Source organism: Streptomyces sp. sk2.1, assembly GCF_008120935.1.
Lineage (GTDB): Bacteria > Actinomycetota > Actinomycetes > Streptomycetales > Streptomycetaceae > Streptomyces.
Window position 1 is genome coordinate 107127 of the sequence record NZ_RDBO01000077.1, and the last position, 54922, is coordinate 162048.

A 54922-nucleotide genomic window follows, 5' to 3' on the forward strand; every position below is an offset into this window, starting at 1 on the left:
GCCTACGCCCCGACGCCGCGCATCAGCACCCGGGCCAGGGACGCGGCGAACTCGTCGAGGGGCTGCGGGGGCTCCCCGCCCGCCATGGCCTCGTAGGCGAACGCCCGCTGCGCGCAGGCCCCGATCAGCAGCGACGCGGCCGCGTACGTGTCCGCGTCGGCCCGTACCCGTCCGGCGGCCCGGGGCCCGGACTCAGCCCGCGGGCCCCGCCAGCCAGGCGTCGATGCCGGCCAGGAGTTCCGTCCGCACCGCGGCCGGGGCGGCGGACCCGCGCACCGACTGCCGGGCCAACTCCGCCAGCTCCTCGTCCGTGAACGCGTGGTGGCGCCGCACGAGGTCGTACTGCGCGGCCAGCCGGGAACCGAAGAGCAGCGGGTCGTCCGCGCCCAGCGCCATCGGCACCCCGGCCTCGAACAGCGCGCGCAGGGGGACGTCGGACGGCTTGTCGTAGACGCCGAGCGCCACGTTCGAGGACGGGCAGACCTCGCAGGTCACCCCGCGCTCCGCCAGCATGCGCAGCAGCCGCGGGTCCTCGGCGGCCCGCACCCCGTGCCCGATCCGGGCCGCGTCGAGGTCGTCCAGGCAGTCCCGCACGCTGGAGGGGCCGGACAGTTCGCCGCCGTGCGGGGCCGCCAGCAGACCGCCCTCGCGGGCGATGGCGAAGGCCCGGTCGAAGTCCCGGGCCATCCCGCGGCGCTCGTCGTTGGAGAGCCCGAACCCGACCACGCCCCGGTCGGCGTACCGCACCGCGAGCCGGGCGAGCGTCCTGGCGTCCAGCGGGTGCTTCATCCGGTTCGCCGCGATCACCACCCGGATCGGCAGCCCCGTCTCGCGCGACGCGGAGTCCACCGCGTCCAGGATGATCTCGATGGCCGGGATCAGCCCGCCGAGCAGCGGGGCGTACGAGGTGGGATCGACCTGGATCTCCAGCCAGCCGGAGCCGTCCGCGACATCCTCCTGGGCGGTCTCGCGCACCAGGCGCCGGATGTCGTCGGGTTCCCTCAGGCAGGAGCGGGCGATGTCGTAGAGCCGCTGGAAGCGGAACCAGCCGCGTTCGTCCGTGGCCCGCAGCTTGGGCGGCTCGCCGCCGGTCAGTGCCTCCGGCAGGTGCACGCCGTACTTGTCGGCGAGTTCGAGCAGGGTGGTGGGCCGCATCGACCCGGTGAAATGCAAGTGCAGGTGGGCCTTGGGCAACAGCCGTACATCACGCTCCATCCCCGGATCTTGCCGCATCCGCGGGGTGCTCCGGTAGCCGCTTCGCCAATCGGGGGTGAAGCCGGAACAAACGAGCGACCCCCGGCCGGGGCCGGGGGTCGCCCATGAGTTCCTGCGGATGCCTACGCCTTGGCCTCCGCCAGCAGCTTCTGGATCCGGGAGACGCCCTCGACGAGGTCGTCGTCGCCCAGGGCGTACGAGAGGCGCAGGTACCCCGGCGTGCCGAAGGCCTCGCCCGGTACGACCGCGACCTCGGCCTCGTCCAGGATCAACGCGGCCAGCTCGACCGAGGTGGCCGGGCGCTTCCCGCGGATCTCCCTGCCGAGCAGCCCCTTCACCGACGGGTACGCGTAGAACGCGCCCTCGGGCTCCGGGCACAGCACGCCGTCGATCTCGTTGAGCATCCGGACGATGGTCCGCCGGCGCCGGTCGAAGGCGGTGCGCATCTCGGCGACCGCGTCCAGGTTCCCGGAGACGGCGGCCAGCGCGGCGACCTGGGCCACGTTGGAGACGTTGGACGTGGCGTGCGACTGGAGGTTGGTCGCGGCCTTGACGACGTCCTTCGGGCCGATGACCCAGCCCACCCGCCAACCGGTCATCGCGTACGTCTTGGCGACACCGTTGACCACGATGCACCTGTCGCGCAGCTCGGGCACGATCGCGGGCAGCGAGGTGAACTTCGCGTCCCCGTAGACCAGGTGCTCGTAGATCTCGTCGGTCAGCACCCACAGGCCGTGCTCGACGGCCCAGCGGCCGATCGCCTCGGCGTCGGCCTCGCTGTACACGGCGCCGGTCGGGTTGGAGGGGGAGACGAACAGGACGACCTTGGTCCGCTCCGTGCGCGCCGCCTCCAACTGCTCCACCGAGACGCGGTAACCGGTCGTCTCGTCGGCCACGACCTCCACCGGGACGCCGCCCGCGAGGCGGATCGACTCGGGGTAGGTGGTCCAGTACGGGGCCGGGACGATGACCTCGTCGCCCGGGTCGAGGATCGCGGCGAACGCCTCGTAGATGGCCTGCTTGCCGCCGTTGGTCACCAGGATCTGGGAGGCGTCGACCTCGTAACCGGAGTCGCGCAGCGTCTTCTCCGCGATGGCGGCCTTGAGTTCCGGGAGCCCTCCCGCCGGGGTGTAGCGGTGGTACTTCGGGTTGCGGCAGGCCTCGACAGCGGCCTCGACGATGTAGCCGGGGGTCGGGAAGTCGGGTTCGCCGGCGCCGAAGCCGATCACCGGACGACCGGCGGCCTTGAGGGCCTTGGCCTTGGCGTCGACGGCGAGGGTGGCGGATTCGGAGATCGCACCGATGCGGGCGGAGACCCGGCGCTCGGAGGGGGAAGTTGCAGCGCTCATGGCCCCCATGGTCCCAGACCCCGATCCCCGGCGGCACACGGGTTTCAGGGACCGGACAGGACCCCGACAGCATGCGGACGGGCCCGGACCCGGAGCCGCCCGGAGCTATCTGTTCGACGCCGGGCCGCTGAGCACGTACACTCACCTGTCGTTGGCCTTCACCAGCCGCACCGTTCCTGCACTCGGGTCATCCGGGGAGATGCGGTAGGTTGGTGGAAACCACAAAGGGTCGTAGCTCAATTGGTAGAGCACTGGTCTCCAAAACCAGCGGTTGGGGGTTCAAGTCCCTCCGGCCCTGCTACACACTCCTTCGCCAGGATGTGTGCGCATGTACGTACTTCAATGCACCGCCGTGCGGCTCCACCGGGCGCGGCACGGCCATGACCCGGAATCAGGTGAGAAGCGTGACGGACGCCGTGGGCTCCATCGACATGCCTGATGCCGAGGATGAAGTACCCGAGTCGAAGAAGAAGACCCGGAAGGGCGGAAAGCGCGGAAAGAAGGGCCCTCTGGGTCGCCTCGCGCTGTTCTACCGCCAGATCATCGCCGAGCTGCGCAAGGTCGTCTGGCCGACCCGGAGCCAGCTGACGACGTACACCACAGTGGTGATTATTTTCGTCGTCGTCATGATCGGTCTGGTCACCGTGATTGACTTCGGTTTCCAGCGGGTCATGAAGTACGTCTTCGGCTGATCCCGCGGAGGGCGCCTCGCAGAGGGCGCCCCTTTCGCATGTTCCACCCATTTGTATCCAGGAAGAAGCAGCCACCGTGTCTGACCCGAACCTGAACGACGCCGTCGAGCCGACGGCGGGCGCCTTCGAGTCCGCCGAGGACGAGCTCGACATCGTCGAGGCGGCGGACGCCGAGGAGCCGGACCAGGCCGAGGCTGCCGACGCCGCCGCTGGCGAGCCCGCCGAGCAGGAAGCCCTGCACGTCGAGGACGAGGCGGAGACCGAGGGCGACGAGGACGAGGCGGAGGAGGCCGAGCCGGCCGCTCCCGTCGACGCCGTCGCGGCCCTGCGCGAGGAGCTGCGCGGCCTTCCCGGCGAGTGGTACGTCATCCACACGTACGCCGGGTACGAGAAGCGCGTGAAGGCCAACCTGGAGCAGCGCGCCGTCTCGCTCAACGTCGAGGAGTTCATCTACCAGGCCGAAGTGCCCGAGGAAGAGATCGTCCAGATCAAGAACGGCGAGCGCAAGAACGTCCGCCAGAACAAGCTCCCGGGCTACGTCCTGGTGCGCATGGATCTGACGAACGAGTCCTGGGGCGTCGTCCGCAACACTCCCGGCGTCACCGGCTTCGTGGGCAACGCCTACGACCCCTACCCGCTGACCCTGGACGAGATCGTCAAGATGCTCGCCCCGGAGGCCGAGGAGAAGGCCGCCCGCGAGGCCGCCGAGGCCGAGGGCAAGCCGGCTCCGGCCCGCAAGGTCGAGGTCCAGGTGCTCGACTTCGAGGTCGGCGACTCGGTCACCGTCACCGACGGCCCGTTCGCGACGCTGCAGGCGACGATCAACGAGATCAACGCCGACTCGAAGAAGGTCAAGGGCCTCGTCGAGATCTTCGGCCGCGAGACCCCGGTGGAGCTCAGCTTCGACCAGATCCAGAAGAACTGACGCCACCGGCGGCGGTTTCTGGGCACATGCCTACCGAGCAGGTCAGACCGGCTGAGAAGCCCGTCTGACCTGCTCGGTTTTTGGACGCGCAGCCATACCCGTTATCGTTGTGCGGTATGCCTCCATCCGGATGATCGGACGGCGGCGAAACACTCTCACTAGGACCCGGAGAGAGCAATGCCTCCCAAGAAGAAGAAGGTCACGGGGCTTATCAAGCTCCAGATCAACGCCGGCGCCGCCAACCCGGCCCCGCCGGTCGGCCCCGCGCTCGGCCAGCACGGCGTCAACATCATGGAGTTCTGCAAGGCCTACAACGCCGCGACCGAGTCGCAGCGCGGCATGGTCGTGCCGGTGGAGATCACGGTCTACGAGGACCGTTCCTTCACCTTCGTCACCAAGACTCCGCCGGCCGCCAAGCTGATCCTCAAGGCCGCGGGCGTGGAGAAGGGCTCCGGCGAGCCCCACAAGACCAAGGTCGCCAAGCTGACGGCCGCCCAGGTCCGTGAGATCGCCACGACGAAGCTCCCCGACCTGAACGCCAACGACCTCGACGCCGCGTCGAAGATCATCGCTGGCACCGCCCGTTCCATGGGCATCACGGTCGAAGGCTGAATCAGCCCCTCACGTCCTCAGTGGTAGGGCCAAGCGCTGGCCCGCACCACGACTCCACACCTGAAACCACAGGAGCAGAAGTGAAGCGCAGCAAGAACCTCCGGGCTGCGGACGCCAAGGTCGACCGGGAGCGCCTCTACGCCCCGCTCGAGGCCGTCCGTCTCGCCAAGGAGACCGCGACCACGAAGTTCGACGGCACTGTCGAGGTCGCCTTCCGTCTGGGTGTCGACCCCCGCAAGGCCGACCAGATGGTCCGTGGCACCGTGAACCTCCCGCACGGCACCGGCAAGACCGCCCGGGTCCTGGTCTTCGCGACCGGTGACCGTGCTGCGGCCGCGGAAGCCGCGGGCGCCGACATCGTCGGCGCCGACGAGCTCATCGACGAGGTGGCGAAGGGCCGTCTGGACTTCGACGCCGTCGTCGCCACCCCGGACCTCATGGGCAAGGTCGGCCGCCTCGGCCGCGTGCTCGGTCCGCGTGGTCTGATGCCGAACCCGAAGACCGGCACCGTCACCCCCGACGTCGCCAAGGCCGTCACCGACATCAAGGGCGGCAAGATCGAGTTCCGCGTCGACAAGCACTCGAACCTGCACTTCATCATCGGCAAGGTCTCGTTCGACGACACCAAGCTGGTGGAGAACTACGCGGCCGCGCTGGAGGAAGTCCTCCGTCTGAAGCCGTCCGCCGCCAAGGGCCGCTACATCAAGAAGGCCGCCCTGACCACCACGATGGGCCCCGGCATCCCGCTGGACGCCAACCGCACCCGTAACCTCCTCGTCGAGGAGGACCCGGCCGCCGTCTGAGCCCTCGCGCTCGACAGCACGCCGTGTCACGTGTGACATGGACGGGCCCCGCAACCTTTCGAGGTGCGGGGCCCGTCCTCGTATGTACGTACCGAAGGGCGCTGTCGGACCCGTGCGTTAGCGTGAGCCCCCGACAGAGCCGAACGAGGGGTGGAAGCTGACATGAGGACCAGTACCGTACGACGCGTGTGTCTGTCGGTGGCGGTGGCGGCGGCGCTGACGTCGGTCGCGGCCTGCAACGGGTCTGACGGCGACAAGAGCGACAAGAGCGGGAAGAGCACGGACCGCGGCAGCGGCGTGACGAAGACCGACCCCATAGCCGCGCTGCTCGACGTCCAGAAGAAGACCAACGGGCAGAGCTCGGCCAAGGTCGAGGGCACCACGCAGATGGGCACCACCATGTCCATGAAGCAGACCGGCTCCATCGACTGGTCCGACGGCCTCACCGGCGCCATGGAGATCACGTACACCGGTGGCACCATGGCGGACGCCATCAAGCAGTCCGGCGGTACCGGCACGATGCAGGCCCGGTACTTCAAGAACGGCTACGTCGTGAACATGGGCGACGCCTTCGCCAAGCAGGCCGGCGGCAAGCACTGGATCAACTACAGCTACGCCGACATCGCCGAGATGGCGGGCGCCTCCGGCGAGGCGATGAAGCAGCAGATGGAGAACACCACGCCCGACCAGGGCGTGAAGTCGCTGCTGGCCTCCGGCGACGTGAAGAAGGTCGGCGAGGAGGACGTGCGCGGTGTCCCCACCACGCACTACTCGGGCACGGTCGACGTCGCCGAGCTGACCGCGAAGAACTCCGAGCTCGACGCCGACCAGCTCGCCCAGCTGAAGAAGCAGCTGAGCGACGCCGGCATCACCACGGAGCAGGTCGACATCTGGGTCGACAAGAACGATCTGCTGGTCAAGAAGACCGAGCGCGGCCAGATGAAGACCGGGGAGCTCAACTCCACGGTGTACTACAGCGACTACGGCACCGACGCCTCGGTCGAGATGCCCCCGGCCTCCGACACGGTCGACTTCAAGGAGCTCCTGAAGCAGCAGCAGGGCGCCGCCGGCGGCGCCTCCTGACCCTTCCGGACCACCCCCGGGTGACGGATTTGCTCGACGCGGCCCCGGTCGCGTAACCTTCCACAGAAGCCAAAGACCGCTGGTCGTTGCCGTGCCCTCGCAAGAGGGGGATGGCGACCGAAGGATCCGTTGAGTACGGGCGACCTGCGCAGGTGACTGTGGAAAGCTCCCGGACTTTGTTCGGTCGAGCTACGCCCTGGCGCCTGCGCCGGGGCGTTTCGTCTTTCCCGGCCCCTTCTGAGCGGTCCTCATCACCCGGAAGGAGGCCGACGCTCATGGCAAGGCCCGACAAGGCTGCCGCGGTAGCCGAGCTCGCGGACCAGTTCCGCAGCTCGAACGCCGCCGTGCTGACCGAGTACCGGGGTCTCACCGTGGCCCAGCTCAAGCAGCTGCGCCGTTCGCTCGGTGAGAACGCCCAGTACGCCGTGGTGAAGAACACGCTGACCAAGATTGCGGCCAACGAGGCCGGGATCACGTCGCTGGACGACCAGTTCACTGGTCCGACGGCGGTTGCCTTCATCACCGGTGACCCGGTGGAGTCGGCGAAGGGTCTTCGTGACTTCGCCAAGGAGAACCCCAACCTCGTCATCAAGGGCGGTGTCCTTGACGGCAAGGCGCTGTCCGCCGATGAGATCAAGAAGCTCGCGGACCTCGAGTCCCGCGAGGTTCTGCTCGCCAAGCTGGCGGGCGCTCTGAAGGGCAAGCAGACTCAGGCTGCTCAGGTCTTCCAGGCGCTCCCGTCGAAGTTCGTCCGCACCGCGGAGGCGCTTCGTGCCAAGCAGGCCGAGCAGGGCGGTGCCGAGTAATTCGGCTCGCGCATTGATCGCAGCCCATCCGGGCGGCGGTCGCAGCGGGCCGAACGTACGCCCGCCTACATGTACATCCGGCACCAGCCGAATTAGTGGAAGGACGCCATCATGGCGAAGCTGTCCCAGGACGACCTGCTCGCGCAGTTCGAAGAGATGACCCTCATCGAGCTCTCCGAGTTCGTGAAGGCCTTCGAGGAGAAGTTCGACGTCACCGCCGCTGCGGCCGTCGCCGTCGCCGGTCCGGCCGGCCCGGGCGCCGTTGCCGAGGCCGTCGAGGAGCAGGACGAGTTCGACGTCATCCTCACCGGCGCCGGCGACAAGAAGATCCAGGTCATCAAGGTCGTGCGTGAGCTGACCTCGCTGGGTCTGAAGGAGGCCAAGGACCTCGTCGACGGCACCCCGAAGCCGGTCCTCGAGAAGGTCGCCAAGGAGGCCGCCGAGAAGGCTGCCGAGTCCCTCAAGGCCGCCGGCGCTTCCGTCGAGGTCAAGTGACTCAAGGAGTCCTCTGACTCCTCCTGGCGCCCCGTGCCGCACGGCATGGACGTCATCTGACGAAGGGCGATCACCCATCGGGGTGGTCGCCCTTCGGCGTACCCGAGGCGGCTGCCTTGCTCTTCCGGCGGTGACGAGTATGGTGATCATCGCCGTTGCCTCTCGGGACGGCGGACCGGCGCCGGGAGGCGCCCGGGTGAGGACCTCGGGGCGGCCGACCCCGTTGGGGGGCCTTGACGAACCGCACGCGGCGCGCAATTCTCAGGACGCGTCGCCACATCGATCCGAATCCGAGGCATGGATCGTGGGCGAAGCGGGCAGTAAAGAAGAGCGCACCACGCGCGACAACCGAGTCATGGGTGTTGAGAACAGCTGTTGAGAGCAACGTGGGTCTCTGAGAACCCCGACTGGACATCAGTGTGCCGTTTGGCTACACTGACCCTTTGCGCTGCCTGTTAGCTGCCCCCTGCCCGTCACCAGGGGCATGCCCACGCTAGAGCACCGATGACCGAACGCCTCTGACCTGGCCTTTTCCGGCCGACTCAGGAACGGACTGTCTAAGTGGCCGGCTTGGGACCGGTACGCGCGTAGTGAGTCCGAGCCCTCGGAAGGACCCCCTCTTGGCCGCCTCGCGCAACGCCTCGACCGCGAATACGAACAACGGTGCCAGCACCGCCCCGCTGCGCATCTCCTTTGCAAAGATCAAGGAGCCCCTCGAGGTTCCGAACCTCCTCGCGCTGCAGACCGAGAGCTTCGACTGGCTCCTCGGCAACGCCGCCTGGAAGGCTCGCGTCGAGGCTGCTCTGGACAGTGGACAAGACGTCCCCACCAAGTCCGGACTGGAGGAAATCTTCGAGGAGATCTCCCCGATCGAGGACTTCTCCGGGTCGATGTCGCTCACGTTCCGCGACCACCGCTTCGAGCCCCCGAAGAACTCGATCGACGAGTGCAAGGAGCGCGACTTCACGTTCGCCGCCCCGCTCTTCGTCACGGCCGAGTTCACCAACAACGAGACCGGCGAGATCAAGTCCCAGACGGTCTTCATGGGCGACTTCCCGCTCATGACCAACAAGGGCACCTTCGTCATCAACGGCACCGAGCGTGTCGTCGTGTCGCAGCTGGTCCGTTCGCCGGGTGTCTACTTCGACTCCTCCATCGACAAGACGTCCGACAAGGACATCTTCTCCGCCAAGATCATCCCGTCCCGGGGTGCCTGGCTGGAGATGGAGATCGACAAGCGCGACATGGTCGGTGTGCGCATCGACCGCAAGCGCAAGCAGTCCGTGACCGTCCTCCTCAAGGCCCTCGGTTGGACGACCGAGCAGATCCTGGAGGAGTTCGGCGAGTACGAGTCCATGCGCGCCACCCTGGAGAAGGACCACACCCAGGGCCAGGACGACGCGCTGCTCGACATCTACCGCAAGCTCCGTCCGGGCGAGCCCCCCACGCGCGAGGCCGCCCAGACGCTGCTGGAGAACCTCTACTTCAACCCGAAGCGCTACGACCTGGCGAAGGTCGGCCGCTACAAGGTGAACAAGAAGCTCGGCGCGGACGAGCCGCTGGACGCCGGGGTCCTCACCACCGACGACGTCATCGCGACCATCAAGTACCTGGTCAAGCTGCACGCCGGTGAGACCGAGACGATCGGTGAGTCGGGCCGGGAGATCGTCGTCGAGACCGACGACATCGACCACTTCGGCAACCGTCGCCTGCGGAACGTCGGCGAGCTCATCCAGAACCAGGTCCGTACGGGTCTCGCCCGTATGGAGCGCGTCGTGCGCGAGCGCATGACCACCCAGGACGTCGAGGCGATCACGCCGCAGACCCTGATCAACATCCGGCCGGTCGTCGCCTCCATCAAGGAGTTCTTCGGCACCAGCCAGCTGTCCCAGTTCATGGACCAGAACAACCCGCTGTCGGGTCTGACGCACAAGCGTCGTCTCTCGGCGCTGGGTCCCGGTGGTCTGTCCCGTGAGCGGGCCGGCTTCGAGGTCCGAGACGTGCACCCGTCCCACTACGGACGCATGTGCCCGATCGAGACCCCCGAAGGCCCGAACATCGGTCTGATCGGTTCGCTCGCCTCGTACGGTCGCGTCAACGCGTTCGGCTTCATCGAGACGCCGTACCGCAAGGTCGTCGACGGCCAGGTCACCGACGAGGTCGACTACATCACGGCCGACGAGGAGGACCGCTTCGTCATCGCCCAGGCGAACGCGACCCTCTCCGAGGAGCTGCGCTTCACCGAGCCCCGCGTCCTGGTCCGCCGCCGCGGCGGCGAGGTCGACTACGTGCCGGCCGGCGAGGTCGACTACATGGACGTCTCGCCGCGCCAGATGGTGTCCGTCGCCACCGCGATGATCCCCTTCCTGGAGCACGACGACGCCAACCGTGCCCTCATGGGCGCGAACATGATGCGTCAGGCGGTGCCGCTGATTAAGTCGGAGGCCCCGCTCGTCGGCACCGGCATGGAGTACCGCTGCGCCACCGACGCCGGTGACGTGCTGAAGGCCGAGAAGGACGGTGTGGTCCAGGAGGTCTCCGCGGACTACATCACCGTGACCAACGACGACGGCACGTACACCACGTACCGCATCGCCAAGTTCTCGCGCTCCAACCAGGGCACCTCGGTCAACCAGAAGGTCGTCGTCTCCGAGGGCGACCGGGTCGTCGAGGGCCAGGTCCTCGCCGACGGTCCGGCCACCGAGAACGGTGAGATGGCGCTCGGCAAGAACCTCCTCGTGGCGTTCATGCCGTGGGAGGGCCACAACTACGAGGACGCGATCATCCTGTCGCAGCGCCTCGTGCAGGACGACGTCCTCTCCTCGATCCACATCGAGGAGCACGAGGTCGACGCCCGTGACACCAAGCTCGGCCCGGAGGAGATCACCCGGGACATCCCGAACGTCTCCGAAGAGGTCCTCGCCGACCTCGACGAGCGCGGCATCATCCGGATCGGTGCCGAGGTCGTCGCCGGTGACATCCTCGTCGGCAAGGTCACGCCCAAGGGCGAGACCGAGCTGACCCCCGAGGAGCGCCTGCTCCGCGCGATCTTCGGTGAGAAGGCGCGCGAGGTGCGCGACACCTCGCTGAAGGTGCCGCACGGTGAGATCGGCAAGGTCATCGGCGTCCGCGTCTTCGACCGCGAGGAGGGCGACGAGCTGCCGCCCGGCGTGAACCAGCTGGTCCGCGTCTACGTCGCGCAGAAGCGCAAGATCACCGACGGTGACAAGCTCGCCGGCCGTCACGGCAACAAGGGCGTCATCTCGAAGATCCTGCCGATCGAGGACATGCCGTTCCTGGAGGACGGCACCCCGGTCGACATCATCCTCAACCCGCTGGGTGTCCCGTCCCGAATGAACCCGGGACAGGTCCTGGAGATCCACCTCGGCTGGCTCGCCAGCCGCGGCTGGGACGTCTCCGGCCTCGGTGACGAGTGGGCCAAGCGCCTGCAGGCCATCGGCGCCGACCAGGTCGCCCCCGGCACCAACGTCGCCACCCCGGTCTTCGACGGTGCGCGCGAGGACGAGATCTCCGGTCTCTTCGGGGCCACGATCCCGAACCGCGACGGCGACCGCCTGGTCCAGCCCTCCGGCAAGGCCAAGCTGTTCGACGGCCGCTCCGGCGAGCCGTTCCCGGACCCGGTCTCGGTCGGGTACATGTACATCCTCAAGCTGCACCACCTGGTCGACGACAAGCTGCACGCGCGTTCGACCGGGCCGTACTCCATGATCACCCAGCAGCCGCTCGGTGGTAAGGCCCAGTTCGGTGGACAGCGCTTCGGTGAGATGGAGGTGTGGGCCCTTGAGGCTTATGGCGCCGCATACGCCCTCCAGGAGCTCCTGACGATCAAGTCCGACGACGTGACCGGCCGCGTGAAGGTCTACGAGGCCATCGTCAAGGGCGAGAACATCCCCGAGCCCGGCATCCCCGAGTCCTTCAAGGTGCTCATCAAGGAAATGCAGTCGCTCTGCCTCAACGTGGAGGTGCTGTCCTCGGACGGCATGTCCATCGAGATGCGCGACACGGACGAGGACGTCTTCCGCGCGGCGGAGGAGCTCGGTATCGACCTGTCCCGGCGCGAGCCGAGCAGCGTCGAAGAGGTCTGACGGGTTGGCCGGCCGGATCCCAGTGATCCGGCCGGCTCTCCCCGGACCCGTTCAGACCATTGCTGAAGTGCCCCAATTTCTCGCTTGACGCGAGGGGGCTCGAACCCCCGAAAGAGGGATTGACGACAAGTGCTCGACGTCAACTTCTTCGACGAGCTGCGGATCGGCCTCGCCACCGCGGACGACATCCGGACCTGGTCGCACGGCGAAGTGAAGAAGCCGGAGACCATCAACTACCGCACCCTCAAGCCCGAAAAGGACGGACTCTTCTGCGAGAAGATCTTCGGTCCGACCCGGGACTGGGAGTGCTACTGCGGCAAGTACAAGCGTGTCCGCTTCAAGGGCATCATCTGTGAGCGCTGTGGCGTCGAGGTCACGCGCGCCAAGGTGCGCCGTGAGCGCATGGGACACATCGAGCTCGCCGCTCCCGTCACCCACATCTGGTACTTCAAGGGCGTCCCGTCGCGCCTGGGCTACCTCCTCGACCTCGCGCCGAAGGACCTCGAAAAGGTCATCTACTTCGCCGCGTACATGATCACGTTCGTGGACGAGGAGCGCCGTACCCGCGACCTGCCCTCGCTGGAGGCGCACGTCTCCGTCGAGCGTCAGCAGATCGAGAACCGCCGCGACGCCGACCTGGAAGCCCGCGCCAAGAAGCTCGAGACCGACCTGGCCGAGCTGGAGGCCGAGGGCGCCAAGGCCGACGTGCGCCGCAAGGTGCGCGAGGGCGCCGAGCGCGAGATGAAGCAGCTGCGCGACCGCGCGCAGCGCGAGATCGACCGTCTCGACGAGGTGTGGAGCCGCTTCAAGAACCTCAAGGTCCAGGACCTGGAGGGCGACGAGCTGCTCTACCGCGAGCTGCGTGACCGCTTCGGCACGTACTTCGACGGCTGCATGGGCGCCGCCGCCCTGCAGAAGCGCCTGGAGTCCTTCGACCTCGACGAGGAGGCCGAGCGCCTCCGCGAGATCATCCGCACCGGCAAGGGCCAGAAGAAGACCCGTGCGCTCAAGCGCCTCAAGGTCGTCTCCGCGTTCCTGCAGACCAGCAACAAGCCCAAGGGCATGGTGCTCGACTGCGTGCCGGTCATCCCGCCGGACCTGCGTCCGATGGTGCAGCTGGACGGTGGCCGCTTCGCGACCTCCGACCTGAACGACCTGTACCGCCGCGTGATCAACCGCAACAACCGCCTGAAGCGGCTTCTCGACCTCGGCGCGCCCGAGATCATCGTGAACAACGAGAAGCGCATGCTCCAGGAGGCCGTCGACGCGCTCTTCGACAACGGCCGTCGTGGTCGCCCGGTGACGGGCCCCGGCAACCGTCCGCTGAAGTCGCTGTCCGACATGCTCAAGGGCAAGCAGGGTCGCTTCCGTCAGAACCTGCTCGGCAAGCGCGTGGACTACTCCGCGCGTTCCGTGATCGTCGTCGGTCCGCAGCTCAAGCTGCACCAGTGCGGTCTGCCGAAGGCCATGGCGCTGGAGCTCTTCAAGCCGTTCGTGATGAAGCGCCTGGTCGACCTGAACCACGCGCAGAACATCAAGTCGGCCAAGCGCATGGTCGAGCGCGGCCGCACCGTGGTGTACGACGTCCTCGAAGAGGTCATCGCCGAGCACCCGGTGCTGCTGAACCGTGCGCCCACGCTGCACCGCCTCGGTATCCAGGCCTTCGAGCCGCAGCTGGTCGAGGGCAAGGCCATCCAGATCCACCCGCTCGTCTGCACCGCGTTCAACGCGGACTTCGACGGTGACCAGATGGCCGTCCACCTGCCGCTCTCCGCGGAGGCGCAGGCCGAGGCCCGCATCCTGATGCTGTCCTCGAACAACATCCTGAAGCCGGCCGACGGCCGTCCCGTCACCATGCCGACCCAGGACATGGTGCTGGGCCTGTTCTTCCTCACCACGGACGAGGAGGAGCGCAACGTCATCGGACAGGACCGCTCCTTCGGCTCCACGGCCGAGGCGATCATGGCCTTCGACGCCCGCGAGCTGTCGCTCCAGGCGAAGGTCGACATCCGCTTCCCGGTGGGCACCATCCCGCCGCGCGGCTGGGTGCCGCCGGTCGCCGAGGAGGGCGAGCAGGAGTTCCAGCCGGGCGACTCGTTCCGGCTGCGGACCTCCCTGGGCCGCGCGCTCTTCAACGAGCTGCTGCCCGAGGACTACCCGTTCGTCGACTACTCGGTCGGCAAGAAGCAGCTCTCCGAGATCGTCAACGACCTCGCCGAGCGCTACCCCAAGGTCATCGTGGCGGCGACGCTCGACAACCTGAAGGCGGCCGGCTTCCACTGGGCGACCCGCTCCGGCGTCACCGTGGCCATCTCCGACGTCGTGGTCCCCGAGGCCAAGAAGGAGATCGTCGCCGGTTACGAGGCGCAGGACGAGAAGGTCCAGAAGCAGTACGAGCGCGGTCTGATCACCAAGGACGAGCGCACGCAGGAACTCATCGCGATCTGGACCAAGGCGACCAACGAGGTCGCCGAGGCGATGAACGCGAACTTCCCCAAGACGAACCCCATCTTCATGATGGTTGACTCGGGTGCCCGAGGAAACATGATGCAGATGCGTCAGATCGCCGGTATGCGTGGTCTGGTGTCCAACGCCAAGAACGAGACGATCCCGCGTCCCATCAAGGCGTCCTTCCGCGAGGGCCTCACCGTTCTGGAGTACTTCATCTCCACGCACGGTGCCCGTAAGGGTCTGGCGGACACCGCCCTGCGTACCGCCGACTCGGGTTACCTGACCCGTCGTCTGGTGGACGTCTCGCAGGACGTGATCATCCGCGAGGAGGACTGCGGCACCGACCGCGGCCTGAAGCTGAAGATCGCCGAGAAGGGCGCCGACGGCGTGCTCCGCAAGACGGAGGACGTCGAGACCTCGGTCTACGCCCGCATGCTCGCCGAGGACGTCGTCGTCGACGGCAAGGTCATCGCGCCCGCCAACGTCGACCTCGGTGACGTGCTCATCGACCAGCTGGTCATGCACGGCGTCGAGGAGGTCAAGACCCGCTCGGTCCTGACCTGCGAGTCCGCGGTCGGCACCTGTGCCTTCTGCTACGGACGCTCGCTCGCCACCGGCAAGCTGGTCGACATCGGTGAGGCGGTCGGCATCATCGCCGCCCAGTCCATCGGTGAGCCCGGTACCCAGCTGACGATGCGTACCTTCCACACCGGTGGTGTGGCCGGTGACGACATCACCCAGGGTCTGCCCCGAGTCGTCGAGCTCTTCGAAGCCCGTACGCCCAAGGGTGTCGCCCCGATCTCGGAGGCGGCCGGCCGCGTCCGCATCGAGGAGACCGAGAAGACCAAGAAGATCGTCGTCACCCCGGACGACGGCAGCGACGAGACGGCGTTCCCGATCTCGAAGCGCGCCCGTCTGCTGGTGGGCGAGGGCGACCACGTCGAGGTGGGCCAGAAGCTCACCGTGGGTGCCACCAACCCGCACGACGTGCTCCGCATCCTCGGCCAGCGCGCGGTCCAGGTCCACCTGGTCGGCGAGGTCCAGAAGGTCTACAACTCGCAGGGCGTGTCGATCCACGACAAGCACATCGAGATCATCATCCGGCAGATGCTGCGCCGTGTGACGATCATCGAGTCCGGCGACGCGGAACTGCTGCCGGGCGAGCTCGTCGAGCGCTCGAAGTTCGAGACCGAGAACCGTCGTGTGGTCACCGAGGGCGGTCACCCCGCCTCCGGCCGTCCGCAGCTGATGGGTATCACCAAGGCCTCGCTGGCGACGGAATCCTGGCTGTCGGCCGCCTCCTTCCAGGAGACGACCCGAGTCCTGACGGACGCGGCGATCAACGCCAAGTCCGACAGCCTCATCGGCCTCAAGGAGAACGTCATCATCGGTAAGCTCATCCCGGCCGGTACGGGCCTGTCCCGCTACCGCAACATCCGGGTCGAGCCGACCGAGGAGGCCAAGGCCGCGATGTACTCGGCCGTCGGCTACGACGACATGGACTACTCGCCGTTCGGCACGGGCTCCGGCCAGGCCGTTCCGCTGGAGGACTACGACTACGGTCCGTACAACCAGTAGGCAGCCGCGAGTCGCCTGAACGAACCGGAGGGCGGCCACCCCGTATCGCACGGGGTGGCCGCCCTCCGGCGTATGTGTCGGTTCGGCGAAGTCGCGGTGTGTGCGGGACCGCCCGGGTAAAGTCCGCCCTCGGCCGAGGGGCTCGACGGTGGAAGCATGGGGGCGGGTTTGGAGACGGCGCGTGTCTTCTTCGGTATGACGGCGGCGTTATCGGTGCCATGGGGGACAGGCTGGCAGCGGACTCGTCCATGGCCGGCAGTTTCCTTCGTGGCCCTGTACGGCGTGTACATCATCGCTCCGTACGCGCACGAGCCGAGGTCCTGGTCGGCGTTGGCCACCGCTGTGCTGCTCGTCTACGGATCGGCCCTGCTGCATGGCGCGGCCGCGATGCCGTCGCCGGGTTTCTCGATCACGCTTCCCCTGACGGCGGGTTCCTCGCCGGCGACGAAACGTGCGGGGGCGGCCCTGCTGGTCGTCGCCGCGCTGCTGTCGCTGTGGACGGCAGGCGGTACAACAGTCACCCTGGGCGGCGACCTGTTGCGCAGTGACCGAGTGGCGATCTTTCTGTCGGCCCTTCTCCTCGCGGTGTTCGGCGGCGGATCTCTGGCCAAGGCGGCCACGGACCCGGTCCGTGCCGAAGTCGAGTCGATGCGGGACGGACCGGAAAAGACCAAGGCGCTGGATTTCATGAGCGGCAGCAAGAACATCGGATTGCTGGAGCGCGGACTTCTCTTCGCTTTCATCGCCGCCGGTCAGCCCGAAGCCGCTGCCCTGGTCCTGGCGGCCAAGTCGCTGGCACGCGTACCGACGAACGACCACGGCAAGCACGCTTCGGAATACTTCCTCATCGGTACGCTGGCCAGTGTCATCGCGTCCCTGGCGATGGGCATGGCCGCTCGCTCCGCGGTCGGGCTGCCCGTCCTCTAGGAGGAGGGCCTTTGGACCTGACCGAACATCCATTTGTCCGGAAGCTCCTGTCCCTCGACCTGGCGGTCGATGACTACGTCGTCGCGGGCAGCGGACCCATGCTGGCCCATGGGCTCAGGAAGACCGTGGGGGACCTGGACGTCGTGGCGAGGGGGGCGGCCTGGAAGGTGGTCGTCGGCCTGGCCGACCCCATTCCGGCGCCATCCGGGTACGGCCATATGGTGCTGCTCTTCGACGGTTGCCTGGAAGTGTTCGACCGCTGGCTGCCCGGCTCCGCGGAGCCCGACGAACTGATCGAGGCAGCCGAGTTCATCCAGGGCATACCGTTCTGCCCGCTCGCCGAGGTGGCCGCCTGGAAGAGGAGATCCAATCGCCGGAAGGACCGAGAGGATCTCGTCTTGATTCAGAACTATTTGAACGGCAACGCACTGAAGAGCGGGCAGGGGGATTGATTCCAGGCGAATACCCCGGCCCGAAGGTCCGGCAAAGGTTGTCATGGAGACGCATCGGGGCCTCGGCGTGTTCCGGTGGACAGCATTTGTTTTGACCGGAGTCGATGAGGTAGGTACGCTCAGACCTTGTGCCTGGGGTGTGCCTGGGCTCGTGTGCGTGTCCTCAACCGCATGGCGAGTCCGTCAGGGGCCACCGTGATCTGCGCTCCCTCTGCCTTGCGGCAGAAGTCTGCAGCATTCGACACACCCGACCGCGTGGGTCGGTGACGTTCCAGGTTAGTTTCACGAACGGCACACAGAAACCGGAGAAGTAGTGCCTACGATCCAGCAGCTGGTCCGGAAGGGCCGGCAGGACAAGGTCGAGAAGAACAAGACGCCCGCACTCGAGGGTTCGCCCCAGCGCCGCGGCGTCTGCACGCGTGTGTTCACGACCACCCCGAAGAAGCCGAACTCGGCACTCCGCAAGGTCGCGCGTGTGCGTCTGACCTCCGGTATCGAGGTCACGGCCTACATCCCGGGTGAGGGACACAACCTGCAGGAGCACTCCATCGTGCTCGTGCGTGGTGGCCGTGTGAAGGACCTGCCGGGTGTTCGTTACAAGATCATCCGCGGCTCGCTCGACACCCAGGGTGTCAAGAACCGCAAGCAGGCCCGCAGCCGCTACGGCGCCAAGAAGGAGAAGTAAGAATGCCTCGTAAGGGCCCCGCCCCGAAGCGCCCGGTCATCATCGACCCGGTCTACAACTCTCCTCTTGTCACCTCGCTGATCAACAAGATCCTGCTGGACGGCAAGCGTTCCACCGCTGAGCGGATCGTGTACGGCGCCATGGAGGGCCTCCGCGAGAAGACCGGCAACGACCCGGTCATCACGCTGAAGCGCGCGCTTGAGAACGTCAAGCCCTCGCTCGAGGTCAAGTCCCGCCGTGTCGGTGGCGCCACCTACCAGGTGCCGATCGAGGTCAAGCCCGGTCGCGCCTCCACCCTCGCGCTGCGCTGGCTCGTGGGCTACTCCCGCGCCCGCCGCGAGAAGACCATGACCGAGCGCCTCATGAACGAGCTGCTCGACGCCTCCAACGGTCTTGGCGCTGCCGTCAAGAAGCGTGAGGACACCCACAAGATGGCCGAGTCCAACAAGGCCTTCGCGCACTACCGCTGGTAGTCGCTACCCACATCGAGACCGAGAGAAGACTGAGCCTTATGGCCACCACTTCGCTTGACCTGGCCAAGGTCCGCAACATCGGGATCATGGCCCACATCGACGCGGGCAAGACGACCACCACCGAGCGGATCCTGTTCTACACCGGCGTTTCGTACAAGATCGGTGAGGTCCACGACGGCGCTGCCACGATGGACTGGATGGAGCAGGAGCAGGAGCGCGGCATCACGATCACGTCCGCCGCGACGACCTGCCACTGGCCGCTCAACGATGTTGACCACACCATCAACATCATCGACACCCCGGGTCACGTCGACTTCACCGTCGAGGTGGAGCGTTCGCTCCGCGTCCTCGACGGCGCCGTCACCGTGTTCGACGGTGTCGCGGGCGTCGAGCCGCAGTCCGAGACCGTCTGGCGTCAGGCGGACCGCTACGGCGTGCCGCGCATCTGCTTCGTCAACAAGCTCGACCGCACCGGTGCCAGCTTCTTCCGCTGCGTCGAGATGATCACGGACCGCCTCGGTGCGACCCCGATCGTCATGCAGCTCCCGATCGGTGCCGAGGCCGACTTCACGGGCGTCGTCGACCTCGTGACGATGAAGGCGTTCGTCTACCCCGCGGAAGCGACCAAGGGCGAGGCGTACGACATCGTCGACATCCCGGCCGAGCTCGCGGAGCAGGCCGAGGAATACCGCGGCAAGCTCCTCGAGGCCGCCGCGGAGAACGACGAGGCGCTCATGGAGCTCTACCTGGAGGGCGAAGAGCCTTCCGCGGAGCAGCTCTACGAGGGCATCCGTCGCATCACCATCAACTCCGGCAAGGGCGGCGAGACGACCGTCACCCCGGTGTTCTGCGGCACCGCGTTCAAGAACAAGGGCGTTCAGCCCCTGCTCGACGCCGTCGTGCGCTACCTCCCCTCGCCCCTGGACGTCGAGGCCATCGAGGGCCAGGACGTCAAGGACGCCGAGGTCGTCGTCAAGCGCAAGCCGTCCGAGGAGGAGCCCCTCGCGGCGCTGGCGTTCAAGATCATGAGCGACCCGCACCTCGGCAAGCTCACCTTCGTCCGGGTCTACTCGGGCCGCCTGGAGTCCGGCACCTCGGTGCTGAACTCCGTCAAGGGCAAGAGGGAGCGCATCGGCAAGATCTACCGCATGCACGCGAACAAGCGTGAGGAGATCGACTCGGTGGGCGCCGGCGACATCATCGCCGTCATGGGTCTGAAGCAGACCACCACCGGTGAGACGCTCTGCGACGAGAAGAACCCGGTGATCCTGGAGTCCATGGACTTCCCGGCGCCGGTCATCGAGGTCGCGATCGAGCCGAAGTCCAAGGGTGACCAGGAGAAGCTGGGTGTCGCCATCCAGCGTCTCTCGGAGGAGGACCCCTCCTTCCAGGTGCACACCAACGAGGAGACCGGCCAGACCGTCATCGGCGGTATGGGCGAGCTTCACCTCGAGGTGCTCGTCGACCGCATGAAGCGCGAGTTCCGCGTCGAGGCGAACGTCGGCAAGCCGCAGGTCGCGTACCGCGAGACGATCCGCAAGGCCGTCGAGCGCGTCGACTACACCCACAAGAAGCAGACCGGTGGTACCGGTCAGTTCGCCAAGGTGCAGATCGCGATCGAGCCCATCGAGGGCGGCGAGGCCGCGTACGAGTTCGTCAACAAGGTCACCGGTGGCCGCATCCCCCGGGAGTACATCCCCTCGGTGGACGCGGGTGCCCAGGAAGCCATGCAGTTCGGCATCCTGGCCGGCTACGAGATGACGGGCGTTCGCGTCATTCTTCTCGACGGTGGCTACCACGAGGTCGACTCCTCCGAGCTGGCCTTCAAGATCGCCGGTTCGCAGGCCTTCAAGGAGGCCGCGCGGAAGGCGTCCCCGGTTCTCCTCGAACCGATGATGGCCGTCGAGGTCACCACGCCCGAGGACTACATGGGTGACGTCATCGGCGACATCAACTCCCGCCGTGGCCAGATCCAGGCCATGGAGGAGCGCAGCGGCGCTCGCGTCGTGAAGGGCCTCGTGCCCCTCTCGGAGATGTTCGGCTACGTCGGAGACCTCCGCAGCAAGACCTCGGGTCGCGCAAGCTACTCGATGCAGTTCGACTCCTACGCCGAGGTTCCGCGGAACGTCGCCGAGGAGATCATCGCGAAGGCCAAGGGCGAGTAACTCTCCCGAGCTCACGCTTTAGGCTTGTCACCGGAGCCTGGTGGGGCATTCCTCGCAGAGCGAAAGCAATGTGTTGAATGCCCCCGGCCCCGGCATCCCAGCAAAGATCACCCTGGCGCCGATGAAGCAAGGCGTACAGAACCACTCCACAGGAGGACCCAGTGGCGAAGGCGAAGTTCGAGCGGACTAAGCCGCACGTCAACATCGGCACCATCGGTCACATCGACCACGGTAAGACGACCCTCACGGCCGCCATTACCAAGGTGCTGCACGACGCGTACCCGGACCTGAACGAGGCCTCGGCCTTCGACCAGATCGACAAGGCTCCCGAAGAGCGCCAGCGCGGTATCACCATCTCGATCGCGCACGTCGAGTACCAGACGGAGTCGCGTCACTACGCGCACGTCGACTGCCCGGGTCACGCGGACTACATCAAGAACATGATCACCGGTGCCGCGCAGATGGACGGCGCCATCCTCGTGGTCGCCGCCACCGACGGCCCGATGCCGCAGACCAAGGAGCACGTGCTCCTGGCCCGCCAGGTCGGCGTTCCGTACATCGTCGTCGCCCTGAACAAGGCCGACATGGTGGACGACGAGGAGATCCTGGAGCTCGTCGAGCTCGAGGTCCGTGAGCTGCTCTCCGAGTACGAGTTCCCGGGCGACGACGTTCCGGTCGTCAAGGTCTCCGCGCTCAAGGCCCTCGAGGGCGACAAGGAGTGGGGCCAGTCCGTCCTCGACCTGATGAAGGCCGTCGACGAGGCGATCCCGCAGCCCGAGCGTGACGTCGACAAGCCGTTCCTGATGCCGATCGAGGACGTCTTCACGATCACCGGTCGTGGCACCGTCGTCACCGGTCGTATCGAGCGTGGTGTCCTCAAGGTCAACGAGACCGTCGACATCGTCGGTATCAAGAACGAGAAGACCACCACCACGGTCACCGGCATCGAGATGTTCCGCAAGCTGCTCGACGAGGGCCAGGCCGGTGAGAACGTCGGTCTGCTCCTCCGTGGCATCAAGCGCGAGGACGTCGAGCGCGGCCAGGTCATCATCAAGCCCGGTTCGGTCACGCCGCACACCGAGTTCGAGGCCCAGGCCTACATCCTGTCGAAGGACGAGGGTGGCCGTCACACCCCGTTCTTCAACAACTACCGCCCGCAGTTCTACTTCCGTACCACGGACGTGACCGGCGTCGTGACCCTCCCCGAGGGCACCGAGATGGTCATGCCGGGCGACAACACCGTCATGTCGGTCCAGCTGATCCAGCCGGTCGCCATGGAGGAGGGCCTGAAGTTCGCCATCCGTGAGGGTGGCCGGACCGTGGGCGCCGGCCAGGTCACCAAGATCGTCAAGTAATTACTTGACCGTCTGACCTGGTTGCTCCGCACAGAGCACCAAGAAGGGCCCCGGCCCGCCGCGCGAGCGGTGGACCGGGGCCCTTCGGCATGTCCGGGGCCCTTCGGCGCGTCCGGGGTTCTGCGGTGTGCGCGGGGGCTTTTCCGGTGTGTGCACGGAGCCCCGGGTCAGCCGTCCAGACGGACGGGCATCAGCAGGGAGAAGGTGTCCTCGGAGTCGGTCCGGCGGATCGCGACGGGGGCGGTCGGCGCGCCCAGCTCCAGGACCAGCCGGTCCCGGGCCCCGGCGTCGAGGGCGTGCAGCAGGAACTCCCGGTTGAGGGCGATCAGGTCGTCCCGGTGGCCGTCGGCGTCCTCGTGGACGGTCACGGTGCCGTCGTCGGCCGGCCCGAGCAGGGTGAGCCCGTCGCCCGGTCCGTCCTGTTCGCGGGCCGTTTCCGTATGGACGGGACCGTTCTCGACGGCCTGCCGGAGGGCCGGGACGTCGACGGTCACCCGGCGCCCGGCCGGCAGGCGGACGAGGCGGCGGTAGTCGGGGAAGCCGTGGTCGAGGCACCGGCCCGCCACCTGGCGGTCGCCCGACTCCAGGGCCACGCGGTCGCCGTCCACGGTGAGGCGGGTGTCCGCGTCGTCGGTGAGCAGCGCCCGCATGGCGTCGACGAGCGGGGACGGCACGACGACCTGCGTGCCGGGGCCCTCGTGCCCGGTCGTGCCGGTGTGCGCGACGGCCAGCCGGTACCGGTCGGTGGCCACGACCCGGAGCCCGTCGTCCTCGAAGTCGAACAGGACGCCGTGCAGCATGGGGAGCTCGGGGTCGGTGCCGGCGGCGAAGCGGACCGCGTCCAGGGCGGCGGCCAGCCCGGGGCCGGAAACGGCCGATCGGAGCGGCGTGGTGCGGAGCGAGGCCATGGGGTTCTCCCTGCGTTCGAGTACGGCTCGGATCCTGGAGAACTCGGCGCGGGCCTCGGACAGACCTGTTTCGAGCCGGTGCAGATGCGTCCGCAGCAGCGTCCGGATCAGTTCGGTGTCGGCGGCGGACCACCCGGCCAGCACCAGCCGGATGTCCGCCAGCGGCATGCCGGTCCGGCGCAGCCCGGCCAGCAGCACGGCCTCCGCGAGCTGCTCGGGCCCGTACCAGCGGTAGCCGCTGTCCGGGTCCACCCGGGCCGGGACCAGCACGCCGGCCCCGTCGTAGAACCGCAGGGCGCTCACGCCCAGTCCGCTGTCGCGGGCCATCTCGCCGATGCTGCGCATGTCGTTCTCCACGTCCGGAACTCTGGGCCCTTGACCAGGTCGAGGGTCAACCGCGGCCCGGACCGGGAGGTGACGGCGGCCCGGGACGGGGTCGACGGCGTCCCCGGCCGGCTTCCGGGCGGCCGGGTCAGGGCCGTCAGACCCGGGGCAGGGCGTCGGGGCCCGGGGCCACCACCACCGGCCGCCCGTCCTTCCCGATGTGGAGCGCGCGGGTCCGTCCGACGCCGGCGGCCCCTGCCGCCGCACGAGGGTCCCGTCGGGCGTGCGGAGCCGGATCAGCCCCTTCGTGGTACGGCCGAGCAGCACCGGGCCGCGCGGCGTACGGGCGGCGGCCACCGCACCGTACCCGTCGAGGCCCGGCAGGTCGACGGCCCGGTGCCCGGGGCCGCCGAGACCGACACCGCCGCCGTCCGGCCGGTCCGTACGGTCGTCGGGGCGGCCTTCGCCGCCGCGCGGTGGAACAGCTCGACGGACCCGTCCGCCCCGGGCAGCGCGGCCGGACCGTCCCCCGGCACCGGCACCCCGCCGATCTGGGTGCGCGCGGTCACCGCGTCGCCGGGCGCTGGACGCCGGCGCCGCCGGGTACCTGCTCAAGAGCGCCACCCCGCGCGGACCGCCGACGCCATCCGGCGGATCGCCGCGGGCGGCCGGGGCGTCGACCCCCGGCTGCGGGGTGTCGAGCGGTCCGCACCCGGCCCGCTCACCGGACGGGAGGCCGAGGTCCTGCGGCCGGCCGCCGGGGCGCACTCCCGGGAGATCGTCGCCGAGCTGTTCCTCGGCGTCGGCACTGTACGCGACCAGTTCTCGTCGACGGTCGGCAAGCCGCACGTCCGCACCCCCGTCGCCGCGGTACGGATCGCGCAGGGCCAGGAACGGGCGCAGGCCCCGGTACCTCGGAGCGGCGAGGTACCGGGGCCCTGCGGTTCACGGGGACGGCGGGCCGGTCAGGTGCCCGTCGTCCCGGTCGGCGGCGTCGGTCAGACGCCCGCGATCGACTGGATCCAGGACCGGTACGCGGTGACGTTCGTGTACGCGGTCGTGGTCTGCCGGTCGCTGGTGGAGGCGACGCCGACCTGGATGCCGTTCGCGGTCATCGGGCCGCCGGAGTCGCCGCCCGCGGTGATGCCGTTGCCGCGCCGGGCGCAGATCGCCGAGCCGCCGTACGCGTCACTGCAGCCGCCGGTGACCGTCACGTTGGCGACCTTCAGGTAGCGCGACTGGCAGTTGGCCTCGGAGCCGCACTGCGAGGTGGCGCCCCAGCCCCAGACCTGGACGCTCTGCCCGATGCTCACCGAGCCGGGCGAGCCGAGGCGGGAGTAGGTCGCCTGCACGGAACGGTCCAGGCGCACCAGTGCCAGGTCCGAGCCGTGTGTGTAGGTCTGGGTGCCGTTGGCGACCACACCGCCGCTGTGCTGGTCGAGGCTGCCGATGCGGAACGACAGGCCGCCGCCGGCGACACAGTGCTTGGCGGTGAGGATCCAGGTCGGCGCGATGATCGTCGCCGAACAGGTCTCCCTGCCGTTCGAGAAGAGGCGGGCGGCCCAGGGGGCGTTGGTCGCCTGGCCGCCGCCGATGATCTGGGTGGTGGGCGGCGGGGAGTCCTGGAGCGGGGGCTCCGGGGCGGCCGACGCGGACGGTGCGAAGAGGGCGAGGACACAGGCCGCTGCGGCGGCGGCAGCGGGCACGAGCCTGGATATACGCATGCTTCCTCGTTTCGCGCGACACGCTGGGGTGGGCGTGTCCATGGGGGATGGTGGGCAACAGGGTGCCGGAGCGCGACGAGGCAGAGGTACTAGCGTTTGGGAATAACGCGGCCTTATGGAGCGGCAGTTGGGGCGGAGTCGCCCGACTCTACGGGCGCCACGCCCAGGGTGCGGCGTCCGCCCCGAACCCCACGACGACCGGCCGCCCGTCAGCGCCGACGTGGAGCGCGGTGCCATCCAGGGCGACCGGCCCCCGCGACCGTACGGCGGAGCCCTCGGCGGTCCGCAGCCGGATGCGGCCCTCCGAGGTCCGGCCCAGCAGGACCGGGCCGCCCGGCGCGGCGGCGGCGGTCACCGGACCGTACCCCCCGAAGCGGGGCGCGGGATCGGCGCCGGACCGTACGACGGCGAGCTCCGACCGTGCGGCAGGCCGGTAGTACAGCTCTACGGACCCGTCCGGCGCGGGGAGCGCGCCGGGGGCGTGCGCCGGTGTGGGAGCGTCCGTGAGCTGGGCACGGGCGGTGACGTCGGTGTCCGGGGTGTCCTGGGTCCAGTGGTGCACGGAGTGGTGCCCGGCCGCGTACACATGGACGCACCCCGCCGTGTCCACGACTGCGGTCAGCCCGTCCTGCACCTCGCCGCCGCCCAGATCGCGCCACTCGCTCCAGCGCCCGGACCCCGCGTCGCGCACCCGGGTGCTCAGCCCCTTTTCCGCGTTCCGTACGAAGAGGTGGACGCGGCCGTCCGGGGCCGTCACGGCGACGGGCACGCCGATCCGCCGCCCATGGTCCGCTCCGGCGGAGGGGTTGCCGAGCCCGCGCCAGGCGTGGAAGGGGCCGCCCGGTGCGCCCTGCTCCAGCAGCACGATCTCGCGCTCGTTGTCCGAGCCGTGCCCGCCGAGCGCCGCGAACCGCAGCCCGAACAGCAGGTGCCGCCCGTCCGCCGTCGCCGCCGAGCCCAGCACCGGGGCGAGCGGACCGCCGCCGAGGTCGTCCGCTGCTTCGAAGAGCCCGCTGCCGGGCGCGCTCTCGCGCCACCGGGCCGCGCGCAGTCCCAGCACCCCGTACAGGGTGAGCCGGCCGTCCGCCCCGGCGGCGACCCGCGCTCGGGGGCCCGGATGGCGGTGGTGGGTGGACCGCACCCAGCCCTTGCGGTTGGTCAGCGGCCTGTCGCCGCCCACGTTGTAGTCCCCGCAGCCCGCGGGGTTGCCGCACCGCCAGTCCACCGAGCCGCCGTAGGGCACCAGGTGCGAGGCCTTCTCGGCCAGTACCGCGGGCGGCAGGTTCTTCGGCCAGTGCCGGTTGTAGTAGGCCCGGAACGACGTGGTGGTGAAGGCGGGTATCCCGGCGCCGTCCCGGGTGGAGTGCGCCACCCACCGGATCAGCGCCGCCCAGGTGAACGACGCGGCGGCGGTGTGGTCGGGGTGGTCGGAGTAGCCCGGCTGCTCGCTGTCCCGGCGGCGTACGGCCTCGCTGCTGTGCTGGATGTCCGGGTCCGGGTCCAGGGTGTGCACGACGCTGGGCCGGTACCGGTCCAGGAGCCCGACCAGCACGTCGATCAGCCCGTCGTAGGTGTACGAGCCCGCCTTCGTCAGCGGGGAGTCGTCGGCGACGACGGTGCGCAGGACGAGCCGCCGGTCCTGCCAGAGGCTGGGCAGTCCGAGGCGCCCGTACGAGGTGTGCATGGCGGTGTTGAGGAAGATCAGCTCGACCCTGCGGCCGCCGGAGGAGAGGGTGTTGATCTCGGCGCGGTGACCGTCGTGCAGTTCGAGGACGGACTTCTCCCACGCCGTGAACCGGTCGAGGCCGAGCAGGGTCGCGTACGCCTGGCGGAGCCCCTGGTGGCGGGAGGAGGAGTACGCGGCCTTGTCGGGCGGGGGCGTGGGGCGGCCGGGTATTCGGTTGACGCCGTTGGCCTCGCCGCCGGTCAGGTAGACGCAGACGAGGGGCGCGCCGGCGTCCAGGGCCTGCTGGGTGTCCGGGTTCATGAAGTACAGGTCGTCGTCCGGGTGGGCGAGGAACTGCATCATCAGGGCCGGGTGCGAGGTGCTGATCGGCAGGCCGGGCAGGGGATCCGCGGCCGGGTCGCGGCGACGGGGCGAGGAGGGCGCCGCGCAGGCGGTGAGGGCCGCGAGCCCGGTCGCGCCGACCGCCGCCGTCATCAGGGTGCGCCGCGTCGTTCCCGTGCGGGATGCGCGCGACAAGGGTCGATCCGTCACACCGTGCTCCGTCCGTTCCCCCGCAGCGGGCGGTCGGGCGACCCTGTGCTGCGTGCCGATTCGCGTGCGGACCGCCGGAGGGGGGTGAGCGGTTGCCGCGGGGGGATAGACGGAGATCGACGGGGGAGGGTTGCCTGGTCCGGGCCGTCGGACGGGACACAGGCGGAATATCCGGTTCGGGTGACTTCTCGGGCCATGTCTCCCGGCGCGGCCAGGTCTACGTACCGTGAGGAGCGATGAGCCCTGCGCGTACGGGAGTTGTCCGGGGCTTGTCCGGTGTTGTCCCGGCTGTCCGGGGTGACGTGCGGGGGACACCGGGGGTTGGGCCGGGAACGGTGAGCGCGTCGGAAGCGGGGCACGGATGAGCGTGGACGGGGTCGGTACGGAGCGGAGTGGTGACGGCGGGGCGGACGAGCCGGGCTGGGACGTCGATCCCGATGACGAGTCGGGCGTCGCGGTGGTCGCCGCCGTGGGGCGGCAGATCAAGGCCTGGCGGGAGGCCGCGGGACTGCGGGCCGGCGAGTTCGGCGCGGTGATCGGGTACGGGGAGGACCTGGTCCACAAGGTGGAGGGCGGGCGGCGGATCCCTCGCCCGGAGTTCCTGGACAAGGCGGACGAGGTGCTGGGGGCGGCCGGGAAGATCGCCGCGATGAAGCAGGACGTGGCGGAGGTCCGGTACCCGAAGAAGATCCGGGATCTGGCGAAGCTGGAGGCCAGGGCCGTCGAGCTCGCCGCATACGGCAGTCACAACCTGCACGGTCTGTTGCAGACGGAGGAATACGCCAGAGCCCTGCTCGGTACGAGGCGCCCGGTCCTTTCGCCGGACGATCTGGAGCGAGCCGTGGCCGGACGCGTGGCCCGGCACTCCATCTTCGACCGGGCCCCCGCCCCCGAACTCAGCTTTGTCCAGGAGGAGTCCTCGCTGCGCCGCCCGATCGGGGGCGTGGCGGTGTGGCGACGGCAGCTCGACAACCTGCTGCGGCTGGGGGAGTTGCCCTTCGTGGACATCCAGGTGATGCCGACCTCCCGGTGGGATCACCCAGGAACGGGCGGGCGGATCCAAGTACTGAAATTCGCCGACGGATCGGCTGTCGGCCGGGCCGACGACGAGTTCGCAGGCAGGCCCATTGCCCACCCGAAGCAGCTTCGTATTCTTGACCTACGGTTTGGAATCATCCGGGCTCGGGCTCTCACGCCGGAGGAGTCCCAGGCGTTCATCGAGCAAGTGCGGGGAGAGACATGACCTACAAGCCCTTTGCCGGGGAAGCCTCCGAGCTGCGGTGGTTCAAGAGCAGTTACAGCGACAGCAGCAACCCCAACGACTGCGTCGAGGTCGCGACGGCCCCGGGGGCGGTGCGGGTCCGTGACTCCAAGGACTGCCGGGGGCCCCGGCTCTCCTTCACTGCGGGGGCGTGGGAAGGCTTCGTCTCGTACGTCTGCGGCAGCTGAACGGTTCGTACGTTCCCGGCGGCCGGGCCGTCGGACGGGGTACGGGCGGAGGCCCGGGGCGGCACGCGTGGCGGACGGTCCTCCGGGGACCGGGTCCGGTCAGGCCGGGCGGGTCGGCGGCCGGACCATGAACACGTCGACCGGGTCCCGCCGCTCCTCGGTGAAGCCGTGGCGCTCGTAGAGCGCGCGGGCGGCGCTGCCCCGGAGCACGTCCAGGCGGACGGTCGCGCCCTCCTCGTCGGCCCGCGCGAGCAGCGGACGGAGCACGGCGGTGCCGATGCCGCGCCCCTGGAGGGCGGGGGAGAGGTAGAAGTTCTCCAGCCACAGCCCGTCCTCGACCGGGCGCAGGGTGACCGAGCCCGCGAGGGCGCCGTCCACGACCACGATCGAGGTGTGCTCCGGCGCGTAGCAGTCCCGCAGCCGCTGCCGCACCCGGTGCTCGTCGTAGCGCCCGAGCCGCTCCAGGTCGGGACGCATCACGACGGCCCGCAGCTCGGCCAGTTCCTCGACGTCCCCGGGCCGTGCGGGGCGCAGGGACCAGACCGTGGTGGTGTTCATGAACGGATAATCGCAGGCCGGAGCCGGAGCCGGAGCCGGAGCCGGAGCCGGAGCCGGAGCTCGGGTCGAGGCCGGGGCGGGCGTGGTTCCGCGGTTCATCGCAGGTCCCGTACCCCGTCCCCGTCCACCCGTCGTAGTTCCGCCCCCGGGATGCCGCGCAGCAGCTCGCCGCCGATCTCCGCGAGCCGTGACGCGTCCGGCGGGGTGCGGCCGAGGCCGATGGCGTACTGGACGTGGGAGGCGTCGGCGGCGTAGGGCCGGGGCCAGGCGTGGGCGTCCGGGGAGCCCGCGTCGGCGAGAGCGGCGAGCAGGGCCAGGAGCCGGCCCCGGAAGCGGCCCTCGTCCTCGCCCCGCCGCACCGGGACGACCGCCCAGGCCGCGTGCCGTTCGCGCAGCGGCGGCGGGGCGCAGAGCAGGGAACGCGGCACGGGGCCGAAGTCCGCGGCGGATTCCAGGACCTCCCAGGCGCGGAACAGTTCCTCGGTGACGAGGTCGCGGCCCGCCGCCGAGACCTGCGCGGTGCAGGAACGCACGGGGGCGGTCGGGGTCAGCACGGTGAGGGGGAGCCCGTCGGCGTCGCCGGAGGGCGGTTCGTCGCCGACCGCCCGGTCCCAGTCCCACGCCGCCCAGGTCGCGAAGAAGTGCCGCAGCAGGGCGAGCGGCGGCAGGTCGCCCGCCTCGTGGGCGGTACGGGCCGCGAGCACCGACCAGGCGAGGCCGGGCAGCCCGCCGCACGGGGCGGAGTCCAGGCCGCGCGCCCGGGCCCATGCCTTCACGTCGCGGGCGAGCCGGACGAACGCCTCCCGGTGCGGGTCCGCCGCCGCGAGCACGGCGTCCGCGTCGCTCACCGCGCTGAGCGCGACGGCCGCCGCCGCGCCCAGTCCGGTGCGGCGGGCGACCGCCCCGGCCGGGGGCACGTCGCCCGTCGCGACGGTCACCAGGTCCACCCCGAGCCCGTCCGCCTCGAAGCGCAGACCGGGCACGCGGGCCCCGGTCACCTCGCGCGCCCCGGCGGCCTCCGGCAGCGCGGCGGCCAGGCGCGCCCGCACCCCCGGCAGGTCCCCGTCGCCCGGCAGCGCCGCGACCAGGTCCACGTCGGCGCCGGGCAGCGCGCACCCCGTCCGGCGCGAACCGACCAGGTGGACGCACCCCTCGGGCAGGGCGGCGGCCACCCGGCGCACGATCTCCGCGGCGAGGACGCCCTCCGCGGCGACGGCCGCCTCCGCCTCCGCGGAATCACCGGCCTCATGGGCCCCGGGGGTCCCGGCGGCGCGGGCCAGCCCGACCCGGACCCCGAAGTGGTCCGAGACGTACAGCCCGTCCGGCGCCGCCGTGTCGCCCAGCAGCACCGCCGACGCCGGGCGCAGCCGTTCCGAGCGGAGCAGCACCCGGTCCAGCCGGGACGCGCGCCCGGTCAGCGAGGAGACCGCGGCCAGCGGATTGACCGAGGGGTCGAAGGTCGGCGTCCGGTCACCGGCGCCGTGCACCCGGCTCCAGGCGTCCGCCATCCCCAGCCGCTCCTGCGGGGTGTCCCCGCCGTCGTTGAAGTCGCCGAGCAGCGCCACATCGCCCTCGACCGCAGCCAACCCCGTTGCCAGATCGGTCAGTTCGGCATCGCGCCGTCCGGCGCCGTTCGACGAGTGGTCGCTGCTGAGATGGGTGACCGCGACCGTGAAGGGCCCCTCGGACGTCTCCACGACGACGGCCGCGACCGCCTTGTGCGGGCCGAGCGCGTGCAGCCCCGCCTCCCGCACCGGAAGCCTGCTGAGCAGCAGCAGACCGCAGTCGGCGACGTCCCGGCCCGCCGGATCGGCCCAGAACGTGTAGCCGTCGCGGACCCAGGGCGCCGCCAGCAGCAGGGCGAGCAGGGCGGGTTCGGCCTCCTGGAGGGCGATGACGTCGGCGTCCGCCGCACGCAGAGCGTCGAGCAGGAGCGGCCTGCGGCGGGCGGTGTCGATGCGGTCGCTGTCGTAGCGGTCCCAGAGGGTGTTCCAGGTCAGCAGCGTCGGGGGACCGGAGGCCGGCGGGGGCGCGGGCGCGTCCTCGGGCACCGGCGTCCAGGCGGCCCGCGAGGCGGAGTACGCGTGCGGCGTGCGCGAGGTGAAGTACGGGGACGGCAGCCGTCGCGGGGTGCGCACCCGCCCGGCGTCCGTCGCGTCGATCCGGTCCACCCCCGAGGACCGGTCCCACACCACCTCGCCGTCCGCCTCGAAGAACAGCACCCGGTGCCAGGGGATGTCCCCGCCCGGCGTGAACCGGGGCAGCGGCACCCGCTTGGGCACCGTCCCGCGCTGCGCCACGCCCATCACGAAGCGCGCCGGGTCGAACCGGGCGTCCCAGCGGACCCGGTGGTAGATCTCCTCGCTGGTACGCATCTACGCGTCGCCCTCCGTCGTCACGCCCTGTCCTCCACGGTTCCGCCCGCCCCGATGTACCAGGTGCGGTGCGCCTGGCCGGGGTACGGGGGAACGAACCGGTGCAGCTGGGAGGTCAGCACCTCCGGGGGCACCGGGTGGTCGCGCCGGCCGTTGCGGCGCAGCAGCTCCGCCTCGTCGACCAGGGCCACGGCGTGCGTGAGCAGCGCGTCCCGGCGCCGGGCGACCGCGTGCACCAGGGAACGCTGGTGCGCGTTGAGCGAGGTGGCGTCCCAGACGACCGTGCCGCCCGCGGCGAGCGCGGCGTCCAGCCGGTCGAGTCCCTCGCGCAGCACCTCGCCGTTGGCCTTCTGGTCGGCGCGCGAACCCCGGGCCAGCCGCAGGTCGTCCAGCGAGACGTACGCGCCGACCCCGGGCAGGCCGCGCGCGAAGGTGCTCTTGCCGCTGCCGGACGGGCCGACCAGGTGGACCAGGCGCGGGAAGTCCCCCGACCGCCACCGCCAGGTCGCCGCGACCGCCTCCTCGGCGGTGCCGACCCGGCCCAGCGCGTACGCCTCGCGGGCCTGCGCCAGGCAGCGGTCGGCGGCCTCCGGCGCCAGGTCCGCGAAGGCGTCCCGCAGCCCCTCGGGCTCCCGCAGTTCCTCCGCGTGCAGCGCCGACCACTCCACCTGCTCGCGGGCCCCGTCGTCCTCCGCGACCGCGGCGGCCAGGGTGTGCAGCAGCGGCAGGTCGGCGGCGAACGACATCCGGACCAGGCCCGTGCGGCGCTCCTCGTCCGGGTACGGGCGGTGCAGCGAGGGGTGGAGCCCGACGAGGTCGGCGACGCGCCGGGCGAGCGGCATCCCCACCGTCCGGGCCAGCGCGGGCGCCAGCGCGGCGCGGGGCGAACGGCGCAGCAGCGCGGCCAGCACCCCGGCGAGCCGGTCGTCTCCGGTGCGGCCCGCCGCGTCGAGGGCCGCGGCCGTCGCGCGGGCGGCCTTGGCGTCCCCGGCCCCCGTGCCCGTCGCGGCGGCCAGCGCCGCCGCGTCGACGGGGGCCCCGGACCGTACGGCCCACAGGGCGGCGGCCGGGCCGAGCCCGTTCTCCACCACGGCGGCGTGCATCCAGTGCGTGTCGGTCCGCACGTGGCCGGGGCGCACCCACTTCGCGACCAGGCGGCCGAAGTGCGGGGCGTCGAAGCCGTCGGCGGGGCGCACCACGTACCCCTCCTGCCGCCCGGTGTCCGGCCGCAGCGCCCGCAGGGTCTTCTCGGCGCGGGCGTCGAACACCCCGCGCCACAGCACGGGCGGCACCGGTATCCCCAGGTCGCGCAGGAACGCCACGGTCCGGTCCCAGTCCAGGCACCGCTCCCCGTCCCAGACGGAGAATCCGTAGAAGTAGCTCTCCAGACCGTCGTACGGGAGGGAGTGACGGGCGAACATGTTCTCGCCGCAGATCCGCCGCCCGGCGGGGATGCGGGCCCCGATCCGGCCCTGGAGGGCCTTCACCCAGCCCCGTGAGGGGTGGTGGGCGGAGTCGAGGGAGCGGGCGTGGAGCCCGTCGGGGTAGAGCGTGGTGTTCTCGCCGTCCAGCTTCTCGGTGACGACGACCTCGCGGCCGGTCAGCCCGGAGAGGTCCGCGATCCGCACGTCGTCCGAGGTGGCCCCGGGGGACCAGGGCAGGTGCGCGGTGCGCGGATAGTGCGTACGCATGACGGAAGCCCCCGGTGCCGATGGTGTTGCCCGACCGGTCACTGTAGGGCGGGGGAGTGCGGCGCTCGACCGGATTTCCCGGGAGTCGCGGTGGGCCGGACGGGCGGGGGGAGCGGCGGTCCGTGGCATCCGGCGCGTCCGGTGGAAGCGGAGCCTCCGGGGCGCCGCCGCGCGCCCGCGTTTGACCGGGCGACCACGCGGGGTAAGATCCTCCGCCCGATTGGCCAGGCCCGCGCCCCGTATGGCACACTGACCAGGTTGCTCGGTTGAGTGTCAATGCTGCGCGCCTCCCGCCGGGAGGACCGGAAGCGAGTCCCACAGTACTCGTCGACCCCCTGCGGGTCGGACGTACGGGAATCTTCCGGGAAGCGTCAGCGGGGCACCGGCCAGGCGCCCGGTGGGTGTTCCGCCCCCGGTCCTGCGGTCCTCGGGCCCGCACCCCCTTGGTTGGGAAATCCTTCGGGAGATCTGCGTAGAGGGGATGCGACACGCCCGACCGCGTGGGTCGGAGATGGAGTCGTCAGAGCCCCCGGGTTCCAGAGCGTTAGCGAGAGACAGGACTACTAGTAGCCATGGCGGGACAGAAGATCCGCATCCGGCTCAAGGCCTACGACCACGAGGTCATCGACTCCTCGGCGAAGAAGATCGTCGAGACGGTGACCCGCACTGGTGCGTCGGTCGCGGGCCCGGTGCCGCTGCCCACTGAGAAGAACGTGTACTGCGTCATCAAGTCGCCGCACAAGTACAAGGACTCGCGCGAGCACTTCGAGATGCGCACGCACAAGCGCCTCATCGACATCCTCGACCCCACGCCGAAGACGGTTGACTCGCTGATGCGTCTCGACCTGCCGGCGGGCGTCGACATCGAGATCAAGCTCTGAGGTGACGCGCGAGATGGCTAAGAACATTAAGGGCGTCCTGGGCGAGAAGCTCGGCATGACCCAGGTCTGGGACGAGAACAACCGGGTCGTCCCGGTGACCGTCGTCAAGGCCGGGCCCTGTGTCGTCACCCAGGTCCGCACCAACGACACCGACGGCTACGAGGCAGTCCAGATCGCCTTCGGCGAGATCGACCCCCGCAAGGTGAACAAGCCCCTCAAGGGCCACTTCGCCAAGGCCGACGTGACCCCGCGCCGCCACCTGGTGGAGCTCCGCACCGCCGACGCCAGCGAGTACACGCTCGGCCAGGAAGTCACCGCCGAGGTGTTCGAGTCCGGCGTCAAGGTCGACGTCACGGGCAAGAGCAAGGGCAAGGGCTTCGCCGGTGTCATGAAGCGTCACAACTTCAAGGGCCTCGGCGCCGGTCACGGCACCCAGCGCAAGCACCGCTCTCCCGGTTCCATCGGTGGCTGCGCCACCCCGGGCCGTGTGTTCAAGGGCCTCCGCATGGCGGGCCGCATGGGCAACGAGCGGGTCACCACCCAGAACCTGACCGTTCACGCCGTTGACGCGGAGAAGGGTCTGCTCCTCATCAAGGGCGCAGTCCCCGGTCCGAACGGCGGCCTCGTCCTGGTCCGTACCGCGGCCAAGGGGGCTTGAGGAACCGATGAGCACCATTGACATCCTTTCGCCGGCAGGCGACAAGGCCGGGACCGTCGAGCTCCCCGCGGAGATCTTCGACGCCAAGACCAGCGTTCCGCTGATCCACCAGGTCGTTGTCGCGCAGCTGGCAGCTGCCCGTCAGGGCACGCACAAGACCAAGACCCGCGGCGAAGTCCGTGGTGGCGGCAAGAAGCCGTACCGCCAGAAGGGCACCGGCCGCGCCCGTCAGGGTTCGACCCGCGCTCCGCAGTTCGCCGGCGGTGGCGTCGTCCACGGCCCCGTGCCGCGTGACTACTCGCAGCGGACCCCGAAGAAGATGAAGGCCGCCGCCCTGCGCGGTGCCCTCTCGGACCGGGCCCGTCACTCCCGCATCCACGTCGTCACCGGCGTGGTCGAGGGTGCCGTCTCCACCAAGGCCGCCAAGACGCTGTTCGGCAAGATCTCGGAGCGCAAGAACCTGCTCCTGGTCGTCGACCGCGCCGACGAGGCCGCGTGGCTGTCCGCCCGCAACCTGCCCCAGGTGCACATCCTGGAGCCGGGCCAGCTGAACACGTACGACGTGATCGTCTCTGACGACGTGGTCTTCACCCAGGCCGCCTTCGAGTCCTTCGTGTCTGGCCCCCAGACCGCTGAGACCGAAGGGAGCGACGCCTGATGAGCGAGGCGACCGTTACCAGCAAGACCTTCACGGACCCGCGCGACGTTCTCGTCAAGCCGGTTGTTTCCGAGAAGAGCTACGCGCTGCTCGACGAGAACAAGTACACGTTCATCGTCGCGCCCGGCTCCAACAAGACCCAGATCAAGCAGGCCGTGGAAGCGGTCTTCTCGGTCAAGGTCACCGGGGTCAACACGATCAACCGGCAGGGCAAGCGCAAGCGCACCCGCACCGGTTTCGGCAAGCGCGCCGACACGAAGCGCGCCATCGTGACCCTCGCCGAGGGCGACCGTATCGACATCTTCGGCGGCCCGACCTCCTGACGGAGGTCGAGTCGTCCGGAATCGGACGAGGACTGAGAAATGGGTATCCGCAAGTACAAGCCGACGACCCCGGGCCGTCGTGGCTCCAGCGTCGCCGACTTTGTCGAGATCACGCGGTCCACGCCGGAGAAGTCGCTGGTCCGCCCCCTGCACAGCAAGGGCGGCCGTAACAACGCCGGTCGTGTGACCGTTCGCCACCAGGGCGGTGGCCACAAGCGCGCCTACCGAGTGATCGACTTCCGTCGTCACGACAAGGACGGCGTGCCGGCCAAGGTCGCGCACATCGAGTACGACCCCAACCGCACCGCGCGCATCGCGCTCCTGCACTACGCGGACGGCGAGAAGCGCTACATCATCGCCCCCCGTGGCCTGTCGCAGGGCGACCGTGTCGAGAACGGCCCGGCCGCCGACATCAAGCCCGGCAACAACCTGGCGCTGCGCAACATCCCGGTCGGTACGACCATCCACGCCATCGAGCTGCGGCCCGGCGGCGGCGCGAAGTTCGCCCGTTCCGCGGGTGCCTCCGTGCAGCTGCTGGCGAAGGAGGGCACCATGGCCCACCTCCGCATGCCGTCCGGTGAGATCCGCCTGGTCGACGCCCGCTGCCGCGCCACGATCGGCGAGGTCGGCAACGCCGAGCAGTCGAACATCAACTGGGGCAAGGCCGGCCGCATGCGCTGGAAGGGCGTCCGCCCGACCGTCCGCGGTGTCGCGATGAACCCGGTTGACCACCCGCACGGTGGTGGTGAGGGCAAGACCTCCGGTGGTCGCCACCCGGTCTCGCCGTGGGGTCAGAAGGAGGGTCGTACTCGTTCGCCGAAGAAGGCATCGAACAAGTACATCGTCCGCCGCCGCAAGACGAACAAGAAGCGCTAGGAGCGGGTTTAGATGCCGCGCAGTCTCAAGAAGGGGCCCTTCGTCGACGGCCACCTCATCAAGAAGGTGGACGTACAGAACGAGGCAGGCACCAAGAACGTCATCAAGACCTGGTCCCGTCGCTCGATGATCGTCCCGGCCATGCTGGGTCACACCATCGCGGTGCACAACGGCAAGATCCACGTCCCGGTGTTCGTCACCGAGTCGATGGTCGGCCACAAGCTCGGCGAGTTCTCGCCGACTCGCACCTTCCGCGGCCACGTCAAGGACGACCGGAAGTCGAAGCGCCGCTAATCGCGGAGTGGAACGACTAATGACTTACACCGAAGGGACAACCATGGAAGCCAGGGCCCAGGCGCGGTACATCCGCGTCACGCCCATGAAGGCCCGCCGCGTGGTGGACCTCATCCGTGGCATGGATGCCACGGAGGCTCAGGCGGTCCTGCGTTTCGCCCCGCAGGCCGCGAGCGTGCCGGTTGGCAAGGTGCTGGACAGCGCCATCGCCAACGCCGCACACAACTACGACCACACCGACGCCTCTTCGCTGGTCATCAGCGAGGCGTACGTGGACGAGGGCCCGACCCTGAAGCGGTTCCGTCCGCGTGCCCAGGGCCGTGCCTACCGGATCCGTAAGCGGACCAGCCACATCACCGTGGTCGTCAGCAGCAAGGAAGGAACCCGGTAATGGGCCAGAAGGTAAACCCGCACGGGTTCCGGCTCGGCATTACCACGGACTTCAAGTCCCGTTGGTACGCCGACAAGCTGTACAAGGACTACGTCAAGGAAGACGTCGCCATTCGTCGCATGATGACGAAGGGCATGGAGCGGGCCGGCATCTCCAAGGTGGAGATCGAGCGCACCCGCGACCGCGTCCGCGTTGACATCCACACCGCTCGTCCGGGCATCGTCATCGGCCGCCGCGGCGCCGAGGCCGACCGCATCCGCGGCGAGCTGGAGAAGCTGACCGGCAAGCAGGTCCAGCTGAACATCCTCGAGGTCAAGAACCCCGAGGTGGACGCCCAGCTGGTGGCCCAGGCCGTCGCCGAGCAGCTCTCCTCCCGCGTCTCCTTCCGTCGGGCCATGCGCAAGAGCATGCAGTCCTCGATGAAGGCCGGCGCCAAGGGCATCAAGATCCAGTGCGGTGGCCGCCTCGGCGGCGCCGAGATGTCCCGCTCGGAGTTCTACCGCGAGGGCCGTGTGCCCCTGCACACCCTCCGCGCGAACGTCGACTACGGCTTCTTCGAGGCCAAGACGACCTTCGGCCGCATCGGCGTGAAGGTCTGGATCTACAAGGGCGACGTCAAGAACATCGCCGAGGTCCGCGCCGAGAACGCCGCTGCCCGCGCCGGCAACCGCCCGGCCCGTGGCGGCGCCGACCGTCCGGCCGGTCGTGGCCGCGGTGGCGAGCGTGGCGGTCGCGGCCGCAAGCCGCAGCAGCAGTCGGCTCCGGCTGCCGAGGCCCCCAAGGCCGAGGCTCCCGCCGCTGCCGCTCCGGCCGCCGAGAGCACCGGAACGGAGGCCTGACCGAAATGCTGATCCCCCGTAGGGTCAAGCACCGCAAGCAGCACCACCCGAAGCGCAGCGGTATGTCCAAGGGTGGCACGCAGGTTGCGTTCGGCGAGTACGGCATCCAGGCGCTGACCCCGGCGTACGTGACGAACCGCCAGATCGAGGCCGCTCGTATCGCGATGACCCGCCACATCAAGCGTGGCGGCAAGGTCTGGATCAACATCTACCCGGACCGTCCCCTGACGAAGAAGCCCGCCGAGACCCGCATGGGTTCCGGTAAGGGTTCTCCCGAGTGGTGGATCGCGAACGTCAAGCCCGGTCGGGTGATGTTCGAGCTGTCCTACCCGAACGAGAAGATTGCTCGTGAGGCGCTCACCCGCGCTGCTCACAAGCTTCCGATGAAGTGCCGCATCGTTCGGCGCGAGGCAGGTGAGGCGTGATGTCGGCCGGAACCAAGGCGTCCGAGCTGCGCGAGCTGGGCAACGAGGAGCTGCTCAACAAGCTCCGCGAGGCCAAGGAAGAGCTGTTCAACCTCCGCTTCCAGGCGGCGACCGGGCAGCTCGAGAACCACGGTCGGCTCAAGTCCGTCCGTAAGGACATCGCCCGGATCTACACCCTGATGCGCGAGCGCGAGCTGGGCATCGAGACGGTGGAGAGCGTCTGATGAGCGAGAAGACTGTGACTGAGACGAACACCGACCGCGGTTTCCGCAAGACCCGTGAGGGTCTGGTCGTCAGCGACAAGATGGACAAGACCGTCGTCGTCGCTGTCGAGGACCGTGTCAAGCACGCGCTGTACGGCAAGGTCATCCGCCGTACGAACAAGCTCAAGGCGCACGACGAGCAGAACGCCGCCGGCGTCGGCGACCGCGTCCTCCTGATGGAGACCCGGCCGCTGTCCGCCACGAAGCGGTGGCGCGTCGTCGAGATCCTCGAGAAGGCCAAGTAATTCCTGAGGGGCATTCCCCTCAGGCAAGTTCCGCCAGGCTCGGCGGGGAGCCGCGCAGGTCACCCTGTGCGGCCCCCGTCGGGAACCGGCAGACGATCAGGAGATAGACGTGATCCAGCAGGAGTCGCGACTTCGCGTCGCCGACAACACGGGTGCGAAGGAAATCCTCACCATCCGTGTTCTCGGTGGTTCGGGTCGCCGCTACGCGGGCATCGGTGACGTCATCGTCGCCACCGTCAAGGACGCGATCCCCGGTGGCAACGTGAAGAAGGGTGACGTCGTCAAGGCCGTCATCGTTCGCACCGTCAAGGAGCGTCGTCGTCAGGATGGCTCGTACATCCGCTTCGACGAGAACGCCGCCGTCATTCTGAAGAACGACGGCGACCCCCGCGGCACCCGCATCTTCGGCCCCGTGGGCCGGGAACTGCGCGAGAAGAAGTTCATGAAGATCATCTCGCTCGCGCCGGAGGTGCTGTAAGCATGAAGATCAAGAAGGGCGACCTGGTTCAGGTCATCACCGGTAAGGACAAGGGCAAGCAGGGCAAGGTCATCGTGGCCTACCCGGCTCAGGACCGTGTCCTCGTCGAGGGTGTCAACCGGGTCAAGAAGCACACCAAGGCCGGTCAGACGGCTCGCGGTTCGCAGACCGGCGGCATCGTCACCACCGAGGCCCCGATTCACGTCAGCAACGTACAGCTGGTTGTGGAGAAGGACGGCAAGAAGGTCGTCACCCGCGTCGGCTACCGCTTCGACGACGAGGGCAACAAGATCCGCGTTGCCAAGCGGACCGGTGAGGACATCTGATGACTGCCACCACTGCGCCGCGTCTCAAGACGCGCTACCGCGAGGAAATCGCCGGCAAGCTGCGTGAGGAGTTCTCCTACGAGAACGTCATGCAGGTCCCCGGCCTGGTCAAGATCGTGGTCAACATGGGTGTGGGCGACGCCGCCCGCGACTCCAAGCTGATCGACGGCGCCGTGCGCGACCTCACCACGATCACCGGCCAGAAGCCGGCCGTCACCAAGGCCCGCAAGTCCATCGCGCAGTTCAAGCTGCGCGAGGGCCAGCCGATCGGCTGCCACGTCACCCTCCGCGGTGACCGGATGTGGGAGTTCCTGGACCGTACGCTGTCGCTCGCGCTGCCGCGTATCCGTGACTTCCGCGGTCTGTCGCCGAAGCAGTTCGACGGCCGTGGCAACTACACCTTCGGTCTCACGGAGCAGGTCATGTTCCACGAGATCGACCAGGACAAGATCGACCGGGTCCGGGGCATGGACATCACCGTGGTCACCACGGCGACCAACGACGACGAGGGTCGTGCCCTCCTTCGTCACCTCGGCTTCCCGTTCAAGGAGAACTGACCGTGGCGAAGAAGGCTCTGATCGCTAAGGCCGCCCGTAAGCCGAAGTTCGGCGTCCGCGGGTACACCCGCTGCCAGCGCTGCGGCCGGCCCCACTCCGTCTACCGCAAGTTCGGCCTGTGCCGCGTGTGCCTCCGTGAGATGGCTCACCGTGGCGAGCTGCCGGGCGTGACCAAGAGCTCCTGGTAACTCTCCCTCGCCCCCTGGGCGTTGGAAGTACCCGGAAGCTCTCGGTAAGCATCTGGTCGGCAGGAGCCCCGCCTTTCATGCCGTAGGCTTGAAGGGTTGGGCGCCTGCCGTCCAAGACCGACTTACTACGCCGTAGGTCCCCGCACCGCACCCGTCCCGCCACTGAGTGGGGAGAGGGATGGCGCATACAGGAAACCCCGGCGAGAGAGGCCGAAGGCCAATTCATGACCATGACTGATCCCATCGCAGACATGCTCACGCGTCTGCGCAACGCGAACTCGGCGTACCACGACTCCGTCGTGATGCCGCACAGCAAGATCAAGTCGCACATCGCGGAAATCCTCAAGCAGGAGGGTTTCATCACCGGCTGGAAGGTCGAGGACGCCGAGGTCGGCAAGAACCTCGTCCTCGAGCTGAAGTTCGGTCCGAACCGCGAGCGCTCGATCGCCGGCATCAAGCGCATCTCGAAGCCGGGTCTGCGTGTTTACGCAAAGTCCACCAACCTGCCGAAGGTCCTCGGCGGCCTGGGCGTGGCGATCATCTCCACGTCCCACGGTCTCCTGACCGGTCAGCAGGCCAGCAAGAAGGGCGTAGGTGGGGAAGTCCTCGCCTACGTCTGGTAGTCGGGAACGGAGGAATAGCTCATGTCGCGAATCGGCAAGCTCCCCATCCAGGTTCCCGCCGGTGTGGACGTCACCATCGATGGCCGCACGGTCGCGGTGAAGGGTCCCAAGGGCACCCTCACGCACACCGTCGCGTCGCCGATCGAGGTCACCAAGGGTGAGGACGGCGTTCTCAACGTCACCCGCCCGAACGACGAGCGTCAGAACAAGGCCCTCCACGGCCTGTCCCGCACGCTGGTGGCGAACATGATCACCGGTGTGACCAAGGGATACACCAAGGCGCTCGAGATCAGCGGTGTCGGTTACCGCGTCCAGGCGAAGGGCTCCAACCTGGAGTTCGCCCTGGGCTACAGCCACCCGATCGTCGTCGAGGCGCCGGAAGGCATCACCTTCAAGGTCGAGTCCCCGACCAAGCTGTCCGTCGAGGGAATCGACAAGCAGAAGGTCGGCGAAGTCGCGGCCAACATCCGCAAGCTGCGGAAGCCCGACCCGTACAAGGCGAAGGGCGTCAAGTACGCCGGCGAGGTCATCCGCCGCAAGGTCGGAAAGGCTGGTAAGTAGCCATGGCATACGGCGTGAAGATCGCCAAGGGCGACGCCTACAAGCGTGCCGCCCTCAAGCGTCGCCACATCCGTGTCCGCAAGCACATCTCCGGTTCGCCGGAGCGCCCGCGCTTGGTCGTGACGCGGTCCAACCGCCACATGGTCGCCCAGGTCATCGACGACATCGCGGGCCACACGCTCGCGTCGGCGTCGACCCTGGACGCCTCCATCCGTGGTGGCGAGGGCGACAAGAGCACCCAGGCCAAGCAGGTCGGCGCCCTGGTCGCTGAGCGCGCCAAGGCCGCAGGCGTCGAGGCCGTCGTGTTTGACCGCGGTGGTAACCAGTACGCCGGGCGGATTGCCGCTCTGGCTGACGCCGCCCGTGAAGCCGGTCTGAAGTTCTGAGCCCGGTTCCTACGCACAGCGGACGTAACAGAGAGAGGTAAATCCAATGGCTGGACCCCAGCGCCGCGGAAGCGGTGCCGGTGGCGGCGAGCGGCGGGACCGGAAGGGCCGTGACGGCGGCGCAGCTGCCGCCGAGAAGACCGCGTACGTCGAGCGCGTCGTCGCGATCAACCGCGTCGCCAAGGTTGTGAAGGGTGGTCGTCGCTTCAGCTTCACCGCGCTGGTCGTGGTGGGCGACGGTGACGGCACCGTCGGTGTCGGCTACGGCAAGGCCAAGGAAGTTCCCGCGGCCATCGCCAAGGGCGTGGAAGAGGCCAAGAAGAACTTCTTCAAGGTCCCGCGCATCCAGGGCACCATCCCCCACCCGATCCAGGGTGAGAAGGCTGCGGGCGTCGTCCTGCTGAAGCCTGCTTCCCCCGGTACCGGTGTTATCGCCGGTGGCCCGGTGCGCGCCGTCCTGGAGTGCGCCGGCGTCCACGACATCCTGTCGAAGTCGCTCGGCTCCGACAACGCGATCAACATCGTGCACGCGACCGTGGAGGCCCTCAAGGGCCTGCAGCGTCCCGAGGAGATCGCGGCCCGCCGCGGTCTGCCGCTCGAGGACGTCGCCCCCGCGGCTCTGCTCCGTGCGCGTGCGGGAGCGGGTGCGTAATGGCTCGCCTCAAGATCACGCAGACGAAGTCGTACATCGGCAGCAAGCAGAACCACCGCGACACCCTTCGTTCGCTCGGGCTGAAGCGCCTGAACGACGTGGTCGTCAAGGAGGACCGTCCCGAGTTCCGCGGCATGGTGCACACCGTCCGCCACCTCGTGACGGTTGAGGAGGTCGACTGACATGGCGGAGAACAAGCCGCTGAAGGCCCATGACCTCCGGCCTGCCCCGGGCGCCAAGACCGCCAAGACCCGTGTGGGTCGTGGTGAGGCGTCCAAGGGTAAGACCGCCGGTCGTGGCACCAAGGGCACCAAGGCCCGTTACCAGGTTCCGGAGCGCTTCGAGGGTGGGCAGATGCCCCTCCACATGCGTCTCCCGAAGCTCAAGGGCTTCAAGAACCCGTTCCGCACCGAGTACCAGGTCGTGAACCTGGACAAGCTCGCGACCCTCTACCCCGAGGGTGGCGAGGTCACCGTGGCCGACCTGGTCGCCAAGGGTGCCGTGCGCAACAACCACCTCGTCAAGGTCCTCGGACAGGGCGAGATCTCCGTGGCGCTGCAGGTTTCGGTTGACGCCGTCTCCGGCTCCGCCAAGGAGAAGATCACCGCCGCCGGCGGTACCGTCACCGAGCTCGTCTGAGACAACTCGATGGCCTGAACATCCGACCGGGGATGCCTCTCAAAAGGGGCATCCCCGGTTGGTCGTTCCTAGGGGGGCATGGTCGCCGGTAAGGTGGCGTGCGTTGTTGTGTGGTACCCCCTGGGCACTCCCCAGGACCTTTGACCGTTTACGTATTCGTCGATCCTCAAGACCGTCACCTCTTCGCATTGCGCGGGGGTCGCAGGAGGCACCGTGCTCACCGCGTTCGCCCGGGCGTTCAAGACGCCCGACCTGCGCAAGAAGCTGCTCTTCACGCTCGGCATCATCGTGATCTACCGCCTCGGGGCGCATATCCCGGTACCGGGAGTGAGCTACGAGAATGTCCAGATTTGTGTTGATCAGGCCAGTAAGGGCAACAACAGCCTCTTCGGCCTGGTGAACATGTTCAGCGGTGGTGCACTGCTGCAGATCACGATCTTCGCGCTCGGCATCATGCCGTACATCACGGCCAGCATCATCCTTCAGCTGCTGACCGTCGTCATCCCCCGACTCGAGGCGCTCAAGAAGGAGGGGCAGTCCGGCCAGGCCAAGATCACGCAGTACACGCGTTACCTGACCGTCGCGCTCGCCATCCTCCAGGGCACCGGCCTGGTGGCCACCGCCACCAGCGGCGCGCTCTTCAGCGGCTGCCCGGTCGCCGACCAGATCGTCCCCAACCAGTCGATCTTCACCACCATCGTGATGGTCATCACGATGACCGCGGGCACCGCGGCCGTCATGTGGCTCGGTGAGCTCATCACCGACCGCGGCATCGGCAACGGCATGTCGATCCTGATGTTCATCTCGATCGCCGCCAGCTTCCCGGGCGCCCTGTGGGCCATCAAGACCAGCGGCAAGCTGGCCGACGGCTGGATCGAGTTCGGCACCGTCATCCTGATCGGCTTCGTGATGGTGGGCCTCGTCGTCTTCGTCGAGCAGGCCCAGCGCCGCATCCCGGTGCAGTACGCGAAGCGCATGATCGGCCGTCGTTCCTACGGCGGTACCTCGACGTACATCCCGCTGAAGGTGAACCAGGCGGGTGTGATTCCCGTCATCTTCGCTTCTTCGCTGCTCTACATCCCCGCCCTGATCGTCCAGTTCTCCAACTCCACCGCGGGCTGGGCGACATGGATTCAGGACCACTTCGTCAAGGGCGACCACCCGTACTACATCACGGCCTACTTCCTCCTGATCGTCTTCTTCGCCTTCTTCTATGTGGCGATTTCGTTCAACCCCGAGGAAGTCGCCGACAACATGAAGAAGTATGGTGGCTTCATCCCGGGTATCCGGGCCGGTCGACCTACTGCCGAGTATCTGAGCTACGTGCTCAACAGGATCACTTGGCCGGGCTCGCTGTACCTGGGTCTGATCGCTCTTGTGCCGACGATGGCGTTGGCGGGCTTCAACGGTGCCAACCAGAACTTCCCGTTCGGCGGGACGAGCATCCTGATCATCGTGGGTGTGGGGCTGGAGACCGTGAAGCAGATCGAGAGTCAGCTCCAGCAGCGCAATTACGAAGGGTTCCTCCGCTGATGCGAATCGTCCTCGTCGGGCCGCCCGGTGCCGGCAAGGGAACGCAGGCTGCGTACCTTGCCAAGAACCTGTCGATTCCGCAGATCTCCACGGGCGATCTCTTCCGCGCCAACATCAGCCAGGGCACCGACCTTGGCAAGCAGGCCCGCGCCTACATGGACGCAGGCCAGTTGGTGCCGGACGAGGTCACCATCGGGATGGCCAAGGACCGCATGTCCCAGCCGGACGCCGAGGGCGGTTTCCTGCTGGACGGCTTCCCGCGCAACGTGGGCCAGGCCGAGGCGCTCGACGCCATGCTCAAGGACGAGGGCACCAAGCTCGACGCGGTCCTGGACCTGGAGGTCCCCGAGGACGAGGTGGTCAAGCGCATCGCCGGCCGCCGGATCTGCCGGAACGACGGTTCGCACGTCTTCCACGTGACGTACAACCCGCCGAAGACCGAGGGCGTCTGCGACGCCTGCGGCGGCGAGCTGTACCAGCGGGACGACGACACCGAGGAGACGGTCCGCACCCGGCTGGAGGTCTACCACACCCAGACCGAGCCGATCATCGACTACTACCGGTCCCAGGGCCTGGTGGTCACCATCTCCGCGCTCGGCAAGGTCACCGACGTGACCGAGCGGGCGATGGAGGCACTCAAGTCCGACCAGGGCTGAGCGCAACACCCGCAGTACTCGTGCAGTCGGCCGCGGCGTCCTCGGACGCCGCGGCCGACTGTTTGCGCCGTATCGTTGTCCCGGTACGCCGTATCCCCCGACCACCGTTCGATGCAGTCCGACGCAGAGAGGCGCCGCGCAATGGTGCAGATCAAGACCCCCGAGCAGATCGCGAAGATGCGCGAGGCGGGGCTGGTGGTCGCTGCCATTCACGCGGCCACCCGTGAGGCGGCGGTGCCCGGTGCCACCACGCGCGACCTGGACCAGGTCGCCCGCAAGGTGATCGCCGACCACGGTGCCAAGTCGAACTTCCTCGGGTACGGCGGTTTCCCCGCGACGATCTGCACCTCGGTCAACGAGGTCGTCGTCCACGGCATCCCGGACGACAAGACCGTCCTCAAGGACGGCGACATCATCTCCATCGACGCCGGCGCCATCGTCGACGGCTGGCACGGCGACGCCGCGTACACCGCCTTCGTCGGCACCGGTCATGCCCCGGAACTGGTCGAGCTGTCCAGGGTCACCGAGGAATCGATGTGGGCCGGCATCGCCGCGATGAAGGTGAACAACCGGCTCGTGGACATCTCGAAGGCGATCGAGTCCTACATCCGCCGCCAGCCCCGCCCCGCCACCGGCAAGTACGGGATCATCGAGGACTACGGCGGCCACGGCATCGGCACCGAGATGCACATGGACCCGCACCTGCTGAACTACGTCGCCCGCAAGCGCGGCAAGGGCATCAAGCTCGTCCCCGGCGTCTGCCTGGCCATCGAGCCGATGGTCTCGCTCGGTACCGCGCAGACCGAGGTGCTCCAGGACGACTGGACGGTCATCACGACGGACGGCACCTGGTCCTCCCACTGGGAGCACTCGATCGCCCTCACCGAGCAGGGCCCCCTGGTCCTGACCGCCCCCGACTGCGGCCGGGCGAAGCTGGCGCAGTACGGCATCGAGGCGGCCCCGGACCCCCTCGGCTGAACCGGCCCGCCCGGTCGGACCGGCCCGGTACCGGCGGTGGGGCCTGCGGGAAGCGTGTGAGTCGAGTGCCCGCCGAGGAGCGCGGGGTGGATTTGACCCGCTTGCGAAGGTCTAAGGATCTCCTCGGCTGGGCAAACTTGACGGATTCGTCTTTTGAGGTTCGCTGACGTAGACTGACTCGTCGGCTCTCGTGCATCAGTGTGTCCACATTCCACATGCGATGGCGGAAGTCGATCAAGGTAGCCGATTCGAAAGGCGAAGCGTGGCCAAGAAGCAAGGTGCCATCGAAATTGAGGGCACCGTGATCGAGTCCCTCCCGAACGCCATGTTCAAGGTGGAACTCCAGAACGGTCACAAGGTCCTCGCGCACATCAGCGGCAAGATGCGGATGCACTACATCCGAATCCTTCCGGATGACCGGGTCGTCGTGGAGCTCTCCCCGTACGACCTGACGCGTGGCCGGATCGTCTACCGCTACAAGTAGATCTTGCCTGCACCCCGCCTCGGCGCGGTGATGGCACTGACCCGGAGAACCTGACATCCCATGAAGGTCAAGCCGAGCGTCAAGAAGATCTGCGACAAGTGCAAGGTGATCCGCCGTCACGGCCGGGTCATGGTCATCTGCGACAACCTGCGCCACAAGCAGCGCCAGGGCTGACGCACGACCCCCTGCATCTCGCAGCACTTCGCGCGACGCACGTAACACCGTACATACGCAGAGTCCGTCCAAGCTTCGGCTGACGACACCTCCGGCGGGGGCCGGGGACCCGGACGTACCACCTCTCCCAGAAGGGGTCGGCGGTCGGGAGCGGCACTGCGGAAGACCCCCGACATGACAACTGGAGCCATTGCATGGCACGCGTTTCAGGTGTTGACATCCCGCGCGAAAAGCGCGTGGAGGTCGCCCTCACCTACGTCTTCGGCATCGGGCGCACCCGGTCCAAGGAGATCCTCGCCGCCACCGACGTGAACCCGAACACCCGCGTTCGCGACCTGGCCGAAGAGGACCTGGTCAAGATCCGCGAGTACGTGGACGCCAACCTCCGCACCGAGGGTGACCTCCGCCGCGAGATCCAGGCCGACATCCGCCGCAAGGTCGAGATCGGCTGCTACCAGGGTCTGCGTCACCGCCGTGGCCTGCCGGTCCACGGTCAGCGCACCAGCACGAACGCTCGTACCCGCAAGGGCCCGCGTCGCGCGATCGCCGGCAAGAAGAAGCCGGGCAAGAAGTAGTCCTCAGCGGACGCACTGCGGACGTCCGGACCACCGGAACCCGCAGCAACCAGCGGTCTTCGCTGTAGGACCGATCACCTCCCCTCTCCATCTGGAGTCAAGACATGCCCCCCAAGGGTCGTCAGGGCGCTACCAAGAAGGTGCGTCGCAAGGAAAAGAAGAACGTCGCTCACGGCCACGCGCACATCAAGAGCACGTTCAACAACACGATCGTCTCGATCACGGACCCCTCGGGCAACGTGATCTCCTGGGCCTCCGCCGGCCACGTCGGCTTCAAGGGCTCGCGCAAGTCCACCCCCTTCGCCGCGCAGATGGCCGCCGAGTCGGCCGCCCGCCGCGCGCAGGAGCACGGCATGCGCAAGGTCGACGTCTTCGTGAAGGGTCCGGGCTCCGGCCGCGAGACCGCGATCCGTTCGCTCCAGGCCACCGGCCTGGAGGTCGGCTCGATCCAGGACGTCACCCCGACGCCGCACAACGGCTGCCGTCCGCCGAAGCGCCGTCGCGTCTGATCCGTCACGGTCGGTGACGACCGTGCGTCAGTGACGCCGATCCGGGCGGTATGTCCCTTCCGGGGGCATGCCGCCCGTATCCTTGTTTCATCTGTCGGGCATCAAATAGTGGGTGCCCACGACTGAAGGATCTCAACATGCTTATCGCTCAGCGTCCGTCGCTGACCGAAGAGGTCGTTGACGAGTTCCGCTCCCGGTTCGTCATCGAGCCGCTGGAGCCGGGCTTCGGCTACACCCTCGGCAACTCGCTCCGCCGTACGCTCCTCTCCTCGATCCCCGGTGCCGCCGTCACCAGCATCCGGATCGACGGTGTCCTGCACGAGTTCACCACCGTGCCGGGCGTCAAGGAGGACGTCACCGACCTCATCCTCAACATCAAGCAGCTGGTCGTCTCCTCGGAGCACGACGAGCCGGTCGTGATGTACCTGCGCAAGCAGGGCCCCGGCCTGGTCACCGCTGCCGACATCGCCCCGCCGGCCGGTGTCGAGGTCCACAACCCGGACCTGGTCCTGGCCACGCTCAACGGCAAGGGCAAGCTGGAGATGGAGCTGACCGTCGAGCGCGGTCGCGGCTACGTCTCCGCCGTCCAGAACAAGCAGGTGGGCCAGGAGATCGGCCGCATCCCGGTCGACTCCATCTACTCGCCGGTGCTCAAGGTCACCTACAAGGTCGAGGCGACCCGTGTCGAGCAGCGCACCGACTTCGACAAGCTGATCGTCGACGTCGAGACCAAGCAGGCCATGCGTCCGCGCGACGCCATGGCCTCGGCCGGCAAGACCCTGGTCGAGCTGTTCGGCCTGGCGCGCGAGCTCAACATCGACGCCGAGGGCATCGACATGGGCCCGTCCCCGACGGACGCCGCGCTCGCCGCCGACCTGGCGCTGCCGATCGAGGAGCTGGAGCTCACGGTCCGCTCCTACAACTGCCTCAAGCGCGAGGGCATCCACTCCGTGGGTGAGCTCGTCGCCCGCTCCGAGGCCGACCTGCTCGACATCCGCAACTTCGGTGCGAAGTCGATCGACGAGGTCAAGGCGAAGCTGGCCGGCATGGGCCTGGCGCTCAAGGACAGCCCGCCCGGATTCGACCCGACCGCCGCCGCCGACGCCTTCGGCGCCGACGACGACGCGGACGCCGGTTTCGTCGAGACCGAGCAGTACTGATCCACCCCCGATCGGGGCGCACGGTTTCGCCGGGCGCCCCGGCCGGGCGAGGGCTTCTGCCCCCGATCGCCGGACGGGCCCGCTCCCGTCCGGCGAACTTCTGATCTTCCGGGTGGCGACCGCCGCCCGGGAACTGACACCGGTACCTGGTACGGCCGGTGCAGCACACAAGGAGAAACACCATGCCGAAGCCCACCAAGGGTGCCCGTCTGGGCGGCAGCGCCGCGCACGAGAAGCTTCTTCTCAACAACCTCGCGAAGTCGCTGTTCGAGCACGGCCGCATCACCACGACCGAGGCCAAGGCCCGCCGCCTGCGTCCGGTCGCCGAGCGCTTCATCACCAAGGCGAAGAAGGGCGACATCCACAACCGTCGCCTGGTGCTGCAGTCGATCACGGACAAGGGCGTCGTCCACACGCTCTTCACCGAGATCGCCCCGCGGTACGAGAACCGCCCCGGTGGTTACACCCGCATCACCAAGATCGGCAACCGTCGCGGCGACAACGCCCCGATGGCCGTCATCGAGCTGGTCGAGGCGCTGACCGTGGCGCAGCAGGCCACCGGTGAGGCCGAGGCCGCCACCAAGCGTGCGGTCAAGGAGGACGCCCTCAAGAAGGACGCCGCCGAGACCGAGGCCGTCGAGGACGCCAAGCCGGCCGACGCCGACGCCGAGTCCAAGGACGCCTGAGCGTTCCGGGATCGCTGAGCGTTCCGGGATCGCCGGACGGGCCCGCATCACCCTTCGGGGCGGTGCGGGCCCGTTCCGTATGCACCTGATGTACCTGCACGCACCGGTAGTAAAGGACCCTGGGGTGAGTGACGAAGTGGAGCCCGGCTCCGTACGGCTGCGGCTGGACCTGGCGTACGACGGCAAGGACTTCTCGGGCTGGGCCAAGCAGACCGGGCGGCGGACCGTCCAGGGAGAGATCGAGGACGCGCTGCGGACCGTGACCCGGTCGGCGCGGACGTACGACCTGACGGTCGCCGGCCGTACCGACGCCGGGGTGCACGCCCGGGGCCAGGTCGCCCATGTCGACCTGCCGGTCGAGGTGTGGGAGGAGCACGGGGACAAGCTGCTGCGGCGGATGGCCGGGCGGATGGCGCCCGATGTGCGGATCTGGCGGATCGCACCGGCGGCCGACGGGTTCAACGCCCGCTTCTCGGCGCTGTGGCGGCGGTACGCGTACCGGGTCTGCGACCGGACCGGCGGGGTGGATCCCCTGTTGCGGGGTCATGTGCTCTGGCACGACCGGCCGTTGGACGTCGACGCGATGAACCGGGCGGCCGCCCGGATGACGGGGGAGCACGACTTCGCCGCGTACTGCAAGAAGCGCGAGGGCGCGACGACCATCCGCACGCTGCAGAAGCTGAGTTGGGTGCGGGACGGGGCGAGCGGCATCCTGACGGCGACGGTCCAGGCCGACGCGTTCTGCCACAACATGGTCCGGGCACTGATCGGCGCGGCGCTCTTCGTCGGCGACGGGCGCCGCCCGGCCGAGTGGCCCGCGCAGGTGCTCGCGGCCGGGGTGCGGGACCCCGGGGTGCACGTGGTGCGTCCGCACGGGCTGACGCTGGAGGAAGTCGCCTATCCCGCCGACGAGTTGCTGGCCGACCGGGCCGCGCAGGCGCGCAACGTGCGCACCCTGCCCGGGGCGGGCTGCTGCTGAGGGACGGTCAGACCGCCCCCGGTCCGGGCGGGTTCACCCGGGCCGGAGGTTCGTCCGGGGCGACGGCGGCCGCGTCGTGGGTCCTTCGCCACCGCCAGGCCCGTACCAGCCGGACCGCCAGGTACAGGGCCACCAGCGCGGCCGCCGTCCCGCGCACCGGACGGACCTCCGGGGGCGACCAGCCGAGCACGGCGGCGGCCGTGAACAGCAGCAGGCCCAGGACGCGCAGCAGCCACCAGCCCGCCCCGCGCGGCTCCCGGGAGCCGGGGGGTGCCGGATGGGCGCCGTCCGGTGTGATCAGCGTGGAGCGCACCCCGGCCAGCAGGCCGCGGCGGGCGAGGACCCGGGCGCCGGGGAGGGTGCCGAGGACCTCGGGGCGGTCGCCGAAGCCCGGCGGGAGCGGGGGCAGGGACAACGCGGCCAGCAGGTCCGCCTGGTGGCGGGACGGGTTGCCGGTGGAGCGCAGTACGTGCGCCAGCGGGCGGGGGTCGTCGAGGGCGAAGGTGTGGGACAGGGCCTCGGCCGTGGCGGTGACCGCGGTGTGGTCGGGGGCCGGGGCGGCGGCGTCCCACTCGTGGGTGGCCAGGGGGCGGCCCTTGAGGAACAGGGTGAATCCGCAGCGCTCGGGCGTGCGGCGCAGCACCAGCGTGGGCCACTTCTCGCCGGTGGTGAAGTTGTCGGCCGCCGTGGTCAGCGGGTCCTCGGTGGACAGCAGCGAGCGCTTGGCGGGCCGGGCGTCGGCGACGGCCTCGACGTAGGTGTGGGTGTCGGTGGCCGGGGCGGTGCGCAGCGAGACGCCGCAGACCAGCGCCGCCTGGGCCACGTCCGCCGGGCGGGCCGCCGCGATCGCGACCGCGCAGGGCGCCCCCGGTACCCACTCGGGGACGGGGCCGGGGGCGGAGGGCGCGGGGCGGCCGAAGAACGGGGTCCGCGCCGCCAGATGGACCCGGACGCCCGAGCGGGTGTCCAGGAACTCCTGGCGCGGGTCGTCGCCGAGGTACGCCCAGGGATACCTGGTCGCGTGGGCGCCGATGGAGCGGAAGGCTTCGAGCGCCTCCTCCCAGCGCTCCGCGCGCAGCAGCATCAGGACGAGGCAGTTGCGGAAGCCGGCCGCCTCCGGGCTGCCCGGCCCGTACGCGGCGGAGAGGTCCAGGGCACGGGCGACCGCCGCGTCGACGCGGTGCGCGTGCGGGTCGGGGCCGTCGTCGGGCGGCCCGGACGACAGGACCGCGTACTCCAGCGCCGCGAACAGCGGCAGCGCGTGCAGTTTCGAACCGGGCGGGGCGGTGTCGGCGGCGCCCTCGGCGAAGCCGAACATCTCCTCGTGCGAGCCGTGCCACTTCGCGCACAGGTACTGCAGGGCCGCGGCGTGGCACCCGTAGTGGTGCGGGTCGCGGGTCCGGGCCCGGTCCCAGTAGTCGTCGAAGACCGGACGGGGGGCCTGGCTGCCCACCGCGTGGGTCAGGGCGATGCGCCACGGTACGGGGTCGGCGGGGTTGAGCTCCGCGGCCCGGCCGATCACCGGGACGGCGTCCTCCAGGAGTGCGAAGAAGGCCCGGAACTGGTCGCGCGAGACCTGGTCGGCGCGGTCCGCGGTGCGGATCTCCCACGCCCGGTCGATCCGCAGGGCCGCGTCGACCAGGGCCGCGTCCGGGTCGTCGGGGAGTTCGGCCTGCCAGGCGTCCAGCCAGCCCGGGTTGTGCAGGGCGGCCGAGGCGAGGCGGGAGACGTAGCCGTCCCTCAGCTCCCACTGGGTGTGCTCGCGGGTCGCGGCGAGCAGGGCGCGGGCGGGGCCGTGGTCGCCCTGGGCGGCCGAGGTCAGGGCGGCGCGCAGCGCGGGGTCCGGGGCGTCGACGACGACCGCCTCGTCCGGCGGCAGGTCGGCGCCGACGGCGGCGCTGTGGCGCAGTACCCGGGGGAGGGTGAGGAGGAACGGAAGGCGCACGTGGGTTCCCCGGTCGCGTCAGCCGGTGGCCGCGGTCGCCGCCGCCGACGCCTGGAGCTCGCCGCGGCGGTGGATCTGGCGGAACGTGAAGTTCGTCAGGTCGTTGCCGGTGGTGTAGACGTTCTTGTCGGCGGTGGTGACGCTCTTGCCGTTGGTGAACCCGCTGATGGCGAAGTAGGCGTAGCGGCCGTAGGAGTTGGCGGTGCGGCGGCAGACGGAGCCGGCCGGGCAGAAGGAGGGCACTCCCGCGCCGCTCAGGGTGGCGATGCTGCCGCTCGCCTGCCGGGCCGCCTTCTTGGCCCGTTCCTCGGTCTCGAAGACCGCGACCCCGATGGTGGCGGCGATCCCGTCCTTGCTGTACGTCACCCGGATCACCTGCTGGCAGCCGTTGTTCACGAGGACCGAGCCGAGCGCGCCCTTGGTGGTGGCGGCGCAGTTCTTGGTCTGCTGGGTCGCGCCCTTGACGTAGACGCGGTCACCCATCGTCAGCTTCTTGCCGGGGAAGAAGGCGTCGGCGGTGATCGGCGCCCGGTCCTTCTTCCCGCTGGATATGTAGTCCTTCGGGTTCGGCGGGGGCGGTGGTGCCACCGAGGAGAAGGACGGTTCGGGTTCGGCGGTCTCGGTCGGCAGGTCGGACGGCGCGGGCAGTTCGCTCGCGTGCTTGCCGGACCCGGCGGAGCGGTTGTTCTCGTCGGTCGAGATCACCGCCGTGGCCACGATCGCGCCGACCGCCGCGGTGGCGAGTACCCCGCCGCCGATCAACAGCCATTTCTTGCGCCGGTTGCGTGCTGCCGAGGCGTCGGCCAGCGCTGCCCAGTCAGGGGTCCGTGCGTCCCCGGGCCCCCAGGAGGGCCCCCCATGCCCAAAGCTCATGCGGCGCATCCTAATGTGCCCCCCGGTCACGGCGGCGAACGGAGCGTAAACCGGTTGGGCGGGGCTTCGCGGACCGTGACAATGCTGTGCATGGGACATCTTGAAGCGGGCCACCTGGAGTACTACCTACCGGATGGGCGGGTACTGCTCGGTGATGCCTCGTTCCGGGTCGCGGACGGGGCGGTGGTCGCCCTCGTGGGGGCCAACGGCGCCGGGAAGACGACCCTGCTGCGGCTGCTCTCCGGGGAGATCCAGCCGCACGGCGGCACCGTCTCGGTGAGCGGCGGGCTCGGGGTGATGCCGCAGTTCGTGGGCTCGGTGCGGGACGAGCGCACGGTCCGGGACCTGCTCGTCTCGGTCTCCCAGCCCCGCATCCGGGAGGCGGCCCTGGCGGTCGACCGGGCCGAGGAGCTGATCCTCACGGTCGACGACGAGGCCGCGCAGATGAAGTACGCGCAGGCCCTGAGCGACTGGGCGGAGGCCCGCGGGTACGAGGCCGAGACCGTCTGGGACATGTGCACCACGGCCGCGCTCGGCGTCCCGTACGAGAAGGCGCAGTGGCGCGAGGTGCGCACCCTGTCCGGCGGCGAGCAGAAGCGGCTGGTGCTGGAGGCGCTGCTGCGCGGGCCCGACGAGGTGCTGCTGCTCGACGAGCCGGACAACTACCTCGACGTGCCGGGCAAGCGGT

Annotated in this window: 60 protein-coding genes, 1 tRNA gene and 1 pseudogene (1 of these 62 running past the window's edge); 50 read left to right on the top strand and 12 right to left on the bottom strand. The window is 69.2% G+C overall.

Annotation, left to right across the window (positions count from 1 at the left end):
• Positions 1-2: 2 nt before the first annotated feature.
• The 3 genes and pseudogenes from EAO76_RS46680 to EAO76_RS27795 all read right to left on the bottom strand — a co-directional run.
• A pseudogene (locus EAO76_RS46680) lies at positions 3-182 on the bottom strand (TetR/AcrR family transcriptional regulator); the annotation flags it as partial.
• Positions 183-192: 10 nt separating this feature from the next.
• The gene (locus tag EAO76_RS27790; protein ID WP_148838684.1) at positions 193-1215 is read right to left on the bottom strand and encodes an adenosine deaminase; all 1023 of its coding nucleotides are present in this window, start codon (positions 1213-1215) and stop codon (positions 193-195) included.
• A gap of 122 nt (positions 1216-1337) precedes the next feature.
• Complete coding sequence (locus tag EAO76_RS27795; protein ID WP_148838685.1) at positions 1338-2564, bottom strand: pyridoxal phosphate-dependent aminotransferase; 1227 nt, start codon at positions 2562-2564, stop codon at positions 1338-1340.
• A 225-nt stretch (positions 2565-2789) separates the two neighbouring features.
• Here EAO76_RS27795 and EAO76_RS27800 point away from each other — a divergent pair.
• The 16 genes from EAO76_RS27800 (at position 2790) to tuf (ending at position 22172) form a co-directional block, all read left to right on the top strand.
• Positions 2790-2862 (top strand) — tRNA-Trp (locus EAO76_RS27800).
• Positions 2863-2968: 106 nt separating this feature from the next.
• A complete protein-coding gene (secE, locus tag EAO76_RS27805) occupies positions 2969-3256 on the top strand; it encodes a preprotein translocase subunit SecE (RefSeq protein WP_148838686.1) in 288 nt (95 codons plus the stop codon).
• 76 nt (positions 3257-3332) lie between these two features.
• On the top strand, positions 3333-4181 hold the full coding sequence (gene nusG, locus EAO76_RS27810) for a transcription termination/antitermination protein NusG (protein WP_148838687.1): 849 nt from the start codon (positions 3333-3335) through the stop codon (positions 4179-4181).
• Between the two features lie 177 nt (positions 4182-4358).
• Positions 4359-4793, top strand: coding sequence for a 50S ribosomal protein L11 (gene rplK, locus EAO76_RS27815; RefSeq protein WP_006126872.1), 435 nt, complete (start codon positions 4359-4361; stop codon positions 4791-4793).
• 80 nt (positions 4794-4873) lie between these two features.
• Complete coding sequence (rplA, locus tag EAO76_RS27820) at positions 4874-5596, top strand: 50S ribosomal protein L1 (RefSeq protein ID WP_148838688.1); 723 nt, start codon at positions 4874-4876, stop codon at positions 5594-5596.
• 162 nt (positions 5597-5758) lie between these two features.
• Entirely contained in the window at positions 5759-6679 is a 921-nt protein-coding gene (locus EAO76_RS27825) for a hypothetical protein (RefSeq protein WP_148838689.1), read from the top strand.
• Between the two features lie 275 nt (positions 6680-6954).
• Positions 6955-7485: a 50S ribosomal protein L10 gene (rplJ, locus tag EAO76_RS27830; RefSeq protein ID WP_148838690.1), complete on the top strand. Its 531-nt coding sequence runs from the start codon at positions 6955-6957 to the stop codon at positions 7483-7485.
• A gap of 111 nt (positions 7486-7596) precedes the next feature.
• Entirely contained in the window at positions 7597-7980 is a 384-nt protein-coding gene (gene rplL, locus EAO76_RS27835) for a 50S ribosomal protein L7/L12 (protein ID WP_148838691.1), read from the top strand.
• Between the two features lie 620 nt (positions 7981-8600).
• A complete protein-coding gene (rpoB, locus tag EAO76_RS27845) occupies positions 8601-12086 on the top strand; it encodes a DNA-directed RNA polymerase subunit beta (RefSeq protein ID WP_148838692.1) in 3486 nt (1161 codons plus the stop codon).
• 129 nt (positions 12087-12215) lie between these two features.
• Positions 12216-16115, top strand: coding sequence for a DNA-directed RNA polymerase subunit beta' (locus EAO76_RS27850; protein WP_148838693.1), 3900 nt, complete (start codon positions 12216-12218; stop codon positions 16113-16115).
• A 267-nt stretch (positions 16116-16382) separates the two neighbouring features.
• The gene (locus EAO76_RS27855; RefSeq protein WP_148838694.1) at positions 16383-17042 is read left to right on the top strand and encodes a hypothetical protein; all 660 of its coding nucleotides are present in this window, start codon (positions 16383-16385) and stop codon (positions 17040-17042) included.
• Between the two features lie 11 nt (positions 17043-17053).
• On the top strand, positions 17054-17494 hold the full coding sequence (locus EAO76_RS27860) for a hypothetical protein (protein WP_148838695.1): 441 nt from the start codon (positions 17054-17056) through the stop codon (positions 17492-17494).
• Between the two features lie 313 nt (positions 17495-17807).
• Positions 17808-18179 (top strand): 30S ribosomal protein S12, encoded by a 372-nt coding sequence (gene rpsL, locus EAO76_RS27865; protein WP_003948652.1) that lies wholly within the window; start codon positions 17808-17810, stop codon positions 18177-18179.
• A gap of 2 nt (positions 18180-18181) precedes the next feature.
• A complete protein-coding gene (gene rpsG / locus EAO76_RS27870) occupies positions 18182-18652 on the top strand; it encodes a 30S ribosomal protein S7 (RefSeq protein WP_072485550.1) in 471 nt (156 codons plus the stop codon).
• 38 nt (positions 18653-18690) lie between these two features.
• The gene (gene fusA / locus EAO76_RS27875; protein WP_148838696.1) at positions 18691-20817 is read left to right on the top strand and encodes an elongation factor G; all 2127 of its coding nucleotides are present in this window, start codon (positions 18691-18693) and stop codon (positions 20815-20817) included.
• A 161-nt stretch (positions 20818-20978) separates the two neighbouring features.
• Entirely contained in the window at positions 20979-22172 is a 1194-nt protein-coding gene (gene tuf / locus EAO76_RS27880) for an elongation factor Tu (RefSeq protein ID WP_148838697.1), read from the top strand.
• Between the two features lie 167 nt (positions 22173-22339).
• Here the strand turns inward: tuf and EAO76_RS27885 are convergent, their stop codons facing one another.
• The 4 genes from EAO76_RS27885 to EAO76_RS27900 form a co-directional block, all read right to left on the bottom strand.
• Complete coding sequence (locus tag EAO76_RS27885; protein ID WP_148840344.1) at positions 22340-23425, bottom strand: MerR family transcriptional regulator; 1086 nt, start codon at positions 23423-23425, stop codon at positions 22340-22342.
• A 275-nt stretch (positions 23426-23700) separates the two neighbouring features.
• Entirely contained in the window at positions 23701-23973 is a 273-nt protein-coding gene (locus tag EAO76_RS44855) for a hypothetical protein (RefSeq protein WP_187438818.1), read from the bottom strand.
• 429 nt (positions 23974-24402) lie between these two features.
• Positions 24403-25128: a trypsin-like serine protease gene (locus EAO76_RS27895; protein WP_148838698.1), complete on the bottom strand. Its 726-nt coding sequence runs from the start codon at positions 25126-25128 to the stop codon at positions 24403-24405.
• Positions 25129-25276: 148 nt separating this feature from the next.
• Positions 25277-27289, bottom strand: a complete 2013-nt coding sequence (locus tag EAO76_RS27900) for a PIG-L family deacetylase (RefSeq protein ID WP_148840345.1) — start codon at positions 27287-27289, stop codon at positions 25277-25279.
• 418 nt (positions 27290-27707) lie between these two features.
• Between EAO76_RS27900 and EAO76_RS27905 the strand changes: the two genes are divergently transcribed.
• Positions 27708-28589: a helix-turn-helix transcriptional regulator gene (locus tag EAO76_RS27905; protein WP_148838699.1), complete on the top strand. Its 882-nt coding sequence runs from the start codon at positions 27708-27710 to the stop codon at positions 28587-28589.
• On the top strand, positions 28586-28795 hold the full coding sequence (locus EAO76_RS27910) for a DUF397 domain-containing protein (protein ID WP_148838700.1): 210 nt from the start codon (positions 28586-28588) through the stop codon (positions 28793-28795). Before EAO76_RS27905 ends, EAO76_RS27910 begins: the two co-directional genes overlap by 4 nt.
• A 99-nt stretch (positions 28796-28894) precedes the next feature.
• On the opposite strand, the gene EAO76_RS27915 is transcribed toward EAO76_RS27910, so the two are convergent.
• From EAO76_RS27915 to EAO76_RS27925, 3 genes are all read right to left on the bottom strand, one after another.
• Entirely contained in the window at positions 28895-29353 is a 459-nt protein-coding gene (locus EAO76_RS27915; RefSeq protein WP_148838701.1) for a GNAT family N-acetyltransferase, read from the bottom strand.
• A gap of 95 nt (positions 29354-29448) precedes the next feature.
• Positions 29449-31728, bottom strand: a complete 2280-nt coding sequence (locus EAO76_RS27920; RefSeq protein WP_148838702.1) for a poly(A) polymerase — start codon at positions 31726-31728, stop codon at positions 29449-29451.
• 20 nt (positions 31729-31748) lie between these two features.
• Positions 31749-33419 carry an RNA ligase family protein gene (locus EAO76_RS27925; protein WP_148838703.1) on the bottom strand — a complete coding sequence of 557 codons (1671 nt, stop codon included), beginning with the start codon at positions 33417-33419 and terminating at the stop codon, positions 31749-31751.
• Positions 33420-33991: 572 nt separating this feature from the next.
• Between EAO76_RS27925 and rpsJ the strand changes: the two genes are divergently transcribed.
• The 31 genes from rpsJ to truA all read left to right on the top strand — a co-directional run bounded on the left by rpsJ (position 33992) and on the right by truA (position 51416).
• Entirely contained in the window at positions 33992-34300 is a 309-nt protein-coding gene (gene rpsJ, locus EAO76_RS27930; protein ID WP_003948644.1) for a 30S ribosomal protein S10, read from the top strand.
• Positions 34301-34313: 13 nt separating this feature from the next.
• A complete protein-coding gene (gene rplC, locus EAO76_RS27935) occupies positions 34314-34958 on the top strand; it encodes a 50S ribosomal protein L3 (protein WP_148838704.1) in 645 nt (214 codons plus the stop codon).
• 7 nt (positions 34959-34965) lie between these two features.
• The gene (rplD, locus tag EAO76_RS27940) at positions 34966-35616 is read left to right on the top strand and encodes a 50S ribosomal protein L4 (protein WP_148838705.1); all 651 of its coding nucleotides are present in this window, start codon (positions 34966-34968) and stop codon (positions 35614-35616) included.
• Entirely contained in the window at positions 35616-35939 is a 324-nt protein-coding gene (rplW, locus tag EAO76_RS27945) for a 50S ribosomal protein L23 (RefSeq protein WP_148838706.1), read from the top strand. The genes rplD and rplW overlap by 1 nt, the downstream gene beginning before the upstream one ends.
• Positions 35940-35978: 39 nt before the next feature.
• Positions 35979-36815 (top strand): 50S ribosomal protein L2, encoded by an 837-nt coding sequence (rplB, locus tag EAO76_RS27950; RefSeq protein ID WP_072485540.1) that lies wholly within the window; start codon positions 35979-35981, stop codon positions 36813-36815.
• 12 nt (positions 36816-36827) lie between these two features.
• Positions 36828-37109 (top strand): 30S ribosomal protein S19, encoded by a 282-nt coding sequence (gene rpsS / locus EAO76_RS27955; RefSeq protein ID WP_003966956.1) that lies wholly within the window; start codon positions 36828-36830, stop codon positions 37107-37109.
• 43 nt (positions 37110-37152) lie between these two features.
• The gene (rplV, locus tag EAO76_RS27960; RefSeq protein WP_004571827.1) at positions 37153-37500 is read left to right on the top strand and encodes a 50S ribosomal protein L22; all 348 of its coding nucleotides are present in this window, start codon (positions 37153-37155) and stop codon (positions 37498-37500) included.
• Complete coding sequence (rpsC, locus tag EAO76_RS27965) at positions 37500-38339, top strand: 30S ribosomal protein S3 (protein ID WP_148838707.1); 840 nt, start codon at positions 37500-37502, stop codon at positions 38337-38339. Before rplV ends, rpsC begins: the two co-directional genes overlap by 1 nt.
• 5 nt (positions 38340-38344) lie before the next feature.
• Positions 38345-38764, top strand: a complete 420-nt coding sequence (gene rplP / locus EAO76_RS27970; protein WP_072485538.1) for a 50S ribosomal protein L16 — start codon at positions 38345-38347, stop codon at positions 38762-38764.
• Positions 38764-38988, top strand: a complete 225-nt coding sequence (rpmC, locus tag EAO76_RS27975) for a 50S ribosomal protein L29 (RefSeq protein ID WP_014047786.1) — start codon at positions 38764-38766, stop codon at positions 38986-38988. The genes rplP and rpmC overlap by 1 nt, the downstream gene beginning before the upstream one ends.
• Positions 38988-39272: a 30S ribosomal protein S17 gene (rpsQ, locus tag EAO76_RS27980; RefSeq protein WP_030977953.1), complete on the top strand. Its 285-nt coding sequence runs from the start codon at positions 38988-38990 to the stop codon at positions 39270-39272. Before rpmC ends, rpsQ begins: the two co-directional genes overlap by 1 nt.
• A 109-nt stretch (positions 39273-39381) precedes the next feature.
• The gene (rplN, locus tag EAO76_RS27985; RefSeq protein WP_003966950.1) at positions 39382-39750 is read left to right on the top strand and encodes a 50S ribosomal protein L14; all 369 of its coding nucleotides are present in this window, start codon (positions 39382-39384) and stop codon (positions 39748-39750) included.
• Positions 39751-39752: 2 nt separating this feature from the next.
• On the top strand, positions 39753-40076 hold the full coding sequence (gene rplX, locus EAO76_RS27990) for a 50S ribosomal protein L24 (RefSeq protein WP_073786786.1): 324 nt from the start codon (positions 39753-39755) through the stop codon (positions 40074-40076).
• Positions 40076-40633: a 50S ribosomal protein L5 gene (rplE, locus tag EAO76_RS27995; protein WP_006126888.1), complete on the top strand. Its 558-nt coding sequence runs from the start codon at positions 40076-40078 to the stop codon at positions 40631-40633. Before rplX ends, rplE begins: the two co-directional genes overlap by 1 nt.
• 2 nt (positions 40634-40635) lie before the next feature.
• Complete coding sequence (locus EAO76_RS28000) at positions 40636-40821, top strand: type Z 30S ribosomal protein S14 (protein WP_003948630.1); 186 nt, start codon at positions 40636-40638, stop codon at positions 40819-40821.
• Positions 40822-41045: 224 nt separating this feature from the next.
• Positions 41046-41444: a 30S ribosomal protein S8 gene (rpsH, locus tag EAO76_RS28010; RefSeq protein ID WP_148838708.1), complete on the top strand. Its 399-nt coding sequence runs from the start codon at positions 41046-41048 to the stop codon at positions 41442-41444.
• Between the two features lie 21 nt (positions 41445-41465).
• Positions 41466-42005 (top strand): 50S ribosomal protein L6, encoded by a 540-nt coding sequence (rplF, locus tag EAO76_RS28015; RefSeq protein ID WP_148838709.1) that lies wholly within the window; start codon positions 41466-41468, stop codon positions 42003-42005.
• A 2-nt stretch (positions 42006-42007) separates the two neighbouring features.
• Complete coding sequence (gene rplR / locus EAO76_RS28020; protein WP_072485534.1) at positions 42008-42391, top strand: 50S ribosomal protein L18; 384 nt, start codon at positions 42008-42010, stop codon at positions 42389-42391.
• Positions 42392-42437: 46 nt separating this feature from the next.
• The gene (rpsE, locus tag EAO76_RS28025; protein ID WP_072485533.1) at positions 42438-43043 is read left to right on the top strand and encodes a 30S ribosomal protein S5; all 606 of its coding nucleotides are present in this window, start codon (positions 42438-42440) and stop codon (positions 43041-43043) included.
• Positions 43043-43225 (top strand): 50S ribosomal protein L30, encoded by a 183-nt coding sequence (rpmD, locus tag EAO76_RS28030; protein ID WP_005313525.1) that lies wholly within the window; start codon positions 43043-43045, stop codon positions 43223-43225. The genes rpsE and rpmD overlap by 1 nt, the downstream gene beginning before the upstream one ends.
• Before the next feature lies 1 nt (position 43226).
• Positions 43227-43682 (top strand): 50S ribosomal protein L15, encoded by a 456-nt coding sequence (gene rplO, locus EAO76_RS28035; RefSeq protein ID WP_018519290.1) that lies wholly within the window; start codon positions 43227-43229, stop codon positions 43680-43682.
• A gap of 213 nt (positions 43683-43895) precedes the next feature.
• Positions 43896-45215 (top strand): preprotein translocase subunit SecY, encoded by a 1320-nt coding sequence (gene secY / locus EAO76_RS28040; protein WP_148838710.1) that lies wholly within the window; start codon positions 43896-43898, stop codon positions 45213-45215.
• Complete coding sequence (locus EAO76_RS28045) at positions 45215-45871, top strand: adenylate kinase (protein WP_148838711.1); 657 nt, start codon at positions 45215-45217, stop codon at positions 45869-45871. The genes secY and EAO76_RS28045 overlap by 1 nt, the downstream gene beginning before the upstream one ends.
• Positions 45872-46012: 141 nt before the next feature.
• The gene (gene map, locus EAO76_RS28050; protein WP_148838712.1) at positions 46013-46849 is read left to right on the top strand and encodes a type I methionyl aminopeptidase; all 837 of its coding nucleotides are present in this window, start codon (positions 46013-46015) and stop codon (positions 46847-46849) included.
• A gap of 262 nt (positions 46850-47111) precedes the next feature.
• Positions 47112-47333, top strand: coding sequence for a translation initiation factor IF-1 (infA, locus tag EAO76_RS28055; protein WP_003956442.1), 222 nt, complete (start codon positions 47112-47114; stop codon positions 47331-47333).
• A gap of 60 nt (positions 47334-47393) precedes the next feature.
• Positions 47394-47507: a 50S ribosomal protein L36 gene (rpmJ, locus tag EAO76_RS28060; protein ID WP_003956441.1), complete on the top strand. Its 114-nt coding sequence runs from the start codon at positions 47394-47396 to the stop codon at positions 47505-47507.
• A gap of 194 nt (positions 47508-47701) precedes the next feature.
• A complete protein-coding gene (gene rpsM, locus EAO76_RS28065; protein WP_148838713.1) occupies positions 47702-48082 on the top strand; it encodes a 30S ribosomal protein S13 in 381 nt (126 codons plus the stop codon).
• A 104-nt stretch (positions 48083-48186) separates the two neighbouring features.
• Positions 48187-48591 (top strand): 30S ribosomal protein S11, encoded by a 405-nt coding sequence (gene rpsK / locus EAO76_RS28070; RefSeq protein WP_125496499.1) that lies wholly within the window; start codon positions 48187-48189, stop codon positions 48589-48591.
• Between the two features lie 137 nt (positions 48592-48728).
• Positions 48729-49751: a DNA-directed RNA polymerase subunit alpha gene (locus tag EAO76_RS28075; RefSeq protein WP_003966937.1), complete on the top strand. Its 1023-nt coding sequence runs from the start codon at positions 48729-48731 to the stop codon at positions 49749-49751.
• Between the two features lie 182 nt (positions 49752-49933).
• Positions 49934-50437, top strand: a complete 504-nt coding sequence (gene rplQ / locus EAO76_RS28080) for a 50S ribosomal protein L17 (protein WP_148838714.1) — start codon at positions 49934-49936, stop codon at positions 50435-50437.
• Between the two features lie 124 nt (positions 50438-50561).
• Positions 50562-51416, top strand: coding sequence for a tRNA pseudouridine(38-40) synthase TruA (truA, locus tag EAO76_RS28085; RefSeq protein ID WP_148838715.1), 855 nt, complete (start codon positions 50562-50564; stop codon positions 51414-51416).
• 7 nt (positions 51417-51423) lie between these two features.
• On the opposite strand, the gene EAO76_RS46685 is transcribed toward truA, so the two are convergent.
• On the bottom strand, positions 51424-53361 hold the full coding sequence (locus EAO76_RS46685) for a hypothetical protein (RefSeq protein WP_262375799.1): 1938 nt from the start codon (positions 53359-53361) through the stop codon (positions 51424-51426).
• Between the two features lie 18 nt (positions 53362-53379).
• Positions 53380-54234 (bottom strand): hypothetical protein, encoded by an 855-nt coding sequence (locus tag EAO76_RS28095; protein ID WP_148838716.1) that lies wholly within the window; start codon positions 54232-54234, stop codon positions 53380-53382.
• Between the two features lie 81 nt (positions 54235-54315).
• Here EAO76_RS28095 and EAO76_RS28100 point away from each other — a divergent pair, with 81 nt between their 5' ends.
• On the top strand, positions 54316-54922 hold the 5' end (the start) of the coding sequence (locus tag EAO76_RS28100) for an ATP-binding cassette domain-containing protein (protein ID WP_187438819.1). It continues 1022 nt past the right edge of the window; only the first 607 of its 1629 coding nucleotides appear in the window; it begins with the start codon at positions 54316-54318; its stop codon lies off the right edge, out of view.

What these genes read in the sequence shown, in the direction of transcription:
- rplO (WP_018519290.1), top strand. Translation starts at nt 43,227, where the DNA reads ATGGCGGAGAACAAGCCGCTGAAGGCCCATGACCTCCGGCCTGCCCCG.
- EAO76_RS28075 (WP_003966937.1), top strand. Translation starts at nt 48,729, where the DNA reads ATGCTTATCGCTCAGCGTCCGTCGCTGACCGAAGAGGTCGTTGACGAG.
- rpmD (WP_005313525.1), top strand. Translation starts at nt 43,043, where the DNA reads ATGGCTCGCCTCAAGATCACGCAGACGAAGTCGTACATCGGCAGCAAG.
- rplQ (WP_148838714.1), top strand. Translation starts at nt 49,934, where the DNA reads ATGCCGAAGCCCACCAAGGGTGCCCGTCTGGGCGGCAGCGCCGCGCAC.
- rplV (WP_004571827.1), top strand. Translation starts at nt 37,153, where the DNA reads ATGGAAGCCAGGGCCCAGGCGCGGTACATCCGCGTCACGCCCATGAAG.
- EAO76_RS27925 (WP_148838703.1), bottom strand. Translation starts at nt 33,419, where the DNA reads ATGCGTACGCACTATCCGCGCACCGCGCACCTGCCCTGGTCCCCCGGG.
- rplR (WP_072485534.1), top strand. Translation starts at nt 42,008, where the DNA reads ATGGCATACGGCGTGAAGATCGCCAAGGGCGACGCCTACAAGCGTGCC.
- rpmJ (WP_003956441.1), top strand. Translation starts at nt 47,394, where the DNA reads ATGAAGGTCAAGCCGAGCGTCAAGAAGATCTGCGACAAGTGCAAGGTG.
- fusA (WP_148838696.1), top strand. Translation starts at nt 18,691, where the DNA reads ATGGCCACCACTTCGCTTGACCTGGCCAAGGTCCGCAACATCGGGATC.
- rplB (WP_072485540.1), top strand. Translation starts at nt 35,979, where the DNA reads ATGGGTATCCGCAAGTACAAGCCGACGACCCCGGGCCGTCGTGGCTCC.
- rpsE (WP_072485533.1), top strand. Translation starts at nt 42,438, where the DNA reads ATGGCTGGACCCCAGCGCCGCGGAAGCGGTGCCGGTGGCGGCGAGCGG.
- rpsM (WP_148838713.1), top strand. Translation starts at nt 47,702, where the DNA reads ATGGCACGCGTTTCAGGTGTTGACATCCCGCGCGAAAAGCGCGTGGAG.
- EAO76_RS27900 (WP_148840345.1), bottom strand. Translation starts at nt 27,289, where the DNA reads ATGACGGCGGCGGTCGGCGCGACCGGGCTCGCGGCCCTCACCGCCTGC.
- EAO76_RS28045 (WP_148838711.1), top strand. Translation starts at nt 45,215, where the DNA reads ATGCGAATCGTCCTCGTCGGGCCGCCCGGTGCCGGCAAGGGAACGCAG.
- rpsC (WP_148838707.1), top strand. Translation starts at nt 37,500, where the DNA reads ATGGGCCAGAAGGTAAACCCGCACGGGTTCCGGCTCGGCATTACCACG.
- EAO76_RS27895 (WP_148838698.1), bottom strand. Translation starts at nt 25,128, where the DNA reads ATGCGTATATCCAGGCTCGTGCCCGCTGCCGCCGCCGCAGCGGCCTGT.
- EAO76_RS27825 (WP_148838689.1), top strand. Translation starts at nt 5,759, where the DNA reads ATGAGGACCAGTACCGTACGACGCGTGTGTCTGTCGGTGGCGGTGGCG.
- rpsG (WP_072485550.1), top strand. Translation starts at nt 18,182, where the DNA reads ATGCCTCGTAAGGGCCCCGCCCCGAAGCGCCCGGTCATCATCGACCCG.
- rplK (WP_006126872.1), top strand. Translation starts at nt 4,359, where the DNA reads ATGCCTCCCAAGAAGAAGAAGGTCACGGGGCTTATCAAGCTCCAGATC.
- EAO76_RS28095 (WP_148838716.1), bottom strand. Translation starts at nt 54,234, where the DNA reads ATGAGCTTTGGGCATGGGGGGCCCTCCTGGGGGCCCGGGGACGCACGG.
- EAO76_RS27905 (WP_148838699.1), top strand. Translation starts at nt 27,708, where the DNA reads ATGAGCGTGGACGGGGTCGGTACGGAGCGGAGTGGTGACGGCGGGGCG.
- rplC (WP_148838704.1), top strand. Translation starts at nt 34,314, where the DNA reads ATGGCTAAGAACATTAAGGGCGTCCTGGGCGAGAAGCTCGGCATGACC.
- rplX (WP_073786786.1), top strand. Translation starts at nt 39,753, where the DNA reads ATGAAGATCAAGAAGGGCGACCTGGTTCAGGTCATCACCGGTAAGGAC.
- rpmC (WP_014047786.1), top strand. Translation starts at nt 38,764, where the DNA reads ATGTCGGCCGGAACCAAGGCGTCCGAGCTGCGCGAGCTGGGCAACGAG.
- EAO76_RS27920 (WP_148838702.1), bottom strand. Translation starts at nt 31,728, where the DNA reads ATGCGTACCAGCGAGGAGATCTACCACCGGGTCCGCTGGGACGCCCGG.
- EAO76_RS27910 (WP_148838700.1), top strand. Translation starts at nt 28,586, where the DNA reads ATGACCTACAAGCCCTTTGCCGGGGAAGCCTCCGAGCTGCGGTGGTTC.
- rplP (WP_072485538.1), top strand. Translation starts at nt 38,345, where the DNA reads ATGCTGATCCCCCGTAGGGTCAAGCACCGCAAGCAGCACCACCCGAAG.
- rplE (WP_006126888.1), top strand. Translation starts at nt 40,076, where the DNA reads ATGACTGCCACCACTGCGCCGCGTCTCAAGACGCGCTACCGCGAGGAA.
- map (WP_148838712.1), top strand. Translation starts at nt 46,013, where the DNA reads ATGGTGCAGATCAAGACCCCCGAGCAGATCGCGAAGATGCGCGAGGCG.
- rplJ (WP_148838690.1), top strand. Translation starts at nt 6,955, where the DNA reads ATGGCAAGGCCCGACAAGGCTGCCGCGGTAGCCGAGCTCGCGGACCAG.
- EAO76_RS27915 (WP_148838701.1), bottom strand. Translation starts at nt 29,353, where the DNA reads ATGAACACCACCACGGTCTGGTCCCTGCGCCCCGCACGGCCCGGGGAC.
- rpsQ (WP_030977953.1), top strand. Translation starts at nt 38,988, where the DNA reads ATGAGCGAGAAGACTGTGACTGAGACGAACACCGACCGCGGTTTCCGC.
- EAO76_RS27885 (WP_148840344.1), bottom strand. Translation starts at nt 23,425, where the DNA reads ATGCGCAGCATCGGCGAGATGGCCCGCGACAGCGGACTGGGCGTGAGC.
- rplD (WP_148838705.1), top strand. Translation starts at nt 34,966, where the DNA reads ATGAGCACCATTGACATCCTTTCGCCGGCAGGCGACAAGGCCGGGACC.
- rpsK (WP_125496499.1), top strand. Translation starts at nt 48,187, where the DNA reads ATGCCCCCCAAGGGTCGTCAGGGCGCTACCAAGAAGGTGCGTCGCAAG.
- EAO76_RS27795 (WP_148838685.1), bottom strand. Translation starts at nt 2,564, where the DNA reads ATGAGCGCTGCAACTTCCCCCTCCGAGCGCCGGGTCTCCGCCCGCATC.
- rplW (WP_148838706.1), top strand. Translation starts at nt 35,616, where the DNA reads ATGAGCGAGGCGACCGTTACCAGCAAGACCTTCACGGACCCGCGCGAC.
- rpsS (WP_003966956.1), top strand. Translation starts at nt 36,828, where the DNA reads ATGCCGCGCAGTCTCAAGAAGGGGCCCTTCGTCGACGGCCACCTCATC.
- EAO76_RS27790 (WP_148838684.1), bottom strand. Translation starts at nt 1,215, where the DNA reads ATGGAGCGTGATGTACGGCTGTTGCCCAAGGCCCACCTGCACTTGCAT.
- rpsH (WP_148838708.1), top strand. Translation starts at nt 41,046, where the DNA reads ATGACCATGACTGATCCCATCGCAGACATGCTCACGCGTCTGCGCAAC.
- rpsJ (WP_003948644.1), top strand. Translation starts at nt 33,992, where the DNA reads ATGGCGGGACAGAAGATCCGCATCCGGCTCAAGGCCTACGACCACGAG.
- rplF (WP_148838709.1), top strand. Translation starts at nt 41,466, where the DNA reads ATGTCGCGAATCGGCAAGCTCCCCATCCAGGTTCCCGCCGGTGTGGAC.
- rplL (WP_148838691.1), top strand. Translation starts at nt 7,597, where the DNA reads ATGGCGAAGCTGTCCCAGGACGACCTGCTCGCGCAGTTCGAAGAGATG.